The 56,434-nt window shown below is 72.6% G+C and carries 53 protein-coding genes and 1 pseudogene (1 of these 54 cut by a window edge); 20 read left to right on the forward strand and 34 right to left on the reverse strand.

The genetic code is table 11. The features are described 5' to 3' along the window. Nucleotides 1–324: 324 nt before the first annotated feature. From proC to IF655_RS25905, 7 genes are all read right to left on the reverse strand, one after another. On the reverse strand, nt 325–1,137 hold the full coding sequence (gene proC, locus IF655_RS25875) for a pyrroline-5-carboxylate reductase (protein WP_199587534.1): 813 nt from the start codon (nt 1,135–1,137) through the stop codon (nt 325–327). Nucleotides 1,138–1,206: 69 nt separating this feature from the next. After that, nucleotides 1,207–1,977 (reverse strand): ABC transporter permease, encoded by a 771-nt coding sequence (locus IF655_RS25880; protein ID WP_199587535.1) that lies wholly within the window; start codon nt 1,975–1,977, stop codon nt 1,207–1,209. Beyond that, the gene (locus IF655_RS25885; protein ID WP_199587536.1) at nt 1,974–2,759 is read right to left on the reverse strand and encodes an ABC transporter ATP-binding protein; all 786 of its coding nucleotides are present in this window, start codon (nt 2,757–2,759) and stop codon (nt 1,974–1,976) included. Before IF655_RS25885 ends, IF655_RS25880 begins: the two co-directional genes overlap by 4 nt. A gap of 127 nt (nt 2,760–2,886) precedes the next feature. Continuing rightward, nucleotides 2,887–3,675 carry a class I SAM-dependent methyltransferase gene (locus IF655_RS25890; RefSeq protein ID WP_374100364.1) on the reverse strand — a complete coding sequence of 263 codons (789 nt, stop codon included), beginning with the start codon at nt 3,673–3,675 and terminating at the stop codon, nt 2,887–2,889. A gap of 155 nt (nt 3,676–3,830) precedes the next feature. Further along, nucleotides 3,831–4,343: an EamA/RhaT family transporter gene (locus tag IF655_RS25895; RefSeq protein WP_199587538.1), complete on the reverse strand. Its 513-nt coding sequence runs from the start codon at nt 4,341–4,343 to the stop codon at nt 3,831–3,833. A gap of 43 nt (nt 4,344–4,386) precedes the next feature. Then, nucleotides 4,387–4,740, reverse strand: coding sequence for an SH3 domain-containing protein (locus IF655_RS25900; protein WP_199587539.1), 354 nt, complete (start codon nt 4,738–4,740; stop codon nt 4,387–4,389). 21 nt (nt 4,741–4,761) lie between these two features. Then, a complete protein-coding gene (locus IF655_RS25905; RefSeq protein ID WP_374100368.1) occupies nt 4,762–5,055 on the reverse strand; it encodes a peptidase in 294 nt (97 codons plus the stop codon). Between the two features lie 135 nt (nt 5,056–5,190). Here IF655_RS25905 and IF655_RS25910 point away from each other — a divergent pair, with 135 nt between their 5' ends. Beyond that, complete coding sequence (locus IF655_RS25910) at nt 5,191–7,314, forward strand: serine/threonine-protein kinase (RefSeq protein WP_199587541.1); 2,124 nt, start codon at nt 5,191–5,193, stop codon at nt 7,312–7,314. Nucleotides 7,315–7,366: 52 nt separating this feature from the next. Here IF655_RS25910 and ilvD read toward each other — a convergent pair whose 3' ends face one another. From ilvD to IF655_RS25930, 4 genes are all read right to left on the reverse strand, one after another. Continuing rightward, a complete protein-coding gene (gene ilvD / locus IF655_RS25915) occupies nt 7,367–9,220 on the reverse strand; it encodes a dihydroxy-acid dehydratase (protein WP_199587542.1) in 1,854 nt (617 codons plus the stop codon). Nucleotides 9,221–9,411: 191 nt separating this feature from the next. Then, nucleotides 9,412–10,017: a TetR family transcriptional regulator gene (locus IF655_RS25920; RefSeq protein ID WP_199587543.1), complete on the reverse strand. Its 606-nt coding sequence runs from the start codon at nt 10,015–10,017 to the stop codon at nt 9,412–9,414. After that, complete coding sequence (locus tag IF655_RS25925; protein WP_374100370.1) at nt 10,014–10,808, reverse strand: sugar phosphate isomerase/epimerase family protein; 795 nt, start codon at nt 10,806–10,808, stop codon at nt 10,014–10,016. The genes IF655_RS25920 and IF655_RS25925 overlap by 4 nt, the downstream gene beginning before the upstream one ends. Before the next feature lie 544 nt (nt 10,809–11,352). Continuing rightward, nucleotides 11,353–12,285: a Ppx/GppA phosphatase family protein gene (locus tag IF655_RS25930; protein WP_199587545.1), complete on the reverse strand. Its 933-nt coding sequence runs from the start codon at nt 12,283–12,285 to the stop codon at nt 11,353–11,355. A gap of 71 nt (nt 12,286–12,356) precedes the next feature. On the opposite strand from IF655_RS25930, the gene IF655_RS25935 reads away from it, so the two are divergent. Next, a complete protein-coding gene (locus IF655_RS25935) occupies nt 12,357–13,211 on the forward strand; it encodes a hypothetical protein (RefSeq protein WP_199587546.1) in 855 nt (284 codons plus the stop codon). 13 nt (nt 13,212–13,224) lie between these two features. On the opposite strand, the gene IF655_RS31570 is transcribed toward IF655_RS25935, so the two are convergent. Next, nucleotides 13,225–14,913, reverse strand: coding sequence for a sigma-70 family RNA polymerase sigma factor (locus IF655_RS31570; protein WP_199587547.1), 1,689 nt, complete (start codon nt 14,911–14,913; stop codon nt 13,225–13,227). A 276-nt stretch (nt 14,914–15,189) separates the two neighbouring features. Between IF655_RS31570 and radA the strand changes: the two genes are divergently transcribed. After that, nucleotides 15,190–16,599 carry a DNA repair protein RadA gene (radA, locus tag IF655_RS25945; protein WP_199587548.1) on the forward strand — a complete coding sequence of 470 codons (1,410 nt, stop codon included), beginning with the start codon at nt 15,190–15,192 and terminating at the stop codon, nt 16,597–16,599. Nucleotides 16,600–16,678: 79 nt separating this feature from the next. Continuing rightward, nucleotides 16,679–17,803 carry a DNA integrity scanning diadenylate cyclase DisA gene (disA, locus tag IF655_RS25950; protein WP_199587549.1) on the forward strand — a complete coding sequence of 375 codons (1,125 nt, stop codon included), beginning with the start codon at nt 16,679–16,681 and terminating at the stop codon, nt 17,801–17,803. 152 nt (nt 17,804–17,955) lie between these two features. Here disA and IF655_RS25955 read toward each other — a convergent pair whose 3' ends face one another. Then, a complete protein-coding gene (locus IF655_RS25955; protein ID WP_199587550.1) occupies nt 17,956–18,807 on the reverse strand; it encodes a hypothetical protein in 852 nt (283 codons plus the stop codon). A gap of 181 nt (nt 18,808–18,988) precedes the next feature. Here IF655_RS25955 and IF655_RS25960 point away from each other — a divergent pair, with 181 nt between their 5' ends. From IF655_RS25960 to cseC, 5 genes are all read left to right on the forward strand, one after another. Then, the gene (locus IF655_RS25960) at nt 18,989–19,864 is read left to right on the forward strand and encodes an A/G-specific adenine glycosylase (RefSeq protein WP_199587551.1); all 876 of its coding nucleotides are present in this window, start codon (nt 18,989–18,991) and stop codon (nt 19,862–19,864) included. Between the two features lie 267 nt (nt 19,865–20,131). Next, on the forward strand, nt 20,132–20,671 hold the full coding sequence (locus IF655_RS25965) for a SigE family RNA polymerase sigma factor (RefSeq protein WP_199587552.1): 540 nt from the start codon (nt 20,132–20,134) through the stop codon (nt 20,669–20,671). 41 nt (nt 20,672–20,712) lie between these two features. After that, nucleotides 20,713–21,309: a hypothetical protein gene (locus IF655_RS25970; RefSeq protein WP_199587553.1), complete on the forward strand. Its 597-nt coding sequence runs from the start codon at nt 20,713–20,715 to the stop codon at nt 21,307–21,309. A 70-nt stretch (nt 21,310–21,379) separates the two neighbouring features. Beyond that, nucleotides 21,380–22,081, forward strand: coding sequence for a two-component system response regulator CseB (cseB, locus tag IF655_RS25975; protein WP_199587554.1), 702 nt, complete (start codon nt 21,380–21,382; stop codon nt 22,079–22,081). Nucleotides 22,082–22,092: 11 nt separating this feature from the next. Beyond that, the gene (gene cseC, locus IF655_RS25980) at nt 22,093–23,451 is read left to right on the forward strand and encodes a two-component system sensor histidine kinase CseC (protein ID WP_199587618.1); all 1,359 of its coding nucleotides are present in this window, start codon (nt 22,093–22,095) and stop codon (nt 23,449–23,451) included. A gap of 46 nt (nt 23,452–23,497) precedes the next feature. Here the strand turns inward: cseC and IF655_RS25985 are convergent, their stop codons facing one another. From IF655_RS25985 to IF655_RS25995, 3 genes are all read right to left on the reverse strand, one after another. Continuing rightward, nucleotides 23,498–23,944 (reverse strand): VOC family protein, encoded by a 447-nt coding sequence (locus IF655_RS25985; RefSeq protein ID WP_199587555.1) that lies wholly within the window; start codon nt 23,942–23,944, stop codon nt 23,498–23,500. Nucleotides 23,945–23,980: 36 nt separating this feature from the next. Further along, nucleotides 23,981–24,475: a helix-turn-helix transcriptional regulator gene (locus IF655_RS25990; RefSeq protein ID WP_242488940.1), complete on the reverse strand. Its 495-nt coding sequence runs from the start codon at nt 24,473–24,475 to the stop codon at nt 23,981–23,983. Nucleotides 24,476–24,590: 115 nt separating this feature from the next. Next, nucleotides 24,591–26,183 carry an MDR family MFS transporter gene (locus IF655_RS25995; protein WP_199587556.1) on the reverse strand — a complete coding sequence of 531 codons (1,593 nt, stop codon included), beginning with the start codon at nt 26,181–26,183 and terminating at the stop codon, nt 24,591–24,593. 119 nt (nt 26,184–26,302) lie between these two features. On the opposite strand from IF655_RS25995, the gene IF655_RS26000 reads away from it, so the two are divergent. Beyond that, nucleotides 26,303–26,902 carry a TetR/AcrR family transcriptional regulator gene (locus tag IF655_RS26000; protein WP_199587557.1) on the forward strand — a complete coding sequence of 200 codons (600 nt, stop codon included), beginning with the start codon at nt 26,303–26,305 and terminating at the stop codon, nt 26,900–26,902. 64 nt (nt 26,903–26,966) lie between these two features. On the opposite strand, the gene IF655_RS26005 is transcribed toward IF655_RS26000, so the two are convergent. Further along, the gene (locus IF655_RS26005) at nt 26,967–27,515 is read right to left on the reverse strand and encodes a M23 family metallopeptidase (protein ID WP_199587558.1); all 549 of its coding nucleotides are present in this window, start codon (nt 27,513–27,515) and stop codon (nt 26,967–26,969) included. A gap of 475 nt (nt 27,516–27,990) precedes the next feature. Here IF655_RS26005 and IF655_RS26010 point away from each other — a divergent pair, with 475 nt between their 5' ends. Next, nucleotides 27,991–28,602 carry an HAD family acid phosphatase gene (locus IF655_RS26010; protein WP_199587559.1) on the forward strand — a complete coding sequence of 204 codons (612 nt, stop codon included), beginning with the start codon at nt 27,991–27,993 and terminating at the stop codon, nt 28,600–28,602. A 100-nt stretch (nt 28,603–28,702) separates the two neighbouring features. Here IF655_RS26010 and IF655_RS26015 read toward each other — a convergent pair whose 3' ends face one another. After that, entirely contained in the window at nt 28,703–31,231 is a 2,529-nt protein-coding gene (locus IF655_RS26015; protein ID WP_199587560.1) for an ATP-dependent Clp protease ATP-binding subunit, read from the reverse strand. Nucleotides 31,232–31,661: 430 nt separating this feature from the next. On the opposite strand from IF655_RS26015, the gene IF655_RS26020 reads away from it, so the two are divergent. Then, a complete protein-coding gene (locus tag IF655_RS26020) occupies nt 31,662–32,360 on the forward strand; it encodes an SCO3374 family protein (RefSeq protein ID WP_199587561.1) in 699 nt (232 codons plus the stop codon). Between the two features lie 5 nt (nt 32,361–32,365). On the opposite strand, the gene IF655_RS26025 is transcribed toward IF655_RS26020, so the two are convergent. From IF655_RS26025 to IF655_RS26070, 10 genes and pseudogenes are all read right to left on the reverse strand, one after another. Then, nucleotides 32,366–32,701, reverse strand: coding sequence for an Lsr2 family protein (locus tag IF655_RS26025; RefSeq protein ID WP_018548018.1), 336 nt, complete (start codon nt 32,699–32,701; stop codon nt 32,366–32,368). A gap of 203 nt (nt 32,702–32,904) precedes the next feature. After that, nucleotides 32,905–33,456, reverse strand: coding sequence for an amino-acid N-acetyltransferase (locus IF655_RS26030; RefSeq protein ID WP_199587562.1), 552 nt, complete (start codon nt 33,454–33,456; stop codon nt 32,905–32,907). A gap of 9 nt (nt 33,457–33,465) precedes the next feature. After that, nucleotides 33,466–33,885 carry a BlaI/MecI/CopY family transcriptional regulator gene (locus IF655_RS26035; RefSeq protein ID WP_277952718.1) on the reverse strand — a complete coding sequence of 140 codons (420 nt, stop codon included), beginning with the start codon at nt 33,883–33,885 and terminating at the stop codon, nt 33,466–33,468. Nucleotides 33,886–34,748: 863 nt separating this feature from the next. Next, nucleotides 34,749–34,922, reverse strand: coding sequence for a hypothetical protein (locus IF655_RS26040; protein ID WP_199587564.1), 174 nt, complete (start codon nt 34,920–34,922; stop codon nt 34,749–34,751). Between the two features lie 935 nt (nt 34,923–35,857). Next, a pseudogene (locus IF655_RS26045) lies at nt 35,858–36,185 on the reverse strand (hypothetical protein); the annotation flags it as partial. A 128-nt stretch (nt 36,186–36,313) separates the two neighbouring features. Next, nucleotides 36,314–37,111 (reverse strand): type III pantothenate kinase, encoded by a 798-nt coding sequence (locus tag IF655_RS26050; RefSeq protein WP_199587565.1) that lies wholly within the window; start codon nt 37,109–37,111, stop codon nt 36,314–36,316. Between the two features lie 4 nt (nt 37,112–37,115). Then, nucleotides 37,116–38,099, reverse strand: a complete 984-nt coding sequence (gene nadC / locus IF655_RS26055) for a carboxylating nicotinate-nucleotide diphosphorylase (RefSeq protein WP_199587566.1) — start codon at nt 38,097–38,099, stop codon at nt 37,116–37,118. A 44-nt stretch (nt 38,100–38,143) separates the two neighbouring features. Next, on the reverse strand, nt 38,144–39,841 hold the full coding sequence (locus IF655_RS26060) for an L-aspartate oxidase (RefSeq protein WP_199587567.1): 1,698 nt from the start codon (nt 39,839–39,841) through the stop codon (nt 38,144–38,146). Beyond that, a complete protein-coding gene (gene panC / locus IF655_RS26065; protein ID WP_199587568.1) occupies nt 39,838–40,839 on the reverse strand; it encodes a pantoate--beta-alanine ligase in 1,002 nt (333 codons plus the stop codon). The genes IF655_RS26060 and panC overlap by 4 nt, the downstream gene beginning before the upstream one ends. After that, nucleotides 40,836–41,792: a Rossmann-like and DUF2520 domain-containing protein gene (locus tag IF655_RS26070; protein WP_199587569.1), complete on the reverse strand. Its 957-nt coding sequence runs from the start codon at nt 41,790–41,792 to the stop codon at nt 40,836–40,838. The genes panC and IF655_RS26070 overlap by 4 nt, the downstream gene beginning before the upstream one ends. 161 nt (nt 41,793–41,953) lie before the next feature. On the opposite strand from IF655_RS26070, the gene IF655_RS26075 reads away from it, so the two are divergent. Continuing rightward, the gene (locus IF655_RS26075; protein ID WP_199587570.1) at nt 41,954–43,192 is read left to right on the forward strand and encodes a low specificity L-threonine aldolase; all 1,239 of its coding nucleotides are present in this window, start codon (nt 41,954–41,956) and stop codon (nt 43,190–43,192) included. Nucleotides 43,193–43,283: 91 nt separating this feature from the next. Here the strand turns inward: IF655_RS26075 and IF655_RS26080 are convergent, their stop codons facing one another. Then, nucleotides 43,284–43,496 carry a hypothetical protein gene (locus IF655_RS26080; protein ID WP_199587571.1) on the reverse strand — a complete coding sequence of 71 codons (213 nt, stop codon included), beginning with the start codon at nt 43,494–43,496 and terminating at the stop codon, nt 43,284–43,286. A gap of 99 nt (nt 43,497–43,595) precedes the next feature. Here IF655_RS26080 and IF655_RS26085 point away from each other — a divergent pair, with 99 nt between their 5' ends. Next, complete coding sequence (locus tag IF655_RS26085; protein WP_199587572.1) at nt 43,596–44,702, forward strand: DUF5937 family protein; 1,107 nt, start codon at nt 43,596–43,598, stop codon at nt 44,700–44,702. 63 nt (nt 44,703–44,765) lie between these two features. On the opposite strand, the gene IF655_RS26090 is transcribed toward IF655_RS26085, so the two are convergent. Together IF655_RS26090 and IF655_RS26095 are read right to left on the reverse strand one after the other, a co-directional pair. Then, the gene (locus tag IF655_RS26090; RefSeq protein WP_199587573.1) at nt 44,766–45,437 is read right to left on the reverse strand and encodes a response regulator transcription factor; all 672 of its coding nucleotides are present in this window, start codon (nt 45,435–45,437) and stop codon (nt 44,766–44,768) included. Nucleotides 45,438–45,505: 68 nt separating this feature from the next. Beyond that, a complete protein-coding gene (locus IF655_RS26095) occupies nt 45,506–46,711 on the reverse strand; it encodes a sensor histidine kinase (RefSeq protein WP_199587574.1) in 1,206 nt (401 codons plus the stop codon). A gap of 211 nt (nt 46,712–46,922) precedes the next feature. Between IF655_RS26095 and IF655_RS26100 the strand changes: the two genes are divergently transcribed. Beyond that, nucleotides 46,923–47,756 (forward strand): NAD(P)H-binding protein, encoded by an 834-nt coding sequence (locus tag IF655_RS26100; protein WP_199587575.1) that lies wholly within the window; start codon nt 46,923–46,925, stop codon nt 47,754–47,756. Nucleotides 47,757–47,781: 25 nt separating this feature from the next. Continuing rightward, nucleotides 47,782–48,807 (forward strand): SAM-dependent methyltransferase, encoded by a 1,026-nt coding sequence (locus IF655_RS26105; protein ID WP_199587576.1) that lies wholly within the window; start codon nt 47,782–47,784, stop codon nt 48,805–48,807. A gap of 20 nt (nt 48,808–48,827) precedes the next feature. Here IF655_RS26105 and IF655_RS26110 read toward each other — a convergent pair whose 3' ends face one another. The 3 genes from IF655_RS26110 to IF655_RS26120 form a co-directional block, all read right to left on the reverse strand. After that, the gene (locus IF655_RS26110) at nt 48,828–49,976 is read right to left on the reverse strand and encodes an NADH-quinone oxidoreductase subunit D (protein WP_199587577.1); all 1,149 of its coding nucleotides are present in this window, start codon (nt 49,974–49,976) and stop codon (nt 48,828–48,830) included. Between the two features lie 97 nt (nt 49,977–50,073). Continuing rightward, nucleotides 50,074–51,366 carry a hypothetical protein gene (locus tag IF655_RS26115; protein WP_199587578.1) on the reverse strand — a complete coding sequence of 431 codons (1,293 nt, stop codon included), beginning with the start codon at nt 51,364–51,366 and terminating at the stop codon, nt 50,074–50,076. A 96-nt stretch (nt 51,367–51,462) separates the two neighbouring features. Further along, nucleotides 51,463–52,596: an esterase family protein gene (locus IF655_RS26120; RefSeq protein ID WP_199587579.1), complete on the reverse strand. Its 1,134-nt coding sequence runs from the start codon at nt 52,594–52,596 to the stop codon at nt 51,463–51,465. A gap of 204 nt (nt 52,597–52,800) precedes the next feature. On the opposite strand from IF655_RS26120, the gene IF655_RS26125 reads away from it, so the two are divergent. The 4 genes from IF655_RS26125 to folB form a co-directional block, all read left to right on the forward strand. Then, nucleotides 52,801–54,639, forward strand: coding sequence for a phosphatidylglycerol lysyltransferase domain-containing protein (locus IF655_RS26125; RefSeq protein WP_199587580.1), 1,839 nt, complete (start codon nt 52,801–52,803; stop codon nt 54,637–54,639). Nucleotides 54,640–54,765: 126 nt separating this feature from the next. Next, the gene (folP, locus tag IF655_RS26130; RefSeq protein ID WP_199587581.1) at nt 54,766–55,668 is read left to right on the forward strand and encodes a dihydropteroate synthase; all 903 of its coding nucleotides are present in this window, start codon (nt 54,766–54,768) and stop codon (nt 55,666–55,668) included. Next, nucleotides 55,665–56,195, forward strand: coding sequence for a nuclear transport factor 2 family protein (locus tag IF655_RS26135; RefSeq protein WP_199587582.1), 531 nt, complete (start codon nt 55,665–55,667; stop codon nt 56,193–56,195). Before folP ends, IF655_RS26135 begins: the two co-directional genes overlap by 4 nt. A gap of 233 nt (nt 56,196–56,428) precedes the next feature. Continuing rightward, a protein-coding gene (folB, locus tag IF655_RS26140) for a dihydroneopterin aldolase (protein ID WP_199587583.1) crosses the window boundary here: on the forward strand, nt 56,429–56,434 show its start. 354 nt of this gene lie beyond the right edge of the window; the window shows 6 of its 360 coding nt (coding positions 1–6); its start codon is at nt 56,429–56,431; its stop codon lies off the right edge, out of view.

The following is a 56,434-nucleotide window of genomic DNA, read 5'->3' on the forward strand; positions in this document are numbered from 1 at the left end:
GACTCTATCAGATCCTTTTCGGTGTCTGACCCCCAGTCAGCGGGGTTTGTCTTCCCGGCCTCGCGGCCGTTCCGACGAGTGAGACTTTAGCGGATTCCCGGCCCCCGAAGCCAATCGGGGTCCTGCGCTCTTTCGAACACGGATTCCTCATTTCGCACATGCGCACAGCAAAACAAGCGACGCGGAAGCGCCGATGTCCAGTGGGCCTTGCGGAATGGCTGTCCGGGGACCGACCGGAGTCGGCTCTCACGTCGGACAACTCGGAGAACATTACGCACCTGGGGAGGGGGTGTCAACCCCCTCCTGCGAAGAATCTTGGTGCGGTCAGTCCTTCGTGCCGGAGGCCAGCTCACGGCTGCGGTCGCGGGCCGCTTCCAGGGCGGCGATGAGGGCGGCGCGCACCCCGTGGTTCTCCAGCTCGCGGATGGCGTTGATGGTCGTACCGGCGGGCGAGGTGACGTTCTCGCGGAGCTTGACCGGGTGCTCGCCGCTGTCGCGGAGCATCGTGGCGGCGCCGATGGCGGACTGGACGATCAGCTCGTGCGCCTTGTCGCGGGGCAGACCGAGCAGGATGCCCGCGTCGGTCATGGCCTCGACCAGGTAGAAGAAGTACGCCGGGCCCGAGCCGGACAGGGCCGTGCAGGCGTCCTGCTGGTTCTCCGGGACGTGCAGGGTCTTGCCGACGGCGCCGAAGATCTCCTCCGCCGTGGCGAGGTGGGCGGCGGTGGCGTGGCTGCCCCCGGAGATGACGGACATCGCCTCGTCCACCAGGGCGGGTGTGTTCGTCATGACGCGCACGACCGGGGTGCCCTCGGCCAGGTGCTCCTCGACGAGCGAGGTGGGGATGCCGGCGGCTCCGCTGATGACCAGGCGGTCGGCGGGGACGTGCGGTGCCAGTTCGGCAAGCAGCGTGCCCATGTCCTGCGGCTTGACCGTGAGGATCAGGGTGTCGGCGGTCTTGGCGGCCTCGGTGTTGGTGACTGGGGTGACGCCGTGGCGGGCGCGGAGTTCTTCGGCGCGCTCGGGGCGGCGGGCGGTCACCAGGAGGTCGGCGGGGGCCCAGCCCGCCCGGATCATTCCGCTGAGCAGGGCTTCGCCGATCTTGCCGGTGCCGAGGACTGCGACTTTCTGGCTCATGCGGTTCATCCTCGCACCGGGGGTGCCGGATGCGGGGCGCTGTCCGGTGGGCGGACCCCCCGTCGGGGTTCAGTCCGTGCGGCGGCGCAGGGTGGCCGCGCCGAGGGCGAGGACCAGGAGGGCGCAGCCCGCGACGATCAGGATGTCGCGGAGGAAGACCGTCGTCATGTCGGTGTGGTGGAGGACCTCGTTCATGCCGTCGACGGCGTACGACATGGGGAGGACGTCGGAGACGGCTTCCAGGGCGGGGTGCATGTCGGGGCGCGGGGTGAACAGACCGCAGAGCAGGAGCTGGGGGAAGATCACCGCGGGCATGAACTGGACCGCCTGGAATTCCGAGGCCGCGAAGGCCGAGACGAAGAGGCCGAGGGCCGTGCCGAGCAGGGCGTCCAGGAGCGCGACCAGGAGGAGCAGCCAGGGCGAGCCGGTGACGTCGAGGCCGAGGAGCCAGACGGCGAGCCCGGTGGCGAGGGCGGACTGGACGACGGCGACGGCGCCGAAGGCGAGGGCGTAACCGGCGATCAGGTCGGCCTTGCCGAGCGGCATCGCGAGGAGGCGCTCCAGGGTGCCGGAGGTGCGTTCGCGCAGGGTGGCGATGGACGTCACCAGGAACATCGTGATCAGCGGGAAGATCCCGAGCAGGGACGCGCCGATGTTGTCGAAGGTGCGGGGGCTTGCGTCGAAGACGTAGCGCAGCAGGACCAGCATCAGGCAGGGGACCAGCAGCATCAGGGCGATGGTCCGGGGGTCGTGGCGGAGCTGGCGCAGGACGCGGGCGGCGGTGGCGGTGGTGCGGCCGGGGTTCAGCGCGGTCGCGGATGCCGGGGTGGTCGTGCTCATCGGGTCGGCTCCTTGGTGCGGTCGGTGGCGGCTGCCTGGTCGACGAGGTGGAGGAAGGCTGCCTCGACGGTGTCGGTGCCGGTGCGGGTGCGCAGGTTCTCCGGCGTGTCGTCGGCCAAGACCCGGCCGTCGCGCATGAGGAGGAGGTGGTCGCAGCGCTCCGCCTCGTCCATGACGTGGGAGGAGACGAGGAGGGTGGTGCCGCGCTCGGCGGCGAGGGTGTGGAAGAGGGTCCACAGGTCGCGGCGGAGTACGGGGTCGAGACCGACGGTCGGTTCGTCCAGGACGAGGAGTTCGGGGGTGCCGAGGAGGGCGACGGCGAGGGAGACGCGGCTGCGCTGGCCGCCGGAGAGGTTTCCGGCGAGGGCGTCGGCGTGGGAGGTGAGGTCCACGTCGGCGAGGGCGCGGGTGACGTGGGTGTGGCGGCGGTCGGCGGCGGCGCGTCCGGGGTCGAGGATCGCGGCGAAGTAGTCGAGGTTCTGGCGGACGGTGAGGTCGTCGTAGACGGAGGGCGCCTGAGTGACGTAGCCGAGGCGGTGGCGCAGGGCGGGGTGTCCCGCCGGGTGGCCGAGGACGTCGAGGGTGCCGGTGACCTTGGCCTGGGTGCCCGCGATGGCGCGCATCAGGGTGGATTTTCCGCAGCCGGAGGGACCGAGGAGTCCGGTGATCCTGCCGCGGGGGACGGTGAAGCCGAGGGCGTGGAGGACGGTGCGGGGACCGCGGACGACGGTGAGGGCGTCGGCGTGGACGGCCGCCGAGGCGGGCGGGGGCTCGTTATTCATCACGTGATGAATAATTCTCCTGTGGCGTGGCGCCGTCAAGGGCGGTGGTACGCGAAACGGCGGTCCGGTACGGGTACCGGACCGCCGTTCGTGGGGTCTTCGTGGGTTCTTCGTGGTTCGGGGGGTGTCAGTCCTTGCGGGCGACGATCAGATACACGTCGTACGTCTCCTCGACCACGCCGTCCGGGAAGACCTTCAGGAGGTGGGCGCGCTCCTCGGTCATGAAGGCGGTGCGGTCCTCCGGCGGGGTGAGGAGGAAGGCGGAGTGGCTGGCGATGTTGGCGAGGTGGACGTCGAGGGGGACGCGGCGGCTCCAGCGGACCACGCGGCGTTCGAAGTCGAGGCGCCCGCTGGGGTCGGCCAGTCCGGTGCGCTCCGCCGCCTTCCGCGGCTCGGCGGGGATGTCGAGTCCGAAGAAGCGGCCGGTGCGGTCGGCGGCATCGGAGATCCACTCGATGTCGACGGCGTCGGTGTTCCACCACAGCGCGAGCGCGCCGTCGGGGCGCAGGACGCGCAGCGCCTCCGGGACCGAGCGGGCGGGGTCGGTCCAGTGCCATGCCTGGGCGTAGGTGATGAGGTCGGCGTGGTCGTCGGCGACCGGGAGGGCGTTGCCGTCGCCCCGGACCAGGGGGACGTCCGGCAGGGTCCGGCGGAACTCGGCGGCCATGCCCGCGCCGGGCTCGACGGCGAGGACCCGGGCGCCGCGCTCGTGCAGCAGGCGGCTCGCGATGCCGGTGCCCGCGCCGACGTCCACGGTCCGGGCGCCGGCCAGGGGGCGACCGGACAGCTCCTCCAGCGCGTCCAGGAGGGCGGGCGGGTAGGAGGGGCGGTTCGCGGCGTACTGGGCAGCCGCGGCGTTGAAGGAGTGGGCGCGGGCGGAGGCGGGCGGTTCCTGGGCGGCTTCGCGTGTGGTCATGCCGACCATGGTGCGCGGGGTGGGGCGGGTGTCGACAGGGTGCCGGGGGTGTCTGGGGGTGCCCGACGGCGCCGGGGGTGTCCGGGAGTGCCTGGAGGTGTCCGCCGGTGCCCAGGGCTGCCAGGGGGTCTCCGGCGGGGCGTACCCCCGGCTCCTTACTTGCCGCGCTTCTTCTTCGCCGGGTTGCCGGTGCGGCGGGTGCGGGTGCGGTCGTGTTCGGCGCGGGCTTTGTCGTACTCGGCGCGGGCGAGCTTCTCGCCGGGTGCCTCCAGGAAGGAGCGGCAGGCGTAGGCGAGGAGGGAGCCGACGAAGCCGATGGTGAGGAGACCGCGCAGGGATGCCTGGCGCTCGGGGTCGGGGCGGCGTTCGTAGCTCTGCCAGGTGTTGCCGAAGGCGAGCGCGCTGCACACGGCGAACATGCCGACGACCAGGACGGTCACGAAGGAGCCGGTGCCCGCGATCCGGAGCCCCTGGTAGGCGAAGCGCAGGACCAGGCAGGCGACGGCTGCCGCGGCGACGGCGCCGAGGGCGGTGGCGGCGCGGCGGGCGGCGTAGGCGTCGGTGTGGTCGACCCAGGAGGTGCCGTAGAAGCGCAGGGGTTCGGGGCGGGGGCCCGTGCCGCCGCCCCCGGCGCGGGTCTCGGGGCTGGTGCCGGTTTCGTCGCTCACGGGACGATTATCGCGGGCGGGGGCGGCGGGGTGGGGGTGGGGGTCAGGCGCAGCGGGGGGCGACGTAGCCGTCGCTGCCGGTGTGCACGTAGGCGTCGGAGACGTACTGGCCGCTGCTTATGTTGTCCCAGATGTTCGAGGTGCCGTAGTAGCCGTTCACCGTCGTGCCCGTGGTCTGGCAGTAGATCTGCACGGACGAGCCCGCGGGCAGCACGCGGATGATGCCGTAGCCGGTGCCAGGGCCGCTGCGGACGTCGAGGCTGACGCCCGGGGCGATGGGATACGCGGTGGTGGCGGCGGACGGGGCGGCGTTCGCCGGGGCGGCGAGGCCCGTCACCAGGAACAGGGCGCCTGCGGCGGCGGCCAGCAGGGCGGAGCGGCGGTGCGGGGAGGTCATGTCGTTGCCTTTCTGGTGGGGTCAGCCACAGCGGCCGGCGACGTAGCCGTCGCTGCCGGTGTGGACGTAGGCGTCGGAGACGTACTCGCCGGGGGCGATGTTGTCCCAGATGTTCGAGGTGCCGTAGTAGCCGGAGACGGTGGTGCCCGGGCTCTGGCAGTTGATCGAGACCTGGGCGCCCTCGGGCAGGACGCGGACGAGTGCGTAGCCGGTGCCGGGGCCGCTGCGGACGTTCAGACGGACGCCCGGGGCGACGGAGTAGGACATGGTCAACCTCCCCCATGGCGCCCTCGGCAGGTGCGGGGCGCCGGTGATTCCTTCGTGGAACTGCACGCCTCCGCACAGGTGTTCGGAACGCGTACGCGGAGAGTAGCAAGCCTCCGCCGTCTCGTACGGGCGATCGACTAGGCTCCGAGCGACGCGCGCGGACGAACGGCACGGGGGTGGTCCATGGCGCCACAGCGCAGCTCCGGGCCGGACGCGGAACCGGAACTTCCGGAGTACGCCGGTCACTACCGCCTGGAGTCGCGACTCGGGTCGGGCGGCATGGGTGTGGTGCACCTGGCCCGCAGCGGTTCAGGAATGCGGCTCGCGGTGAAGGTCGTGCACGCCGAGTTCGCGCGGGACGAGGAGTTCAGGGGGCGTTTCCGGCAGGAGGTGGCGGCTGCCCGGCGGGTGAGCGGCGCCTTCACCGCGCCGGTGGTGGACGCCGATCCGGAGGCCGAACGGCCCTGGATGGCGACCATGTTCATCCCCGGTCCGACGCTCGCCGAAGAGGTGAAGCGGAACGGACCGATGGCGCCCGGCGAGGTACGGCGGCTGATGGCCGGGCTCGCGGAGGCGCTGCGGGACATCCACCGGGTCGGGGTGGTGCACCGGGATCTCAAGCCGGGCAACGTGCTGCTCGCGGAGGACGGTCCGAAGGTCATCGACTTCGGCATCTCGCGCCCCAAGGACAGCGAACTGCGCACCGAGACCGGCAAGTTGATAGGGACGCCGCCGTTCATGGCGCCCGAGCAGTTCCGCCGCCCCCGTGAAGTGGGTCCGGCGGCGGACGTGTTCGCGCTCGGCTCGGTGATCGTGCACGCGGCGGCGGGGCGCGGTCCGTTCGACTCCGACAGCCCCTACGTCGTCGCGTACCAGGTGGTGCACGACGAGCCGGACCTGACCGGCGTGCCCGGCAACCTCGTTCCGCTGGTGCTGCGTTGCCTGGCGAAGGAGCCCGAGGACCGGCCCACGCCCGACGAACTCATGCGCGCGCTGCGGTCGGTGGCGGCGTCGTACGACACGCAGGCGTTCATACCGGCTCAGCGCGAGGTGCCCCCGGTCGAGGATGCCGGGGACCGCGCGGAGCGCGCCGGGTCCGGAGAGCCGGGCGAGGAGGCGGCGGGGCGCCTGCGGTGGTGGACGCGTGGCCGGGTCGCGCTCGCGGCGGGCGCGCTCGTGCTGGCCGGGGGCGCGGGGATCACGGCGGTGCACTGGTCCGGCGCCGAGCGGGCGCCCCGGGTGCGTCCGATGGCCACCGAGGACCGGATCACCGACTGGCGGTCCACGCCGCTCACCAAGGGCACCGGCACGCCTCGATGCACGTACGGGTCAGGCGAGTTGCTGTGCATCGCCCCGGGTACGGCGGTCGGGCTCGATCCGCGGGACGGCACGGTGCGGTGGCGGCGCTCCTTCGCGGGCGCCCGGTGGAGCGATCCGCCGGTGGTGTCGGGCGGGCTGCTCCAACTGCGCGACCAGGACGGCCGGGTGACGGCACTCGACCCGTCCTCGGGCGAGACCCGGCTGCGCCGGCAACTGCCCCGGGACACCGGGACGCTGTACGCGGACGGCATCCGACTGGTGAGCGACACCGACGGGCGGATCACCGGCACGGACAGCGCCTCGGGGCGGACGGTGTGGCAACACGCGCTGCCGGACCGGGCGTTCCCCCGCCTCTACGCCTTCGGCGCGGACACCGGGGCTGTCACCGCGTACGCGACGACCGCCTCCGCCGACGGGAGCGGTACGCGGGTCACCGCGCTCGACCCCGCCTCGGGCGGGCGGCGGTGGAGCGCGGAGCTGTCCGGTGTGCTTCAACCCGTGGGCGCGGAGGGCGGGTTCGTCTATTTCCTCGCCGCCGATCCGGTCAGCGGCGACACCGACGCGGTGGTGCGCTACGCGGTGCGGTCCGGCGCGGTGCGCCGCGTACCGCTCCCGGCCGTGGCACGCGGCGCCCGGGCCGTCGTCCGGGACGGGGTGGTGTACCTGCTCTCGACGGACGGCGGGGTCGACGCCGTGGACGCGGGTGCGGGCAAGCGGCTGTGGCATCTGGAGACGTCGGTGAGCTGGGGCTCGAGTCCGGTCGCCGACGGCAGGTATCTGTACTTCTCCGCCGCCGACGGCCGGCTGCTCGCCGTGGACACCCGGCGCGGGAGCCTCGCGGGGCAGACGCGCCCGCGTTTCGGAGCGCGTACGGACCTGGTGTCGTCGGGGGTGCCGGTGCCGGTGGTCGCGCGGGGCGCGGTGTACGCGGCGGCCCCCGACGGCACGGTGTTCGCCCGGGACACGCGCGATCCGTCCGGCTGGTGACAACACGAAGGGGACCGGTGTCGCGCACCGGTCCCCTTTCGCTGTCGCCCGGTCAGCCCAGGAGACTGACGTCGCGCACCGCGCCCCGGTCGGCGCTGGTGGCCATCGCGGCGTAGGCGCGCAGGGCGGCGGAGACCTTGCGCTCGCGGTTCGCCGGGGCGTAGACACCGCCCAACTCCTGCTCGCGGCGGGCGAGTTCGGGCTCGTCCACGAGGAGTTCGATGGTGCGGTTCGGGATGTCGATGCGGATGCGGTCGCCGTCGCGGACCAGGGCGATGGTGCCGCCGGAGGCGGCTTCCGGGGAAGCGTGTCCGATGGAGAGGCCCGAGGTGCCGCCGGAGAAGCGGCCGTCGGTGATCAGGGCGCAGGTCTTCCCGAGACCGCGGCCCTTGAGGTACGAGGTCGGGTAGAGCATCTCCTGCATGCCGGGTCCGCCCTTGGGACCCTCGTAGCGGATGACGACCACGTCGCCGTCCTTGACCTCCTGGGTGAGGATGCGGCGGACGGCTTCCTCCTGGGACTCGCAGACCACGGCGGGTCCCTCGAAGGTCCACACCGACTCGTCCACGCCCGCGGTCTTCACCACGCAGCCGTCGACGGCGAGGTTGCCCCTGAGGACCGCGAGTCCGCCGTCCTTGGAGTAGGCGTGCTCGGCGGAGCGGATGCAGCCGCCCTCGGCGTCGTCGTCCAGCGACTCCCAGCGCTCGGACTGGGAGAACGCCTCGGCGGAGCGGACGCAGCCGGGCGCCGCGTGCCACAGCTCGACCGCCTCCGGGGAGGGCGAACCGCCGCGCACGTCCCAGGTCTTGAGCCAGTCGGCGAGCGACGGGCTGTGGACCGCGTGCACGTCCTCGTTGAGCAGTCCGGCGCGGTGCAGTTCGCCGAGGAGGGCGGGGATGCCGCCCGCGCGGTGCACGTCCTCCATGTAGTACGTGCGGTTCTTGCCGACGTTGGGCGCGACCTTGGCCAGGCACGGGACGCGGCGGGAGACGGCGTCGATCTGCTCCAGACCGAAGGGGACGCCCGCCTCCTGGGCGGCGGCGAGCAGGTGCAGGATCGTGTTGGTGGAGCCGCCCATGGCGATGTCCAGCGCCATGGCGTTCTCGAACGCCTGGAAGGAGGCGACGGAGCGGGGCAGGACCGTCTCGTCGTCCTGCTCGTAGTAGCGGCGGGTGATGTCCATGACCGTGCGGGCGGCGTCCTCGTACAGCGCCTTGCGGGCGGTGTGCGTGGCGAGGACCGAGCCGTTGCCCGGCAGGGAGAGACCGATGGCCTCGGTCAGGCAGTTCATCGAGTTGGCGGTGAACATGCCGGAACAGCTTCCGCAGGTCGGGCAGGCGTTCTCCTCGATGCGGAGGATGTCCTCGTCGGAGATCTTGTCGTTGACCGCGTCGGAGATCGCGTCGACCAGGTCCAGGGTGCGGACGGTGCCGTCGACCAGGGTCGCGCGGCCGGACTCCATCGGACCGCCGGAGACGAAGACCGTCGGGATGTTCAGCCGCAGGGCGGCCATCAGCATGCCCGGGGTGATCTTGTCGCAGTTGGAGATGCAGATCAGGGCGTCGGCGCAGTGGGCTTCCACCATGTACTCCACCGAGTCCGCGATCAGGTCGCGGGAGGGCAGGGAGTAGAGCATGCCGCCGTGTCCCATGGCGATGCCGTCGTCCACGGCGATGGTGTTGAACTCGCGCGGGATGCCGCCCGCCTCCCGGATCGCCTCGCTGACGATCCGCCCGACCGGCTGGAGGTGGGTGTGCCCGGGGACGAACTCGGTGAAGGAGTTGGCCACGGCGATGATCGGCTTCCGGCCGATGTCCGCACCGGGTACACCCGAGGCGCGCATAAGGGCGCGGGCGCCCGCCATGTTGCGTCCGTGGGTGACTGTGCGGGACCTCAGCTCGGGCATCGTCGCTCGCTCCTTCGGAGAATGACGGTCAGAGAGGCTTCTGACTGCTGCCGAGCGTACGCCGGTCATCCAGCGGGCGGGACGATGTGTCCGGAATGCGGGACGGGTGTCTTGTCGCGGGGCACGTTCGGGGGGCGCGCGGAGCCCGGAATCGGCGCGCGGGAGCCGGAATCGGCGCGCGGGACCCGGCGTCACTCCCCCGTGAGATGCCCCTGCACCACCGGCGCGAGGCGCTCCACGATCCGCTCCACGTCCGCCGACGCCAGCGGCTCCACCTTGATCACGTACCGCAGCATCGCCGTGCCGACCAACTGCGCCGCCGCCAGCTCCGCGCGCAGCTCGGCGTCCGGACCGCCCAGGCGCCCGGCGATGCGGTGCAGGAGCTGCGCGGCTACCAGGCGGCGGAAGACGGCGGCGGCGACCTCGTTGTTCACCGCCGAGCGGACGACGGCGAGCAGCGGGGCGCGGGTCGCGGGGTTCTCCCAGATGCCGAAGACGAAGCGGGTGAACCGCTCCCCCACCGTGTCCAGCGGTCCCTCGACGATGGCGTCCGGGGCGGCGAGGGCGGGCGCGAAGGAGACGGTGACGGCCGCCTCGAAGACCTGCTCCTTGGTGCCGAAGTAGTGGTGGACCAGGGCGGAGTCGACGCCCGCCGCCTTGGCGATGCCGCGTACGGAGGTCTTCTCGTAGCCGCGCTCGGAGAACTCCTCGCGGGCGGCGGCGAGGATGCGGTCACGGGTGTCGCCCGACTCGGTGCGCGGCGGACGGCCCCTGCGGCGCCCGGTGCCGTCGCTCACGGCCGGGGCACCCGGACGTCGGCGGCGAGGTGGCGGCGGGTGAACTCCAGGGCTTCGGCGAGGTCCGCCTCGCGCTCGGCGCTGGACATCGCGCGCCGGGTGTTGACCTCCAGGACGACATGGCCGTCGAATCCGGTGCGGGTCAGCCGGTCCAGGAGCTCGGCGCAGGGCTGGTTGCCCCGGCCGGGGACCAGGTGCTCGTCCTTGGCGGAGCCGCGCCCGTCGGCGAGGTGGACGTGACCGAGCCGGTCGCCCATGCGGTCGAGCATGTCGAGCGCGCTGGTGCGGGCGGTGGCGGTGTGGCTGAGGTCGATCGTGAAGTGCCGGTAGTCGTCCTTGGTGACGTCCCACTCGGGGGCGTAGGCGAGCATCTCGCGGTCGCGGTAGCGCCAGGGGTACATGTTCTCGACGGCGAACCGTACGTCCGTCTCGTCGGCCATGCGCCAGATTCCCTCGACGAACTCGCGGGCGTACTGCCGCTGCCAGCGGAAGGGCGGGTGGACGACGACGGTGGAGGCACCGAGCTTCTCGGCGGCGGACTGCGCCCGGCGCAGCTTGGTCCAGGGGTCGGTGGACCAGACCCGCTGGGTGATCAGCAGACAGGGGGCGTGCACGGCGAGGATCGGCACACCGTGGTGGTCGGAGAGCCTGCGCAGCGCCTCGATGTCCTGGCTGACGGGATCGGTCCAGACCATCACCTCGACACCGTCGTACCCCAGGCGCCCGGCCATCTCGAAGGCCGTCGCCGTCGACTCCGGGTAGACGGAGGCCGTCGACAGGGCGACCTTCACGTCCCTTGGTTCAGCCACGGGGACACCTTACGGGGTGGGGTGAGGGGGGTGCGGGGTGTCCCCCGGACGGGGGCGGAGGTACGGGGGCTGGTGGGCTGCCCGGGGCGGGGGCAGGCGCCGCTGTGCCGGGACAAAGGCGCCGTATGTGCGGGCGCCGTATGTGCGAGCGCCGCTCAGCCGGGACGGAGAGGCTGGCGCACGGGATCGCCGGGCACCCCGGGGCTGGGGCGGCGGGCACGGTCGCCGGTGTGAGGCGGGCGGCAGGCGGTACGGGTCCGGGGGCGCCGGGCGCGACGGCGGAGGTCGGCTCTGCGCCATCGCGTCCACCGCGTCACGGGGCGCCGAGCACCCCAGAGCCGGACCGACGCCCCTAGACGGAGCGGACACCGCCGCGGGCACAAGGCCACCGAGCCCCCGCCGGACGGCGGCGGGCGCCTCGTCAGGCAGGCACCGAAGAGCGCACGCCCTTCCGGGCGCCACCGAACCGGCGCCGGAGCCCGCCCGGCAGCCGAGCCTCACCCGGCAGGCGCGGCGCGACCGGTGCTCAGCCCACGCCCATGTGGTCCAGGCGGCGCAGGATGACGCCCTCGCGCAGGGCCCAGGGGCAGATCTCCAGGCTTTCCACGCCGAAGAGGTCCATCGCGCCCTCGGCGACCAGGGCACCGGCGAGGAGCTGGCCGGAGCGGGACTCGGAGACGCCGGGGAGTTCGGCGCGCTGGTCGGCGGTCATGGCGGCGAGGCGCGGCACCCAGGCTTCCAGGGACTCGCGTTTGAGTTCCCGCTGGACGTAAAGGCCGTCGGCGTCGCGGGCGGCGCCCGCCAGGCGGGCGAGCTGCTTGAAGGTCTTGGAGGTGGCGACCACGTGGTCGGGGGCGCCGAAGCGGCTGAACTCCCCGACCGTGCGGGCGATCTCGGTACGGGCGTGGCGGCGCAGGGCGCGTACGTCCTCGGCGTCGGGCGGGTCGCCGGGCAGCCAGCCCGCGGTGAGGCGCCCCGCGCCGAGCGGCAGGGAGACGGCGGCGTCGGGCTCCTCGTCCAGTCCGTAGGCGACCTCCAGGGAGCCGCCGCCGATGTCGAGGACGAGCAGCTTCCCGGCGGACCAGCCGAACCAGCGGCGCACCGCGAGGAAGGTCAGCCGCGCCTCTTCCGCCCCGCTGAGCACCTGGAGCCGTACGCCGGTCTCGTCCTCGACCCGGGCGAGCACGTCGTCGGCGTTGCGGGCGTCGCGCACGGCGGAGGTCGCGAAGGGCAGCAGGTCCTCCACGCCCTTGTCCTCGGCAGCCTCCAGCGCCTCCCGTACGACCGCCACGAGCCGCTCGACGCCCTCGGCTCCGATCGCCCCGTCCCCGTCGAGCAACTGGGCCAGCCGGAGGTCGGCCTTGTGCGAATGCGCGGGCAGCGGGCGCGCGCCGGGATGCGCGTCCACGACCAGCAGATGCACCGTGTTCGAACCCACGTCCAGGACACCGAGTCTCATGTACGGAACGCTACTGCCAATACGCCCGCGGACGGCCCCGATCAGGGGTTCCGTCCACTTACCCTGGACCTGTGCCAAAGACGAAAAAGGCGAAGGACGAGAAGACCGCCAAGCGCGACAAGGCGGACAAAGTGTCCAAGGCGCGCAAGGACGCCCCCGTGGACGACGAGCAGGGGCTCGACTTCGCGCGGTCGTGGGTGGAGTTCCCCGACCCGGCGGACGACGAGCAGGTCTTCCGCTGCGACCTGACCTGGCTGACCTCGCGCTGGAACTGCATCTTCGGCAGCGGCTGCCAGGGCATCCAGGCGGGCCGCGCGGCCGACGGCTGCTGCTCGCTGGGCGCGCACTTCTCCGACGAGGACGACGAGAAGCGGGTCGCGGAGCACGTGGCCCGGCTGACCCCGGACATCTGGCAGCACCACGACGAGGGGCTGCGCGGCGGCTGGGTCGCCGAGGACGACGAGGGCTCCCGGCAGACCCGCCCCTTCCAGGGCTCCTGCATCTTCCAGAACCGCCCCGGTTTCGAGGGCGGCGCGGGCTGCTCGCTGCACATCCTGGCCCTGAAGGAGGGGCGCGAGCCGCTGGAGACCAAGCCGGACGTGTGCTGGCAGTTGCCGATCCGGCGGACGTACGAGTGGATCGACCGCCCGGACGACACCCGGGTCCTCCAGGTGTCCATCGGGGAGTACGACCGCCGCGGCTGGGGTCCGGGCGGCCACGACCTGCACTGGTGGTGCACGTCGGCCACCTCGGCGCACGGCGCGGGTGACCCGGTATACGTCTCCTACCGCGCCGAGCTGACCGAGCTGATGGGCAAGGCGGGCTACGACCGGCTGGTCGAGCTGTGCGAGCAGCGGCTGGCGTCCCGGCTGCCGCTGGTGGCACCGCACCCGGCGGACCCGGCGCGACCGGGCGAGCGGGGCTGACCAGCGCCCCGGGTCACTCGGCCGCCGGGATCGACGGGTCCTCGTCGTCCGGCGGCGGTGTCTGCGTCGGCGGCGGCGAGGTCGGCGTGTCCGACGGGTCCGGGCTCGGGCTGTCGCTCGTCGGGGGCGTGCTGCTGGGCGGGTCCGTCGGCGGCGGGGTCGGGGAGGCGGGGGGCGTGCTGCTCGGCGGCGCCGAGGTCGGGGGCGGGGTCGTACGGGCCCTGCCGTACCCGGTGATGGTGACGACCGCGCCCGCCGGGGCGACGGCGACCCGGGCGCGCCAGTGCCCGGCGGGTTCGCGCAGGTGGTCGACGTACACCCGGACCGTGAGCGTGTCGCCGGGGGCGAGGGTGCCCGAGGAGCGGCTGAGGTAGAGCCAGGGCTGGCGGGTGGCGGCGGACCAGTGGACGGGTCCCGAGCCGGAGGCGCGCAGGGTGATCAGCGTGGTGTCGCCCTCTGTGGTCGCGCCGATGGTGAGCTGCCCGGCGCCCTTCTCGCCCGCGCCGGAGACGCTGACCACCTCGACCGAGACGTCCGGGTCGGCGGTGCCGCTCGGACCCGGCTCGGGCTTCACGCTGGCGTTGCCCGCGTTCTCGTACGCACCCGGACTATCGCCGTCGAGGGTGTCCGGACCGCTCGCGCCGGGCGCGGCGGAGGGGCGGCCGTCGTCGGCGGTGGGGGCGCTGCGGTAGGCGGCCCACAGGGCGAGGACGGGCGCGGCGACGACGGTGGCGACCACGGTGGTGGTGACGGCTCGCGCGCGCAGCTTGTCGCGGCGGGCGGCGCGGTCCTTGGGGTCCATGGGGAAACCGCGCCGGTCGAAGCGCGGTACGGCGGCGCCCCGCGCGCGGGGATGGCCCGCGAGCGCCGCGTGCAGGGCGGCACGGGGTGCCTGGAGTACGGGCAGCTCGGCGGGGGTGACCGTGGCGCCGGGCCAGCGGCCGGGCACCGCGCGCTCGGCGGTGCGGCGGCAGCGCGGGCAGTCGTCGACGTGCCGGACCAGTTCGCGGCGCAGGGCGGCGCTGAGGACGAGGCGGCTGTCGCCGGTGAGATGGGCCACGCTCGGGCAGCCGCCGGTCTCGACGACGGCGAGCGCGGCGCGGGTGCGCTCGACCTCGCAGGCGGCGGAGGAGAGCAGGTCGCGGGCGGCGGCGGGCTCCAGACCGAGCACGGCGGCGACCTCGGGGGCGGCGAGCCGGTGCCGCACGGCCAGCTCCAGCGCCTCGCGCTGCTCGGGTGTCGTACCGGCAGCCTCCGGCCAGGCGAGCAGGGCGAGTTCGCGGCGGCGGCGCTCCTGGACCTCCGGGGAGGGCTGCGGGTCGGCGGACGCGGCGGGTTCGGCGCCGTGGGCGGGGCGCCCCGCCGCGTGGGTCGCCTGGCGGGTGCGGCGCGCCTCGGCGAGACCGCGCAGACACGCCCAGCGGGCCAGCGCGTACAGCCATGCCCTGCGGTCGGCGGTGGTGCGGGGGACGCGCGGACCGCGCCGCTCGGCGAGGGCGAGGACCTCGCCGAGGGCGGCGGTGGCGGCGTCGTGGTCGCAGAGCACCGAGAGGCAGTAGGTGAACAGACCATCCAGATACGGCTCGTGGCACGCCGAAGGGCGCCGGGCGATGTTCCGCGCGGCGGCTCGGTCACGCGCCTCCCGGTGCGCCCGGTGTGCGCCGGTGGTGCGGGTCGTGGTCTCCGGACTGCTGCTCCTCACCTGTGCGACCGTAGGCGCCCGCGGAGTGCCCCTTCTTGCACCTTGAGCACTTTTAATCCGTACGGGTGAAACGATCCCTCATAAGGGGACACGGATGCTCCGCCCGGCGGCTCCCGACCGGAGCATCCGGACCGCCTCCGGACCACCCGCGTGCACCCGGACGCCCCATGTGCGCCCCTGGGCGACGGGGACGGTCTTCCGGAGGGCGACGGAGAGGAGCCTTCCGGGGAAGGCGCGCCCGGGTCCGTTGTCAGTGGCGCCGACTACGGTGTCCGCATGGCTGCCCGTACCAAGACCACCAAGGACCGTCCGTCCTACCGCTGCACCGAGTGCGGCTGGCAGACGGCCAAGTGGCTCGGCCGCTGCCCCGAGTGCCAGGCGTGGGGGACGGTCGAGGAGTACGGCGCGCCCGCGGTGCGGACGACGGCACCCGGCCGGGTCACCAGCTCCGCGCTGCCCATCGGCCAGGTCGACGGGCGCCAGGCGACCGCCCGCCCCACCGGTGTGCCCGAGCTGGACCGGGTGCTCGGCGGCGGACTCGTGCCCGGCGCGGTCGTGCTGCTCGCGGGCGAACCCGGCGTCGGCAAGTCGACGCTGCTGCTCGACGTGGCCGCCAAGTCCGCGAGCGAGGAGCACAAGACGCTCTACGTCACCGGTGAGGAGTCCGCGAGCCAGGTCCGGCTGCGCGCGGACCGCATCGGCGCCCTGGACGACCATCTGTATCTCGCCGCCGAGACCGATCTGGCCGCCGTTCTCGGCCACTTGGACGCGGTGAAGCCCTCGCTGCTGATCCTGGACTCGGTGCAGACGGTCGCCTCCCCGGAGATCGACGGCGCCCCCGGCGGCATGGCCCAGGTCCGCGAGGTGGCCGGCGCCCTGATCCGCGCCTCCAAGGAACGCGGCATGTCCACGCTGCTCGTCGGCCATGTCACCAAGGACGGCGCCATCGCGGGACCGCGCCTGCTTGAGCACCTGGTGGACGTCGTCCTGAGCTTCGAGGGCGACCGGCACGCCCGGCTCCGCCTGGTCCGGGGCGTCAAGAACCGGTACGGCGCGACGGACGAGGTCGGCTGCTTCGAGCTGCACGACGAGGGCATCACCGGGCTCGCCGACCCCAGCGGTCTGTTCCTGACCCGGCGCGCCGAGCCGGTGCCGGGCACCTGTCTGACCGTGACCCTTGAGGGGCGCCGCCCGCTGGTGGCCGAGGTGCAGGCGCTGACCGTGGACTCGCAGATCCCCTCCCCGCGCCGGACCACCTCGGGTCTTGAGACCTCCCGGGTGTCGATGATGCTGGCGGTCCTGGAGCAGCGCGGGCGGATCAGCGCGCTCGGCAAGCGGGACATCTACTCCGCGACCGTGGGCGGGGTGAAGCTCTCCGAGCCCGCCGCCGACCTCGCGATCGCGCTCGCGCTGGCGTCGGCCGCCAGTGACACCCCGCTGCCGAAGAACCTCGTGGCGATCGGCGAGGTCGGTCTCGCCGGTGAGGTCAGACGGGTCACGGGCGTCCAGCGCAGGCTCGCGGAGGCGCACCGGCTGGGCTTCACCCACGCGCTGGTCCCCGGCGATCCGGGGAAGGTACCGCCCGGGATGAAGGTGCTTGAGGTGGCGGACATGGGCGACGCGCTGCGGGTGCTGCCCCGCTCGCGTCGCCGGGAGGCCCCTCGGGAGGCGGAGGAGCGCCGGTAGACTTTGTGCAGGTCTCGCCCGTCCGTACGAAACGCGCGTCGGACGGGAGCGCGTCAGAACCTGCGACCGGAGGAGTGCAGTGGCAGCCAACGACCGGGCAGCGGCTCCCGGAAAGTCCGGTGGGAGTGCCGGTCCCGATGGCCTGATGCGCGCCTCGCTGAGCGCCGTGGCACCTGGTACGGCGCTGCGCGACGGTCTGGAACGGGTCCTGCGCGGCAACACCGGCGGTCTGATCCTGCTCGGCTGGGACAAGACGGTCGAGGCGATGTGCACCGGCGGCTTCGTCCTAGACGTGGAGTTCACCGCGACCCGGCTGCGCGAGCTGTGCAAGCTCGACGGCGGCATCGTGCTCTCCTCGGACCTCTCCAAGATCCTGCGCGCCGGGGTCCAGCTCGTCCCGGACCCCACCATCCCCACCGAGGAGACCGGCACCCGGCACCGCACCGCCGACCGCGTCTCCAAGCAGGTCGGCTTCCCGGTCGTCTCCGTCTCCCAGTCGATGCGGCTGATCGCGCTCTACGTCGACGGTCAGCGCCGGGTCCTGGAGGACTCCGCCGCGATCCTCTCCCGCGCGAACCAGGCGCTGGCCACCCTGGAGCGGTACAAGCTCCGGCTGGACGAGGTCGCGGGCACGCTGTCCGCGCTGGAGATCGAGGACCTGGTCACCGTCCGGGACGTGTCGGCGGTCGCGCAGCGGCTGGAGATGGTCCGGCGGATCGCCACGGAAATCGCCGAGTACGTGGTCGAGTTGGGCACCGACGGGCGGCTTCTCGCGCTGCAGTTGGAGGAGTTGATCGCGGGGGTCGAGCCGGACCGCGAACTGGTCGTACGGGACTATGTGCCCGAGCCGACGGCGAAGCGGTCGCGGACGGTGGAGGAGGCGCTGTCCGAGCTGAACGCGCTGACCCATGCGGAGTTGCTCGAACTGGGGACTGTGGCGCGGGGGTTGGGATACACCGCGTCTCCCGAGTCGCTGGACTCCTCTGTTTCGCCCCGGGGATTCCGGTTGCTGGCGAAGGTTCCCCGGTTGCCCGGTGCGATCATCGATCGGCTGGTGGAGCACTTTGGTGGCTTGCAGAAGTTGCTCGCTGCCAGCGTGGATGATCTGCAGGCTGTGGACGGGGTGGGGGAAGCGCGGGCTCGTAGTGTGCGGGAGGGGCTCTCGCGGCTGGCCGAGTCTTCGATTCTCGAGCGGTACGTCTAGGGTTTCGGCGGTTCGTTTTCGGGTGCGGGTTCGTTGTGGCTGGTCGCGCAGTTCCCCGCGCCCCTCAAAAGCACCAGTTGCCCGCGCCGCCCAAGAACACCGGTTGCCCGCGCCCCTGAGGAGTTCCCGTCGCCCCTTGCTGACAAGACCCCCTAGTCCGCCGACAGTACGAACGACGTCTGGGTCTTCTTGAAGCCCGGGGTCTTCGCCTCCAGGAGGTACGTGCCCGGCTTCGCCTTGTTGGGCTGGGGGGTTTCGCACTTGTCGGTGGACTGGGCGCGGTCCCACTTCAGGGTGTAGGTGATGCTCTGGCCCGCCGGGACCTTGTAGAAGCGGGCAGCCGCGTTCTTCGGGCAGTCGTCCGAGGACCAGAAGGGGTCGTCGCCGTCGGCCGGGGTGATCGTCAGGATCGTGTGCTGGGGACCGAGGTCGGTCTTGCAGGCGGCGGAGCCGGTGTTCTTGACGACCAGTTCGAAGGTCGGGGTCTGGTCGGGCGAGTAGGAGTTGTGGACGCTGCGCAGGCTCAGGGTGACCGCGCCGGGGGCGCAGTCGGGCAGCGAGGAGGACGCCGGGATCGTCTCGGCCGTTCCGGCGCCGCCGCCGGACCCGGAGCCCGTACCGACCGAGCCCGAGCCGGAGCCGGAACCCGAACCGCCGGTGCCCGAACCGTCGCCGGAGCCGTCACCGTCGTCCGCGCCGGAGCCGCCGCCGGAACCCGAGCCGGAGCCCTCGTCGTCGCCGGAGCCGTCCCCGCCGCTCGACTCGTCGCGCCCGCCGGGGTGTTGGCTGATCGCGGGACCGGAGGAGGAGGGTCCGGGGGTGATGGTGTGCGCGGGATTCTTGCCGTTCGAGCCGTCGGCGTTCTTCTTGCCGCCACCGCCGCCGGACGTGACGATCCAGGTGACCAGGAGCGCCAACACGGCGACCACGGACACCAGTACGACCCTCCGTCGCCAGTAGATGGACGAGGGAAGCGGCCCGATCGGATTGCGCAGAGATCCCACGGGCGAACTCTACGAGAGATCACCCCGCCGGGCGGCGTCCCCCGCCGCCCCGACGCCAACTTTTCCGGATCATCATCCCGGTAACTGCCGCCCGGCGTCGGGCTCTTGCGAACGGTCCGACGCTCCGTGCGCGCACGGTCACCGACGATGACCGCGCGAGCCGTGGCAGGATCGGAGGGTCATGACTGAGAAGCTGCACGCCCCCGTGATCGAGTGGTTCGACCTCCACGCCCGCGACCTCCCCTGGCGCCGCCCGGAGGCGGGTCCGTGGGGGGTGATGGTCAGCGAGTTCATGCTGCAGCAGACCCCGGTGAACCGGGTGCTGCCCGTCTACGAGCAGTGGCTGGCCCGCTGGCCGCGCCCCGCCGACCTCGCCAAGGAGGCGCCCGGCGAGGCGGTGCGCGCCTGGGGGCGGCTCGGCTATCCGCGCCGCGCGCTCCGGCTGCACGGCGCGGCCGTCGCCATAACGGAGCGGCACGGCGGCGACGTACCCACCGACCACGCCCAGCTCCTCGCGCTGCCCGGCATCGGCGAGTACACGGCCGCCGCCGTGGCGTCCTTCGCCTACGGCCAGCGGCACGCCGTCCTCGACACCAATGTGCGCCGGGTCTTCGCGCGCGCGGTGACGGGTGTGCGGTATCCGCCGAACGCGACCACCGCCGCCGAGCGGCGTCTGGCGCGCGAGCTGCTGCCCGAGGACGAGAAGACGGCCGCGCGCTGGGCCGCCGCCTCCATGGAGCTGGGCGCGCTGGTGTGCACGGCGAAGAACGAGGGCTGCGGAAGCTGTCCGATCTCGGACCAGTGCGCCTGGCGCCTCGCGGGCAAGCCGGAGCACGACGGACCGCCGCGGCGCGGGCAGACGTACGCGGGCACGGACCGGCAGGTGCGCGGGAAGCTGCTCGCGGTGCTGCGGGAGGCGCATGTGCCGGTGCCGCAGGCGGCGCTTGACCGGGTGTGGCACGAGCCGGTGCAGCGGGCCCGTGCGCTGGACGGGCTCGTGACGGACGGGCTCGTGGAGCCGCTCGCGGGCGGTCTCTACCGGCTGCCGCTGAGCTGACGCACCGGCACGTCACAGACTGCGGGTCCGTGTCACGGAACGACCGGACCGGCAAAACCCCGCGAACCGGGGCAAGGTGACCGTCCTTCTTACCCCGCGCCTACTTCCGTTACACAACCGACGGACAGCCGAGTGCCAGCCGCAGGCTGCTCCGCACAGCCCCGTGACAACAGCTCCGTAGGTTTCTCCCGTGCCCGGCGGACCACCGGGCCGCACATATCAGGCGTGAGCCTGGGCGGGACAACGGGGAGACGGAGGCGGTCGATCATGGCGCAGGGCGAGGTGCTCGAGTTCGAGGAGTACGTGCGTACCCGGCAGGACGCGCTGCTGCGCAGCGCACGGCGGCTGGTGCCGGACCCCGTGGACGCCCAGGACCTGCTCCAGACGGCGCTGGTGCGGACGTACGGCCGCTGGGAGGGCATCGCGGACAAGCGGCTCGCGGACGCCTATCTGCGCCGGGTCATGATCAACACGCGGACCGAGTGGTGGCGGGCGCGCAAGCTGGAGGAGATCCCCACCGAGCAGCTCCCCGACGCCTGCGTCGAGGACGCCACCGAGCAGTACGCGGACCGCTCGCTGCTGATGGACATCATGAAGGTGCTGGCTCCCAAGCAGCGCAGTGTCGTGGTGCTGCGACACTGGGAGCAGATGTCCACGGAGGAGACGGCCGCGGCCCTCGGCATGTCGGCGGGCACGGTCAAGAGCACGCTGCACCGGGCGCTCGCCCGGCTCCGCGAGGAGCTGGAGGCCCGCGATCTGGACGCACGCGCGCTGGAGCGTGAGGAGCGGGAGCGTTGCGCGGCCTGAGCGGCGGCGGGTCCGGTGGGGCCCGGCGGAGTTCACAGGCGGTGATCACGGCTGCGGCCGCGCTCACCGCCGTCGCCCTTTTCGCCGCCGCCTGCGGCACGGGGGGCACCGGCGCCCGGGACGAGGGTCCGGCGCACGCCTCGGCGGTGGCCGGTGCCGCCTCCCCGACGCCGAGTCCGGCCGGTACGTACAAGCGGGTGGACGCGGTGCGGCTGCTGAAAGCCGATCCGGGGGTCTCCGCGGCGGTGAAGAAAGAGCTGAAGCCGTGCGGCGGGGACGACTACCCGGTGGACGTCTCCTACGGCGATCTGACCGGCGGCGCCCGGGACGACGTCGTGATCAACGTGCTGACCTGCACGGACGCCGTCGGGATCGGGTCGTATGTGTACCGGGACGACAGCGGTGCGTACAAGAACGTCTTCCGGACCGAGGAGTCGCCGGTCTACGCGGAGATCGACCAGGGCGTGCTGAGCGTGACCAAGCAGGTGTACCGGAAGGGCGACCCCATCTCCAGCCCGTCCGGGGAGGACGTGATCCCGTACCGGTGGAAGACCGGCAGGTTCGTGCAGGGCAAGCCGGTCCACACCGACTACAGCGGTGCCGTCGGCGGGCAGCCCAGCCCCGTCCCGGGCAACTGACGCCCCCGCCGAGCCGGCCACCAGCCCGAGCCGTCCACCAGACGCCGACCACGAGACGGAGAGCATCCGGATGCCAGAGCAGACCCACGTCCTGTTCGTCGAGGACGACGACGTCATCCGTGAGGCCACCCAGCTCGCCCTGGAGCGGGACGGCTTCGCGGTGACCGCCATGCCGGACGGGCTGTCCGGTCTGGAGGCGTTCCGGTCCGACCGGCCGGACATCGCGCTCCTCGACGTCATGGTGCCGGGGCTGGACGGGGTGAGCCTGTGCCGCCGCATCCGGGACGAGTCGACGGTGCCGGTGATCATGCTGTCGGCGCGGGCGGACTCCATCGACGTGGTGCTCGGTCTGGAGGCGGGCGCGGACGACTATGTGACCAAGCCGTTCGACGGGGCGGTCCTTGTGGCCCGAATCCGGGCGGTGCTGCGCCGCTTCGGGCACGCCGGGCACACGGCGGACGGCGCGGGAGCCGAGGCGGATTCCGACGGGATACTCGCCTTCGGGGACCTGGAGATCGACACCGAGGGCATGGAGGTGCGCCGGGCGGGGCGCCCGGTGGCGCTCACGCCGACCGAGATGCGGCTGCTCCTTGAGTTCTCCGGCGCGCCGGGCACCGTGCTCTCCCGTGACAAGCTCCTGGAGCGGGTGTGGGAGTACGGCTGGGGCGGCGACACCCGGGTCGTGGACGTGCACGTACAGCGGCTGCGGCAGAAGATCGGCCAGGACCGGATCGAGACGGTCCGCGGCTTCGGCTACAAGCTGCGGGCGTGAGCGGAGCCGACATGCCGGGATTCATGCGGCGCCCGGTGCGGCGCGTGGCGGGGGTGGGCCTCAGAACGGGGCTGCGGTGGAAGCTGAGCGCGGCGATCGCGCTGGTCGCGGGTCTGGTGGCGATCGGGCTGAGCCTGGTCGTGCACAACGCGGCCCGGGTCTCGATGCTCGACAACGCCCGTGACCTCGCCAACCAGCGGGTGCAGATCGCCCAGCGCAACTACGAGCTGTCCGGGCGCCCCAACTTCCCCAACATCAAGATCGACGACCCGCTGCTGCCGGGTCCGCTGCGGGACAAGGTGGAGGAGGGGCGCCGGGCCAGTTACGTCAGCGACCAGGGCAGCGGGGAGCCGGACATCTGGGCGGCGGTGCCGGTCAAGGGCGGGCATGTGCTGTCCCTGCACAGCTCCTTCCCGGACCGCTCGACCGACATCCTCACCGACCTCGACCAGGCGCTGGTCATCGGCTCCATCGCGGTGGTGCTCGGCGGCAGCGCGCTCGGCGTGCTGATCGGCGGGCAGCTCTCCCGGCGGCTGCGCAAGGCGGCTGCCGCCGCGAACCAGGTCGCCAAGGGCGAGACCGACGTCCGCGTGCGCGAGGCCATCGGCGGGGTAGTCCGGGACGAGACCGACGACCTGGCGCGCGCGGTCGACGCCATGGCGGACGCGCTCAAGCAGCGCCTGGAGGCGGAGCGCCGGGTCACCGCCGACATCGCGCACGAGCTGCGCACCCCGGTGACGGGTCTGCTGACCGCCGCCGAGCTGCTGCCGCCCGGGCGCCCCACGGAGCTGGTCCTGGACCGCGCCAAGGCGATGCGCACCCTGGTGGAGGACGTCCTTGAGGTGGCCCGGCTGGACGGCGCCTCCGAGCGTGCCGAGCTGCAGGACCTCCTGCTGGGCGAGTTCGTCGCGCGGCGGGTGACCGCCAAGGACCCGGACGTCGTCGTACGCGTGGTGCACGAGTCGGAGGTCACCACCGACCCCCGGCGCCTGGAACGGGTGCTGTTCAACCTGCTCGCCAACGCCGCCCGGCACGGACGACCGCCCATCGAGGTGACCGTCGAGGGCCGGGTGATCCGCATCCGCGACCACGGCCCCGGGTTCCCCGAGGAGCTGCTCGCCGAGGGACCGCGCCGCTTCCGCACCGGCAGCGCGGACCGCTCCGGGCAGGGGCACGGGCTGGGTCTGACCATCGCGGCGGGACAGGCGCGGGTGCTGGGCGCCCGGCTCACCTTCCGCAACGTACGCCCCCCGGGCGCGCCGCCGGGCGTCCCGGCCGAGGGCGCGGTCGCGGTGCTGTGGCTCCCGGAGCACGCGCCGACGAACACGGGGAGCTATCCGGTGCTGCCGCCGTCCGGGGGCGCGGGCTGAGTCCACGGGCGCGGCGCGCGCGGACCTCAGCCTCTGCGGTGGCCGGTCAGCAGGCCCAGTCCTTGTCGAGGTCCAGACCGTCCGCGCGGGGCTGCGTGAACGAGAACCAGTTCCCGGAGTCGTCGCGCAGCAGCGCCTCCGTGCCGTAGGGGCGCTCCTGCGGCTCCTGCAGGAACTCCACGCCGCGGTCCTTGAGCTTCTTGTAGTCGCCGTGGATGTCGTCGGTGGTCAGCACACCGGCTCCGAGCACGCCCTTGGCCACGAGCTTCTTCACCATCTCGGCGGACTCGGGGTCCATCGCGGGCGCCTGGGGCACCATCAACGTCAGTTCGACATCGGGCTGCTCGGGGGAGCCGACGGTGAGCCAGCGCATACCGCCCTCGCCCATCGTCAGGTCCGTACGGACCTCCAGGCCGAGCTTCTCGGTGTAGAACTCCTTCGCCCGCTCCTGGTCGAGTACCCAGACGGTCGCGATCTTGAGTCCCTTGATCATGACGTGCTCCTGCTGTTCGTGGTGATCGGCTCCTGCTCAGTCACCGTAGGCAGTGGGGTCCTCGCCGTGCTTCTCCGTAATTGCGCAGTCCGCGATCGCGCTGTCCGTCAGCGCGCTGTCCGACGGGACCGCGCCGGGGGCGTTCGCGAACCCGCCCGCCCAGAGCATGGCGTAGCACCCGGGTATGAGGGCGGCGCCGCGTCCCACGTGCCGGGTCCGGTACTCGGTGGGGGTCAGCCCGGTCCGCGCCTTGAACCGGGTGGAGAAGGTGCCCAGGCTGCTGAACCCGACCAGATGGCAGATCTCGGTCACCGAAAGACCGGCGGTGCGCAGCAGGTCCTGCGCCCGCTCGATCCGCCGGTGGGTCAGATACTGCCCGGGGGTCTCGCCGTAGACGTCCTTGAAGGCGCGCAGGAAGTGGAACCGCGAGTACCCGGCGTGTGCCGCGACCGCGCTCAGGTCGAGACCGGGGTCGGCCCAGCCCCGGTCCATGGCGTCCTTGGCCAGGCGCATACGGCGCACTTTGTCCATGCGGCCGATGGTGGCACGGGGCACTGACAGTGCCCGGGCACGGCGAAGGCCCCCGGGGCGGACACGCGCCGGGGGCCTTCGGTCTCAGATGCGATCGGTCAGACCACGCGGTCGGTCAGACCGGCTCGGCGAGGGCCAGAGCCGCCTCCGGGCTGTCCTCGGCCGCCTTCGGGCCACCGCCGCCGCGCAGCGGGACCTCCTTGACGAACAGGGACGCGACCAGGACCACGACCGCGACCACGGCGCCGAGCAGGAAGGCGGAGTGGATACCGGCGGAGACCGCGTGCTTGTACGCGTCCTGCAGCGGGACCGGAAGCAGGCGCAGGTGCGCCGCGTCGAGCTGCGCGGACTTCTCGGTGACCTTGCGGGCCATGGCGCCGCCGCGCTCGGCCATGGTGTCGTTCACCCGGTTGTTGAACAGCGCGCCCATGACCGCCACGCCGAACGAGGAACCGAGGGTGCGGAACAGGGTGGCGGAGGACGAGGCGACGCCCATGTCCTTCATCTCCACGCTGTTCTGCGCGACCAGCATGGTGATCTGCATCAGGCAGCCCATGCCCGCGCCGACCACGGCCATGTAGATGCCGGAGGTGACCCGGGTGGTGTCGACGCCCATGGTCGACATCAGGTAGAGACCGACGATCATCAGCGCGCCGCCCACGATCGGGAACGCCTTGTAGCGACCGCTGCCCGTGGTGACCCGGCCCGCGACCATGGAGGTCACGAGCATCGCGCCCAGCATCGGCAGGAGCAGCAGACCGGAGTTGGTGGCGGACGCGCCCTGCACGGACTGCTGGTACAGCGGCAGGAAGAGCGTGGCGCCGAACATCACGAAACCGGTGATGAAGCCGATGAGGGCCATCAGGGTGAAGTTGCGGCTCTTGAAGATGTGCAGCGGCAGCACCGGCTCGGCGGCCCTGGTCTGCCAGAACACGAATCCGACCAGCGAGACCACGCCGAGCGCGATCAGCTCCATGATGCGCGCGGAGGACCACGCGTACTGCGTGCCGCCCCAGGTGGTGACGAGCACGATGGAGGTGATGCCGACGGTCAGGAGCACGACACCGAGGTAGTCGATGCCCGCCTTGGCCCGCTTCTTCGGCAGGTGCAGCACGGCGGTGACCAGCGCGAGCGCGACCGCGCCGAGCGGCAGGTTGATGTAGAAGGTCCAGCGCCATCCCCAGTTGTCGGTGATGGTGCCGCCGACCAGCGGACCGCCGATCATGGCGAGCGCCATGACACCGGCCATCATGCCCTGGTACTTGCCGCGCTCACGCGGCGGAATCAGGTCACCGATGATCGCCATGACGCCGACCATCAGACCACCGGCGCCGAGACCCTGGATGGCACGGAAGCCGATGAGCTGTCCCATGTCCTGGGCCATGCCGCTCAGCGCCGAACCGATCAGGAAGATCACGATCGAGGTGAGGAAGGCGCCCTTGCGCCCGAACATGTCGCCGACCTTGCCCCAGACGGGGGTGGAGGCCGCGGTCGCGAGCGTGTAGCCCGTGACCACCCAGGACAGGTGCTCCAGACCACCGAGGTCGCCGACGATGGTCGGCATCGCGGTGCCCACGATCATGTTGTCCAGCATCGCGAGCATCATCGCGATCATGAGCGCCATCAGAACGACGCGTACGCTCCGTGGCTGCTTCCCCGACTCCGCGGGTTTCCCCTGGTCCGCGGGGACCGTCTGTGTGTCCGCCATCTCTCCCACTCCCTTGCGACAGGTACTTACTTGCCGCCCGGCTAGTTCACTACACTGAAGGTAGCCAGTTTACTAGCCGGGCGTCAAGTAAGTTTCCCGGGAGCGCGAGGAGTACGAGGATGGGTGGCACGATGGACGGCACCAAGCAGCAGCGCCGCGGCAACACCCGCCAGCGCATCCAGGACGTGGCGCTCGAGCTCTTCGCGGAGCAGGGCTACGAGAAGACGTCTCTGCGCGAGATCGCGGAACGCCTCGACGTGACCAAAGCGGCCCTGTACTACCACTTCAAGACCAAGGAAGAGATCATCGTCAGCCTCTTCCGGGATCTGACGCAGCCGATCGAGGACCTGATCGAGTGGGGACAGGGGCAGCCGCACACCCTGGAGACCAAGCAGGAGATCGTCCGGCGCTACAGCGAGGCGCTGGCCGGAGCGGAGCCGCTCTTCCGGTTCATGCAGGAGAACCAGGCGACGGTACGGGAGCTGCGCATCGGCGAGACCTTCAAGGACCGGATGCGCGGCCTCAGGGACATCATCATCGACCCCGAGGCCCAGCTCACCGACCAGGTCCGCTGCATCAGCGCGCTGTTCACGCTGCACGCGGGGATGTTCGTGATGCAGGACCTGGAGGGCGACGCCGAGAAGAAGCGCCAGGCCGTTCTCGAGGTCGCCATCGACATGGTGACGCAGGCGCACGAGAGCACCCGCGACGGGAAGTGAGACCGGCGCCCTGGCATCAGGGCGCCGTCACCGGCACGTCCCGGTCCGGGACGCGGGTGGTGGCTCAGACGTGGACGCCGTGAGCGCGCAGGAAGACGACCGGGTTGACGGCGGAGCCGTAGTTCGGCGTCGTACGGATCTCGAAGTGCAGGTGCGGGCCGGTGGAGTTGCCGGTGCTGCCCGAGAGGGCTATGTGCTGGCCGGTCTTGACGACCTGGCCGACGCGCACGTCGATGCGGGACAGGTGGGCGTACTGCGAGTACAGGCCGTTGCCGTGCTTGATGACGACGGCGTTGCCGTAGGCGGGACCGTCACCGGCACCGTTCGGGCCGGCCTTGACGACCGTGCCGCCGTGCGCCGCGAGGACGTTGGTGCCGGTGGGCACCGCGAAGTCCTGACCGCTGTGCTTGTGGGCCCAGTGGCTGCCGGCCTGGGCGAACCCGGCCGAGAGCGTGTAGTGCTGCACCGGGTCGACCCAGGAGGTCGCGGGGGCGGTCGCGGCGCTCGCGACCCCGCCACCCAGCACGGCCGCGGCGCCGACTCCGGCGGCCGTGACGGCCACGCGGCTGCGGAGGGACATGCGGGCGGAACGAGACGTGGAACGCTTGAACATCTATACCTCGTGAACTCGGGGGACAGAGAGCCACCCGGCACACGGATGTTTCACCGGTTCGCCGGGCGGGACCCCCCATTGGTAACCCGGCATTCCATTCGCACTCAAACCCCCCTCACTACGGCAGGGGATAGTAGAACCTGTCAAAAACGCCCATCTCTTGACAGAACCCTCCACCACGGACGCCGACCGCGCCGACGTCGGGATATCACCCTGAGTTCCGGGACGAATGTCCTATTTTGATGGGATTAACTTTCCCACTATCCGGTGTAGTAACGGACATTTCGCCTGTGCCCCATGTCACCGGCGGCGGTATTCGCCAAAGCCTTCAATGTGACCCGCGCCTCTGGTCACCTACCCCCCGGTAACCCTACGGTTCCCCTCGCGCCACCCACTTCGCAGAGCATGTCCCTGACATTTCCGGTCTCCGGGACCCGCCCCTGCCCCGTACGGACGCGAGAGGAACCCCCCACCGATGACCAGACGCCCCTTAGCCCGCCGGACCGCCACCGCCGCCGTCTGCCTGGCCGCGCTCACCGCCCTGGCCGCCCCCGCCCAGGCCGCCGAGGCGGCTCCCGAGACGACTGCCGCCGCCGTCGACTACGCCACCTGGCAGCGCGACTGTGCAGCCGTCATGGACCAGGCGCTGCCCTACGTCCAGAGCCGCGTCTCCGCCGCCTCCGCGGGCGAGCGCCCGGCGATCGTCTTCGACATCGACAACACCACGCTGGAGACCGACTTCGGCTTCAGCTACCCGCAGCCCGCCAACAAGCCCGTCCTGAACGTCGCCCGCTACGCCCAGGACCACGACGTCGCCCTCTTCTTCGTCACCGCCCGCCCCGGCCTGCTGTACCTGCCCACCCAGTACAACCTCGCCCACGACGGCTACGACGTCACCGGGCTGCGCGTGCGCGGTCTCACCGACCTCTTCAAGGACGTCGCCGCCTACAAGACCGCCCAGCGCGCCGACATCGAGGCCCACGGCTACACGATCATCGCCAACATCGGCAACAGCCCCTCCGACCTCACGGGCGGCCACGCCGAAAAGACGTTCAAGCTGCCGGACTACGACGGCCAGCTCTCGTAGAAAGCCGCCTGTCGGCCGTCGGAAGCCCCCGCGCACGCGAAAGGGCCGGTGCTCGAAAGCACCGGCCCTTTCGGGGTTTCTCAGGCGAGCCCCCGGAGGGTTACGCGTCCTTGCTCAGGTTCGGGCCCGCGCCGCCCGCTGCCTGCTCGATCGGCGGGGCGTCGGGGAGGGCGGACTTCTCTTCGCCTCGGAAGGTGAAGGTCTGGCTGTCACCCTCGCCCTCCGTGTCCACGACCACGATGTGGCCGGGGCGGAGTTCGCCGAAGAGGATCTTCTCCGAGAGGGTGTCCTCGATCTCGCGCTGGATCGTGCGACGCAGCGGACGCGCGCCCAGCACCGGGTCGTAGCCCTTCTTGGAGAGCAGCTCCTTGGCGGACTGGGAGAGCTCGATGCCCATGTCCCGGTCCTTGAGGCGCTCGTCCACCTTGCCGACCATCAGGTCGACGATCCGCAGGATGTCGGCCTGGGTGAGCTGCGGGAAGACGACCACGTCGTCGACACGGTTGAGGAACTCGGGGCGGAAGTGCTGCTTCAGCTCGTCCGACACCTTGTTCTTCATGCGCTCGTAGTTGGTCTTCGAGTCGCCCGAGGCGGCGAAGCCCAGGTTGAAGCCCTTGGAGATGTCCCGGGTGCCGAGGTTGGTCGTCATGATGATGACCGTGTTCTTGAAGTCCACGACCCGGCCCTGGGAGTCGGTCAGGCGACCGTCCTCCAGGATCTGCAGCAGCGAGTTGAAGATGTCCGGGTGGGCCTTCTCGACCTCGTCGAAGAGGACGACCGAGAACGGCTTGCGGCGCACCTTCTCGGTGAGCTGGCCGCCCTCCTCGTAGCCCACGTAGCCGGGGGGCGAGCCGAAGAGCCGCGAGACCGTGTGCTTCTCGCTGAACTCCGACATGTCGAGGGAGATCAGCGCGTCCTCGTCGCCGAAGAGGAACTCCGCGAGCGCCTTGGACAGCTCGGTCTTACCGACACCGGACGGACCGGCGAAGATGAACGAGCCACCGGGACGCTTCGGGTCCTTCAGACCGGCGCGCGTACGACGGATCGCCTTCGACAGCGCCTTGACGGCGTCGACCTGGCCGATGACCCGCTTGTGGAGCTCGTCCTCCATGCGGAGCAGGCGGCTGGACTCCTCCTCGGTCAGCTTGAAGACCGGGATGCCGGTGGCGGTCGCGAGGACCTCGGCGATCAGCTCGCCGTCGACCTCCGCGACGACGTCCATGTCGCCGGCCTTCCACTCCTTCTCGCGCTTGGCCTTGGCGGCGAGGAGCTGCTTCTCCTTGTCGCGCAGGGAGGCGGCCTTCTCGAAGTCCTGCGAGTCGATCGCGGACTCCTTGTCCCGGCGGACACCGGCGATCTTCTCGTCGAACTCGCGCAGGTCCGGCGGCGCGGTCATCCGGCGGATGCGCATCCGGGAACCGGCCTCGTCGATCAGGTCGATCGCCTTGTCCGGCAGGAAGCGGTCCGAGATGTACCGGTCGGCCAGGGTGGCGGCCTGGACCAGCGCCTCGTCGGTGATCGAGACGCGGTGGTGCGCCTCGTACCGGTCGCGCAGGCCCTTGAGGATCTCGATCGTGTGCGGCAGCGACGGCTCCGCGACCTGGATGGGCTGGAAGCGGCGCTCAAGAGCCGCGTCCTTCTCCAGGTGCTTGCGGTACTCGTCCAGCGTGGTCGCACCGATGGTCTGCAGCTCACCGCGCGCCAGCATCGGCTTGAGGATCGAGGCGGCGTCGATCGCGCCCTCGGCGGCACCCGCACCGACCAGCGTGTGCAGCTCGTCGATGAACAGGATGATGTCGCCGCGGGTGCGGATCTCCTTGAGCACCTTCTTCAGGCGCTCCTCGAAGTCACCGCGGTAGCGGGAGCCCGCGACCAGGGCACCGAGGTCCAGGGTGTAGAGGTGCTTGTCCTTGAGGGTCTCGGGCACCTCGCCCTTGACGATGGCCTGGGCGAGGCCCTCGACGACGGCGGTCTTGCCGACGCCGGGCTCACCGATCAGCACCGGGTTGTTCTTGGTGCGGCGGGACAGCACCTGCATGACCCGCTCGATCTCCTTCTCGCGCCCGATGACCGGGTCGAGCTTGGTCTCCCGAGCGGCCTGGGTGAGGTTCCGGCCGAACTGGTCCAGGACGAGGGAGGTCGAGGGCGTGCCCTCGGCCGGACCGCCCGCGGTGGCCGCCTCCTTGCCGCCCTGGTAACCGGAGAGCAACTGGATGACCTGCTGCCGCACCCGGTTGAGGTCTGCGCCCAGCTTGACCAGGACCTGGGCGGCGACGCCCTCGCCCTCGCGGATCAGGCCGAGCAGGATGTGCTCCGTGCCGATGTAGTTGTGGCCCAGTTGAAGGGCCTCGCGGAGCGACAGCTCCAGGACCTTCTTGGCACGGGGGGTGAAGGGGATGTGGCCGGACGGAGCCTGCTGGCCCTGACCGATGATCTCCTCCACCTGCTGGCGGACCGCCTCAAGCGAAATGCCGAGGCTCTCCAGGGCCTTAGCGGCGACACCTTCACCCTCGTGGATGAGACCCAGGAGGATGTGCTCGGTGCCGATGTAGTTGTGGTTGAGCATCCGGGCTTCTTCCTGAGCCAGGACGACAACCCGCCGCGCGCGGTCGGTGAACCTCTCGAACATCGTTAATCGCTCCTCAGAGCGGTCAGGCAGTGGGGGGAACTTCCCCTCCCTGTCCTTCCGCAGCTTAGTCCCGCAAGCGGGGACCGCTCATTCCAACTGCCGACACCGTCGATGGCCTCCTGACCCCTGACGCCGACATCTGCTCCAACCCGATGGTGCGAGACGATGTTCCCGCAGGCCAGGCAGTTACCCCAGTCGCCAGTACGCCGATGGCGAACGTGAGACGCCCCGTTCTGCGTGTCGCCCCCTCCCACTAGGCATGTCTTACCCGCGGGGACCGACAGTCCATGCCGAGCGCCCCCCATCCCTCCGCTATGGGCGAACAACCTTGTGCCACCGTGCGCTCCCGCGCACTCCCCTTCGGTGGGCGCTCCGGGATCACCCGACTGCCCAGCGTAACCACCGGGCGGGGGGTGAGGTTGCTCCGGACATGTCCTCGCCGCTTCCGACATCCGCGATTCCCGGACCCCGGCGTCCGCCCTCCGGACCCGCCCGCGATCCCGCCTCCGCTCCTGCCTCCGGTCCCGTCTCCGGGACGGGTGCGGCGGCTGCCGTGGCCCGGCGGTGGTACGAGGGGGTGCTGGGGTGGCCGACGGCTCCCGGGGAGCCGCTGCGGCTGGTGACGGGGGTGCGGTTCGACGCGCTGGACGTGCCGGTCGAGGCGGGCGCGGCGGCGCTGCGGCATCTGGGTCCCGGTTCACCGGTGGCCCGGTGCGGCGGACGGATGCTGCTCCTGGTGGCCGCGGGCTCGGCGGAGGAGCTGCCGGGGCTGCTGGAGTGGCTGGAGTGGGCGCCGCTGCCGCTGGATCTGCGGGCGCTGGGCGCGGGCGCCCTCATGGCGGCGCCCGTACCGCCCGCGCCTCACGTGCCGCCCGGACGCGCCCGTGACGGGGCGCGGCAGCCGCCTGGCGCGGCGCGGGGGACCGCCGTATGGCTGCGGCCCCCCGGGCCGGACCACGGGGTCGAGGCCGCGCTGCCGGCGCTGCCGGCCGTGGGGGGCGCCGGGGGTGCCCCCGATCTCGTACGGCTCGTGGGCACGGTCGCGGCGGAGTGCCACCGCGTCCGGCTGCGGCGCGCGGGCGCCGGGTCGGACGGCCGCGCGCGGGCCCGGTCGGCGGGCCCTCGGTAGGCGGATCAGCCGTTGGCCTTCTCGTACGCCTCGCGGATGGAGGCGGGGACGCGGCCGCGGTCGTTCACGTCGTAGCCGTTCTCCTTGGCCCAGGCGCGGATCGCCGCGGTGTCCTGGTTGCCACCGGAAGAGGCGCGGGACTTTCCGCGACCGGCGGAGGAACGGCCACCGGTACGACGGCCACCCTGGACATACGGACCGAGAAGGTCGCGCAGCTTGTCCGCATTGGCGGTCGTCAGATCGATCTCGTAAGTCTTGCCGTCCAGCGCGAACGTCACCGTCTCGTCCGCCTCGCCGCCGTCGAGGTCGTCGACAAGAAGGACCTGAACCTTCTGTGCCACGGGATTTCCTTTCATCGATAACGTGAGTGCGGGGGGGTGCGCGGCGCCGCCGTTTAGCCGCCCCTGTTATATGCAGTGCTGCAGTACGCCGGAAAGCAAACCGCTTTTGCCGGAAAAACACAAACCCTCGGGGAGAGGGACAGGGAGGCGGGCCCGACCGGAAACGTGCGCGTTTCGGACATAGGGAACCGGGGCAATGGCGATCACAGATGCAGAAGCATCCGGCTGTTGCCCAAGGTGTTCGGTTTCACTCGTTCGAGACCGAGGAACTCGGCGACACCCTCGTCATAGGAGCGCATCAGCTCCGCGTACACATCGGTGTCGACGGGAGTCTCGCCGATCTCGGTGAAGCCGTGCTTGGTGAAGAAGTCGACTTCGAAGGTCAGACAGAAAACGCGGCGAACACCGAGCCGGCGTGCGGTCTGGAGCAACTTCTCCAGCACCAGGTGGCCCACCCCCGAGCCCTTGAGACCGGGCTGTACGGCGAGAGTGCGGACTTCCGCGAGGTCTTCCCACATGACGTGCAGGGCGCCGCAGCCGACCACCTCGGCGTTGTCGTCGCGTTCCGCGACCCAGAACTCCTGGATGTCCTCGTAAAGCGTGACCGTGGCTTTGTCGAGCAGGATGTGCTCGTGCGTGTAGAGGTCGAGGAGTCGGCGTACGGCGGGAACATCGCTGGTCCGGGCGCGGCGGACGGTGACCGCTTTCCCGCGGCCGGTGGCTTTCCCGGGTACTTCGGGGCGCTCTGCTGACATGAGCGGACGCTATCGCCCGTCGGTGTCCTCCGCCGAACCGGGGTTCTCCTCTCGGGAGGGTTCCCTGGGTTCGCGTGTTTCCGGTCCCTGGACGATACGGATGGCGTCACTGAGTGCCTGGCGTTGTTCCTCGCTCATCATGCCGAAGAAGGCGACGAGAGCGGCGGCGGGGTTGTCGCTCTGGGTCCAGGCGTCGTTCATGAGCGCGGCGGCGTAGGCGGCTCGGGTGGAGACGGCCTCGTATCGATAGGCGCGGCCTTCCGCCTCGCGGCGTACCCAGCCCTTCTGATGGAGATTGTCCAAAACGGTCATGACCGTGGTGTACGCGATGGTGCGTTCCCGCTGGAGGTCTTCCAGGACTTCTCGAACGGTCACCGGGCGGTTCCACTTCCACACCCGCGTCATGACTGCGTCTTCGAGTTCTCCCAATGGGCGAGGCACGCTTAGAACAATAGTGGGAGATCCCGCCAATGGCGTGCGGGACGTGCGCTTAGGTGCGAAACGGGACCAAAAGGGGCGGGAATGCCTCCGGCGGGGGGGGGCGGGGGTGTACGGCGGGGGGTGCTTGGGGGGGTGCCTGCGGTGCGGGGCGGGGTGCCTGCGGCGCGGGGTGCCTGCGGCGCCGAGGCAGGGGCTGGGGGCGGGCGTGGGGGCTCAGGCGTCCGTGGTGGCCTGGCGGGCGCTCTCCGCGCGGGCGGCGTCGCGTCCATAGCGGCATCTTCCTGCCTCTGACGATGCGGATGCCTGCGGCGTTGAGGCGCGGCGGTAGCCGCCGGGGCTCAGCATCCGCGGCGGCACGGCGGGTGCCCTCGGCGCGGGCGGCGCCGCCGTCCATGGCGGCGTCCTCCTGCCCCTGGCGGCGCGGATGCCCACGGCGACGAAGCAGGGGCGGGCGGACGCAACGGGGCAAGCGTTCGTGGTGGCCCGGACGGGTGCCCTCCGCGCGGGCGGCGTCGCGTCCATGGCGGCGTCCTCCTGCCCCTGGCGGCGCGGACGCCTGCGGCGACGAAGCAGGGGCGGGCGGACGCAGCGGCTCAGCCCTCCGTGGTGGCCCGGGCGGGTGCTCTCCGCGCGGGCGGCGTCGCGTCCATGGCGGCATCTTCCTGTCTCTGGCGGCGCGGGTAGCCACAGCGACGAAGCAGGGGCGCGGGTGGACGGCGACGGGTCAAGCGTCTGCGGTGGCCCGGGCGGGCGCCCTCCGCGCGGGCGGTGTCGCGTCCATGGCCGCGTCTTTGTTGCCCTTGGCGGCGAGGCCGCTGCGGCTTCTAGGCGCGGCGGGTGGAAATGGGGGCTCAGGCGTCCGGGGTGGGCTGGTGGGTGCTTTCCGCTCGGGCCAGTGCCGCGTCCACGGCGGCGTCTTCCTTGCTCTTGGCGGCGCCGCCCTGGGTCTTCACGATCACCCGGACCACACCGATGAACAACGCGGCCATGACGACCGGGGGAACGAGCGCGGAGACGTATTCCATGCGACCAGAGTAGCCAGCGAAGGTGGGGCGTATGGGGCGGGGTGCCCGGATGGCGCCGCTGCCCCCGGAGGGTTTTCTCCGGGGACAGCGGCGGCGCGAGGGTCAGCCGCTGCCCCCGGAGGGTTTTCTCCGGGGACAGCGGCGGCGCGAGGGTCAGCCCGCCGCGAGCTGCTCGGACGTCGGGTCCGGGGGCGTCGTGGGCTTGCGGGGCGGGAAGACCTCGCCGGGAGTCGGGACCGGGCGCTTCGGCTGCTCGGGTTCCGTCGCGGGTCGCTCGGGCGCTGGCGTTCCCGGTTTCCGGCCCGGCTTGGCGGGGTCCGCCGCGCCGCCGGGGAGCGCCAGGAGGCGGGTCCGGGAGACGGGCAGCTCGATCACGGCGGGCACGAGCGCGGCGGCCGGAAGCTCCGAGGCGAGGATGGCGGCGGCCGGAACCCCGGGGACCGGGGCGACCGGTGCCGAGAGCACGGACGAGGAGACCAGGACGGCCGGAACCGCGAGGGGCGGGATGGAGAGGGCCGGAGAGGGGTCCCTGCGCGCCGAGGTGGCCGGGGCGGGGACCGTAGGGGCTGAGGCGGTCGGGGCCGGGAGGGCGTGCGGCGGGCCCGCGAGCACTGGTGAGTCCGAAGCCGGAGTCGTGGCACACAGTGCCGTCCTGGTCTCCCCTGCGGAAGCGGGAGCGGCGGAGGGCGAAACGGAAGACGGGGCCGCCGGGGACGGGAGCGCCGCATTCCAGTCCGTGGAGGTCGGCGCCGCCGAACCCGCATCCGTGCGAGCCGGGGCCGCGACGGGCGCGTCGAAGCTCGCCGGGGACGGAATCCCGGAAGCCGTCCCCGCGAAGCTCGGCGTCGTGCCCGCGCCCGCAGGGGTCGTCGGGGAAGGAACCCCGGCGGGCACCCGGGGAGCGTGCGGGCCCTGGTGCTGGACCGGGACGCCTCGGCAGTGGGCCAGGAGGGTGGCGGCCTGGGGGTTGCCGCTCAGTGCCTTGAGGGCGGCCACGTCGTCGGGGGTGGGGCGGTGGCCGGTGTCGAGGGCCTCCGCGAGGAGGGAGAGGTAGCCGGTCGCCGTGGCCGGGAGGGCCGCTCGGTAGCGGCCGAGGTCGGCCAGCAGGAAGGCGCGAAGGCGCGCCGCTTCGGCCAGCGCGTCGTCGAGCGACTCGGCGAGGCGGAAGCAGTCCTGGACGTCCTCGGCCGAGGCGGGTCCGGGGTGGAGGGCGAGGGCGAGGGCACGGCGGAGCACGCGCAGCTCCTCCGCGCCGAACGCCATGCCGCCGCGAGATCCGTATGGCGTGGGCATGGGGCGACGGTACCGGTAATCGGACAAAAGTGACGAAACACATCGTTGTGTCGACGCGTGTCGCCCCCCGGTTACTCCGGCCGGCGCCGCCCCCCCGCTCACCGCCGCGGCACGTTCCGCTCGTAGACCAGCCGCAGCCCGATCAGCGTCAGCCACGGCTCGTGCTCGTCGATCACCGAGGACTCGCCGAGCACCATGGGCGCGAGCCCGCCCGTGGCGATCACCGTGACGTCGTCCGGATCGTCCGCCAGCTCGCGGGCCATCCGGGTGACCACGCCGTCGACCTGGCCCGCGAAGCCGTAGACGATGCCGGACTGCATCGCCTCCACGGTGCTCTTGCCGATCACGTTGCGCGGCCGGGCCACCTCGATCTTGCGCAACTGGGCCGCCTTGACGCCCAGCGCCTCCACCGAGATCTCGATGCCGGGCGCGATCACCCCGCCGACGTACTCCCCGCGCGCGGAGACCGCGTCGAAGGTGGTCGCCGTGCCGAAGTCGACGACGATCGCCGGACCGCCGTACAGCTCGTTCGCGGCGACCGTGTTGATGATCCGGTCGGCGCCGACCTCCTTGGGGTTGTCGAACTGGACCGGGACGCCCGTCTTGACGCCGGGCTCGACCAGGACGGAGGGCACGTCGCCGTAGTAGCGCCGGGTGACCTCGCGCAGCTCGTGCAGCACCGACGGCACGGTCGCGCAGATCGCGATGCCGGTGATGCCGTCGCCCAGGCCGCTGCCGAGCAGTGGGTGGGTGCCCATCAGCCCGCGCAGCAGCACCGCCAGCTCGTCGGCCGTGCGGCGCGGGTCGGTGGACACGCGCCAGTGCTCGACGATGTCCTCGCCGTCGAAGAGACCGAGGACGGTGTGGGTGTTGCCGACGTCGATCGTGAGCAGCATCCCGTCACTCCGCCGCGCGCAGGTCCAGGCCGATGTCCAGGACCGGCGCGGAGTGGGTGAGGGCGCCGACGGCGAGGAAGTCCACCCCGGTCTCGGCGTACGCGCGCGCGTTCTCCAGCGTGAGCCGCCCGGACGCCTCCAACTGGGCGCGCCCGGCGACGACGGCGACCGCCTCCTCGCACTCCCCCGGCGTGAAGTTGTCCAGCAGGATCAGGTCGGCGCCCGCGTCCACGACCTCGCGCAACTGGTGCAGGGTGTCGACCTCGACCTCGACGGGCACGTCCGGGAACGCCTCCCGTACGGCCTTGAACGCCTCGGCGACGCCGCCCGCGGCGACCACGTGGTTGTCCTTGACGAGAGCCGCGTCGGAGAGCGACATGCGGTGGTTGACGCCGCCGCCGCAGCGGACCGCGTACTTCTCCAGGGAGCGCAGTCCCGGCGTGGTCTTGCGGGTGTCGCGGACGCGGGTGCGGCTGCCCTCCAGCAGGTCGGCCCACGCGCGCGTGGCGGTCGCGATGCCGGACATGCGGCCGAGGATGTTCAGCGCGCTGCGCTCGGCGGTGAGCAGGTCGCGGGTGCGGGCGGTGACGGTGAGGAGCTTCTGCCCGGCCTCGACCAGGTCGCCGTCCTCGACGTGCCGCTCGACCTCGAACTCGTCCTCGCAGACCACGGAGAGCACGGCCTCCGCGACCCTGAGACCCGCCACGACGCCGGTCTCGCGGGCGGTGAAGTCGCCGGTGGCGCGCGCGTCCTCGGGGATGGTCGCGACGGTCGTCACGTCGACACCGCCCGCCAGGTCCTCCTGGACCGCGACGTTGGCGATGTCCTCGACCTCGACCGGGTCGAGCCCTGCCTCGGCCAGCAGGTCGGCGAGCGCGGGGTCGAGCCCGCACTCCAGGTACTCCTCGCCCTCCTCGCCGCCCGCGCCGCAGGCGCAGCCGTCACCGCAGCCGCCGGTGGAAGCGAGGGGAAGGTCTTCGGTGCTCACGTTCGTCACTGCTCCTGGGGACGCGGGGTGGATGCCGGAGGGTGTTACCGGGTCGGGGGGAAGTCTGCGGTCTCGGTGACGCGCTCGGCCAGGGAACGGTCCGGGCGGAGCGTCACCACGATGTGGCGGCGCCAGTGGTCGTCGTCGCGCTCGGGGCGGTCCTCGCGCCAGTGGCAGCCGCGGGTCTCCTCGCGCAGCCGGGCGGCGGCGACCAGGACGCGGGCGACGTCCAGGAGGTTGGTCGCCTCCCAGGTGTCCACGCCGGGCTCGGGGGTCTTGCCGTCGGTCTCCAGTGCCTCGCGCGCCTCGGTGTGCAACTGCCGCAGCCGCTCGGCGGCGCGCGCGAGGGAGTCCGCCGAGCGCAGCACGCCCGCGCCCTCGGTCATGATCCGCTGGACGGTGAGCCGGTCCTCCGGCGCGAGCAGCGGGTGCGCGGGGCGGTCGGCGTACGGCACGGGGGCGGGCACGCGCGCGGCAAGGGTGCCGTCGGCGTGGGCGGCCGTGAGGTCGGCGGCGATGCGCTCGGCGTAGACGAGCCCTTCGAGCAGGGAGTTGGAGGCGAGCCGGTTGGCGCCGTGGACGCCGGTGCAGGCGGTCTCGCCGCACGCGTACAGACCGGGCACCGTCGTACGGCCGCGGTCGTCGGTGCGGACGCCGCCGGAGGCGTAGTGGGCGGCCGGGGCGACCGGGATGGGCTCGGTGACCGGGTCGATGCCGTGGGCGCGGCAGGCGGCCAGGATGGTCGGGAAGCGCTGCTCCCACATCTCGGCGCCGAAGTGCCGGGCGTCGAGGTACATGTGCTCGGCGCCCTTCTCCTGCATGCGCCGGGTGATGCCCTTGGCGACGATGTCGCGCGGTGCCAGCTCGGCCAGTTCGTGCTGGCCCGTCATGAAGCGCACGCCGTCGGCGTCGACCAGGTGGGCGCCCTCGCCGCGCACCGCCTCGGAGACCAGCGGCTGCTGGCCTTCGGCGTCGGGACCGAGGAACAGCACGGTCGGGTGGAACTGCACGAACTCCAGGTCGCTGACCTCGGCGCCCGCGCGCAGTGCGAGGGCGACGCCGTCGCCGGTGGAGACGGAGGGGTTGGTGGTCGCGGAGAACACCTGGCCCATGCCGCCGGTCGCGAGGATCACGGCGGGCGCGTGCACGGCGCCCACCCCGTCGTGCTGCCCCTCGCCCATGACGTGCAGGGTGACCCCGGCGGTGCGGCCCTCGGCGTCGGTGAGCAGGTCGAGCACGAGCGCGTTCTCGATGGTGCGCAGCCCGCGCTCGCGGACCGCCTCGACCAGCGCGCGGGAGATCTCGGCGCCGGTGGCGTCGCCGCCCGCGTGCGCGATACGGCGGCGGTGGTGGCCGCCCTCGCGGGTGAGCGCGATGGTGCCCGCGTCGTCGGTGTCGAACCGGGCGCCGGTAGAGATCAGCCGCCGTACGGCGCCGGGACCCTCGGTGACCAGGAGGCGTACGGCCTCCGCGTCGCACAGTCCCGCGCCCGCGACCAGGGTGTCGTCCAGGTGCTGTTCGGGTGTGTCGCCCTCGCCGAGCGCGGCGGCGACGCCGCCCTGGGCCCAGCGGGTCGAGCCGTCGTCCAGGCGGGCCTTGGTGACGACGACCGTGGTCAGTCCCGCCGCCTCGCAGCGCAGGGCGGCGGTCAGCCCGGCCACGCCGGATCCGACGACCACCACGGCGGCCGGGATGGCCCAGCCGGGGGCGGGCGCGTGCAGTCGTATGCCTGTGCTGGTCACGAGGCGGCTCCGGGGGTTCCGAAGGTGAGTGGGATGTTGTCGATCAGCCGGGTCGAGCCGACCCGGGCGGCGACGGCCAGGACTGCCTCGCCGGTGAAGCCGTCGCCGATCTCGGTGAAGTCGGCGGGGTCGACCAGGGCGAGGTAGTCCAGGACGAGGGGCGGCTCGAAGTGGACGCCCTCGTCCAGGATCTGGCGGGCGGCCGCGCGGACGGCGGCCGGACCGCCGGGTACGGCGGTGGCGACGGCGTGCGCGTCGGCGGCGGCGCGCGACTCGCCTATGGCGCTCAGCGCCTCGGCGCGCGCCTGCGTGGACGGCACCTCGCGGGCGCGGGCGCGCAGCGCCTCCTGGGCGGCGTGCCGGTCGCGTCCCGCGAACAGCGCGCGGGACAGCGTGAGGGCGGTGAGGCGCTCCTCGGGCGAGAGGTAGCGGTTGCGGCTGGAGAGGGCGAGACCGTCCTCCTCGCGGACGGTCGGCACGCCGACGATCTCCACGCCGAAGTTGAGGTCGCGCACCATGCGCCGGATGAGGGCGAGCTGCTGGGCGTCCTTCTGGCCGTAGAGCGCCACGTCGGGGCGGGTGAGGTGGAGCAGCTTGGCGACGACGGTGAGCATGCCGTCGAAGTGCCCGGGGCGCACGGCGCCCTCCAGGCGCTCGCCCATGGGGCCCGCCGAGACGCGGACCTGGGGGGCGCCGCCGGGGTAGACCTCGTCCACCGAGGGCGCGAAGACGGCGTCGGCGCCCGCGCGCCCGGCGAGCGCGAGGTCGGCGTCCAGGGTGCGCGGGTAGCGGTCGAGGTCCTCGCCCGCGCCGAACTGGAGCGGGTTGACGAAGACGGTGACGACGACCTCGCCCTCGGGCCCGGCGATCGCGCGGGCGGCGCGGATCAGCGTGGCGTGGCCCTCGTGCAGGGCACCCATGGTCATCACGACGGCACGGCGACCCCGGCGCACGCGCGCGTGCAGATCGTCGGCGGTGCTCAGCAGGGTGGTGGTCATCGGGCGTTCCCCTCGGGGCCGTTCGTTCCGTTCGTTCCGCCGGGGCCGTCGGCGGTGGGGGCGAGCGCCCCCAGCAGGTCCTCGGCCAGCTCGGGCTTGAGCAGCCCGGAGGCGAGGGCGCGGTCGGCGGTGGCGCGGGCCATCGCGAGGTAGCCCTCCACCGTGTCCGGCGCGTGCTTCCTGAGCTGGTCGAGGTGGGCGGTGACCGTGCCGGCGTCGCCGCGCGCGACCGGTCCGGTCAGGGCCGCGTCGCCGGAGCGCAGCGCGTTGTCCAGGGCGGCGCCGAGCAGCGGGCCGAGCATCCGGTCGGGGGCGTCGACACCGGCGGTGCGCAGCAGCTCCATGGACTGCGCGACCAGGGTGATCAGGTGGTTCGAGCCGAGGGCGAGGGCGGCGTGGTAGAGCGGGCGGTTCTCCTCGGCGATCCACTCGGGCTCGCCGCCCATCTCGATGACCAGCGCCTGCGCGGCAAGCCGCAGCTCCTCGGGCGCGGTGACGCCGAAGGAGCAGCCCGCCAGGCGCTGTACGTCCACGGGGGTACCGGTGAAGGTCATCGCCGGGTGCAGCGCGAGGGGCAGCGCGCCCGCGCGCAGGGCGGGCTCCAGGACGGAGACGCCGTACCGCCCCGAGGTGTGCACGAGGAGCTGGCCGGGGCGGACGGCGCCGGTCTCGGCGAGTCCCGTGACCAGGCTGGGCAGGGCGTCGTCGGGGACGGTCAGCAGGACCAGGTCGGCGCGCTGGAGGACCTCGGCGGGCGGCACCAGCGGCACGCCCGGAAGCATCGCCTCGGCGCGCCTGCGGGAGGCGTCGGAGACCCCCGAGACGGCGACCGGGACGTGCCCGGCGAGCTGGAGGGACGCGGCCAGCGCGGGGCCCACGCGTCCGGCGCCGACGACGCCCACGGTGAGCCGCGCGGGGCGGTCCTTGTTGTCTGGCTGGTGGACTGTACTCACGCGACCGTGGCCTTCCCGTTCCAGTCCGCTCTGGGTACCGGACGATTTCTCGTCATGTTAACGCTATCCGGGGACGCGGCTCCGGTTGTCCACAGGCTGTGGGCGGCGGGGGCGGAAAACTCCGGTGCCCGGGGGCGGGGGCGCGGGGCATCATCGGCCGTATGACGGATACGGCGGGGCAGGACGGCGCGGGCGGGTTCGGGGACGCGGGCGGGTTCGGGGACGCGGGCGGGTTCGGGGACGCGGGGCAGGGCGCCTGCGAGGAGCCCTCGCTGCGGGAGCGGCGTGCGGCGGCGCAGCGCGGGGCGCGGCGGGTGCTGTCGCGCGCGGGCTGGCGGGGCACGCTCCGCGAGCGCCTGGCGCACCTCCAGGAGGCGGCGCCTGGGGTGTACGACCTGGACGAGCCCGCGGACGTGTACGGCGACCGGGTCGTGGCCGCCCTGGAGGAGCGGGTGGCGGCGCTGCTCGGCATGGAGTCCGCCGCGTTCTTCCCGACCGGGACGATGGCCCAGCAGGTGGCCCTGCGCTGCTGGGCGGCCCGTACCGGCAACCCCGTCGTCGCGCTGCACTCCCTTGCCCATCCCGAGCGGCACGAACGCCATGCGCTCAGCCAGGTCGCGGGGCTGCGGCCGGTGATCCTGACGACCGAGCACCGCCCGCCCACGGCAGCCGAGGTCGCGGAGTTCCCCGAGCCCTTCGGCACGCTGATGCTCGAACTCCCGCTGCGGGACGCCGGGTTCCTGCTGCCGACCTGGGAGGAGCTGACGGCGACCGTCGAGGCGGCGCGCGAACGGGACGCGGTGGTGCACTTCGACGGGGCGCGTCTGTGGGAGTCGACCGTCCGCCTCGGGCGCCCGCTGGAGGAGATCGCGGGGCTCGCCGACAGCGTCTACGTGTCGTTCTACAAGTCCCTCGGCGGCTTCGGCGGCGCCGTGCTCGCCGGTCCCACCAGCCTGATCGAGGAAGCCCGCACCTGGCGGCACCGCTACGGCGGCAACGTCTTCCAGCAGTTCCCGACCGCCCTGTCCGCCCTCGCCGGTCTGGACCGCGAACTCCCCCGCCTCCCGGAATACGTCCAGCACGCGCGCGTGGTCGCCACCGCCCTGCGCGAGGGTCTCGCCTCCGCCGGTCTCCCCTGGTCCCGCGTCCACCCCGAGGAACCGCACACCCACGAGTTCCAGGTCTGGCTCCCCTGCGCCCCCGACACCGCCGCGGAGGCGGCGGTCCGCCAAGCCGAGGAAACGGGCACGATGCTCTTCGCCAACGGCTGGGACACGGCGGGTCCAGACCTCGCGGTCACCGAGGTGACGGTGGCGGAGGCGGGTCTCGACTGGACGGCGGAGGACGTGAAGCGAGCGGCGGTGGACTTCGCGGAACGGGTACGGCTGCCGCGGGGGTGACGCTGGACGCACCCCCGGCCGGTCGGCCACGCACGGCACCGTCCACTTGCCCACGGACGTCCGCCGCGCGCCCCGCGCCCGCGCGGGAGACTCACGGCGTCCGGGGACGGCGCCCCGACCGCCCGACCAGCACCGCGCGCCACCGCCCCCTCGCCGGACGCCCCGCCAGGACCGCCCGGAAGCGGCGGCGGTCGCGGACCGTGCGCAACAGGGCGAGCACTCCGGTGCCGAAGGCAGGCGGTTCGGGGGCGGCGCGCGTCCGGGCTCGGTACGTGTCGAAGAGGTGCTGTTGCGTGATGCTCATGGGGTCACGTTGCTCCGCGGGCGGAGACGGCGTCCCGTCGATTGACGGTCCGGGTCAATCCATCGCCGAACCGCCGGAGGCACCCGGCACGATGGGGTCATGAGCGTGACGATCGACATCGACGGGCTGCCCGCGGAGCGGATCACCGCTGTGCCGTCGCCGTTGGCGGAGCTGGGGATGGCGTTGCACGCCCTCAGCGAGACGGGCCATCACCCGCAGTTGCACGGGTGGGCGACCGGGGTGAGCGGACGCCTTGAGGCGAATCTCGCGGACCGGCTGTGCGAGGCGGAGTTCCTGTGGCGGACGTCGATCGCGGACGTCTTCTGGCCGTTCGCCGGGATTCCGGGGCGGCGGACGCTCCCGGGCGCCACGCTGCCCGACGAGCTGGAACTGCTGGACAAGCTGACGGACGACCAGTTCGTGCTGGCGGCGACGGAGTTCGGTTGCATGTCCTACCGGCACAGCCGGTCGGAGACGAGCCCCCTCACCGATCCGGAGGCGCGCTGCCGGGCGCTGGAGCTGGCAGCGGCGCGCGGGGCGCGTCAGGAGCGGTTCACGCGGCGGCTCCTGGACGATCCGCCCGCCGTACGCGCCTGGTTCCGCAGGCTGGTGCTCGACTGCGAGGAGGCGTTCTTCGCGGACCTGTGGGCGCGCACCCAGACCCAGCTCGCGGCGGACGCCCGCCACCGCACCGAGCTGCTGCACCGCAAGGGCGCCGCCGAGGCGCTCGCCTCGCTGTCCAACGCGATCACCGTGGACGAGGAGACGCGCACGGTCACCGTCGACAAGCTCCTGGTGGGCCGCACCGCCACCGGTGACGGCGGTCTGGTCCTGGTCCCGACCGGCATCGGCTGGCCGCACGTCCTGGTGCTGCACCGGTACGACTGGCAGCCCGTGATCATCTACCCCGCCCAGGCGTCCCGCCCGCAGGCGCCCACCGTCGAGCAGCTCACCCGCCGCCTGGAGGCGCTCGCCCACCCGACCCGGCTGCGGCTGTGCCGCCATCTGGCACGCGGTCCGCACAGCACCAGCGAACTGGCCGACGCGCACGGCATGTCGGCGCCGGAGATCTCCCGCCACCTGGCCGTGCTGAAGAAGGCGGAGCTGATCACGAGCTGCCGCCGCGGCCGGTACGTACGCCACCAGCTCGACCTGTCGGCGGTGGCCCGGCTCGGCAGCGACTTCCTGGAGGGCGTCCTGCGCTGACACGAGATGAAACGATCCGCCAGGACGCCAGCCCAGCCCCAGCCCCCGCCCCCGCGCCCCGTCTCAGCCGTTCCCGCCCGCCCGCACCAGCCCCGTCTCGTACGCCAGCACGACCACCTGCACCCGGTCCCGCAGTCCGAGCTTCGTCAGGATGCGCCCCACATGGGTCTTCACGGTCGCCTCGGACAGCACCAGGCGCGCGGCGATCTCGCCGTTCGACAGCCCCTGCGCGACCAGGACCATGACCTCGCGCTCGCGGTCGGTCAGCCGTCCCAGCTCCTTGTGCCGGGGCTGCGGTCCGGCGGCGGGCAGCATGGGCGCGAAGCGGTCGAGCAGACGGCGGGTCGTCGAGGGGGCGACCACCGCGTCGCCGCTGTGCACCGCGCGGATCGCGCTCAGCAGCTCGCCCGGCGGCACGTCCTTGAGCATGAAGCCGGACGCGCCCGCCTTGAGCCCGGAGAAGGCGTACTCGTCCAGGTCGAAGGTGGTCAGGATGAGCACCTTCGGCGGGTCGGGCTCCAGACAGATCCGGCGCGTAGTCTCCACGCCGTCCAGCTTGGGCATCCGCACGTCCATGAGGACCACGTCGACCTCGGTGGCGGCCAGCACCTGAAGCGCCTCCACGCCGTCGCCCGCCTCCGCGACGACCTCCATGTCCGGCTGGGCGGCGAGCACCATCCGGAACCCGGTGCGCAGCAGCACCTGGTCGTCGACGAGCATCACGCGGATCGTCATGAGTCCTCTTCCGGTATCGGTCGGGTCGGTGGGCAAGGGGGGCGTACGACGGGATCAGTGCGCCGGGATCAGTGCGCCGGTTTGAGCGGCAGCAGCGCGCTGATGCGGAAGCCGCCGCCCGGCCGGGGACCGGCGTCCAGGGTGCCGCCGACCATGCCGACCCGCTCCCGCATGCCGATGAGCCCGTGCCCCTGCCCGTCGGCGCCGCCCTCCTCGTACAGCTCGTGCGGCGCGCCCTTGCCGTCGTCCTCGACCAGGAGCCCGAGCCCGTCGTCGAAGTAGACCAGCCGCACGCTGGCGCCCGCCTCGGGACCGCCGTGCTTGCGCGTGTTGGTCAGCGCCTCCTGCACGATGCGGTACGCGGTCAGCTCGACCCCGCTGGGCAGCGGGCGCGGGGTGCCCTCGACCTTGAAGTCGACCGGCAGCCCCGAGGTGCGGCACTGCTCGACCAGGTCGTCGATCTGACCGACGTCGGGCTGCGGGACGTACTCCCCGCTCTCCTGGTGCTCCCCGGTGCGCAGCACGCCCAGCAGGCGGCGCATCTCGGCGAGCGCCTGGCGCCCGGTGGAGGAGATCGTCTCCAGTGCCTTCTTCGCCTGGTCGGGGGCGGCGTCGAGGACATAGGCGGCGCCGTCCGCCTGGACCACCATGACGGACACGTTGTGCGCGACCACGTCGTGCAGCTCGCGGGCGATCCGGGCGCGCTCGGCGGCCACCGCGACCTTGGACTGCGCCTCGCGCTCCCGCTCCAGGCGCGCCGCGCGCTCCTCCAGTTGGGCGAAGTAGGCGCGCCGGGTGCGCATGGAGTCGCCGAGCACCCAGGCGAGCGCGAACGGCACGGTCTGGAACACGGCGAGCGCGATCTGCCCGAGCCCGCTGGTGTGCTCGTTCGGCCAGCGCACCTGCGCCAGCGAGGCGGCGACCAGGCTGCCCGCGAGGGCGAGGCGCGAGGCCCAGCGGGTGCCGGTCGCGGCGACCGTGTAGGTGATCACCAGCATCGCGAAGTCGGCGGCGACGGGCTGGACGTCCAGGACGAGCTGGGCCACTCCGGTGGCGAGCACCACGAGCAGCATCGCCTCGGGCACGCGCCGGCGCAGCGCCAGGACCGCGCACAGGATCACGGAGACGGTCCAGGCGGCGGCGTAGGAGCCGTGGTGGTTGGGGGTGCCGTCCATGTTCACGACGCTCACGCCGGAGACCCCGAGGAGGACGACGGCCCAGAAGCAGTCGACCCACGTCGGGTGGCGACGGAGGAAGTCATAGAGACGCTGCACGTAACCCAGAGTAGGTAGCGCGGGCGCGCCCGGGGGTCAGCCGGAGGGGCGATCCGTACGCGATACGTGTACGCCGCAAGGTGGATGCCGTGGCCCTGGGGCCAGGGCTGGAGACGCGCCGGTCCGCAGGGCCGATGTCCGCCTCCGGTCCGTCCTTCTAGGCTCGGTCGCGCCAGACAAGGACGATCCACCCGAGCCCCAGGAGGCCATCGTGATCGCAGTGACCGGCGCCACCGGCAATGTCGGACGTGCCCTTGTCGAACGGCTCGTCGCCGCGGGCGAACCGGTGCGGGCGCTGACCCGCGACCCGGAACGCGCCGACCTCCCCGAGGGCGCCGAGGTGGTCCGCTTCCGGCCGGACGATCCGGGCACAGTGTTCGACGGGGTGACCGGGCTGTTCCTGTACGTCCAGGCCGGGGGCGGTGACATCCCGGGGCTGCTCGCCGCCGCGCGCGAGGCGGGCGTACGGCATGTCGTGCTGCTCTCCTCCGGCATCGTCGGCGGCGGCGACGAGAGCCACCCCATCCACGTCATGCACGCCACGGCCGAGCGGCAGGTCCGTGACAGCGGGCTCACCTGGACGTTCCTGCGCCCGCACGCGTTCGCCACCAACGCCCTGCAGTGGGCGCCGCAGCTCCGCGCGGGCGACACCGTGCGCGGGGTCTTCGCGGACGCGCTCACGGCGCCCATCCACGAGGACGACATCGCCGCCGTCGCCGAACGCGCGCTGCTCGACGACGGCCACGAGGGCGCCGTCCACCGCCTGACCGGTCCGGAGGCGACGACCAACACCGATCAGATCGCCGCGATCGGGCGGGCGACCGGACGCGAGCCGGCCTTCGTGGAGGTGTCGCCGGAGCAGGCGGGACCCGAGCTGTTCCCGCACGTCCCGCCGGAGTTCGTCCAGGCGCTGCTGAAGGGCTTCGCGGCGTCCGTGGGCGTCGCGCCGGAGATCACCGGCACGGTGGAGAAGATCACCGGCACCCCGGCGCGTACCTTCGGGCAGTGGGCCGAGGACCACGCGGCGGACTTCCGCAAGGGCTGATCCCGGTGGGACCTAGGCTGTCCCGGTGACGAAGGGACCCGGCGCGGAGAGCGCGTGGCGCGGCTGGCGGGCGGCGACCGAGGACGCCCTGTACGGCCCCGGCGGCTTCTACCGGCGCCCCGAGGGTCCCGCCGGGCACTTCCGCACCTCCGTGCACGCCTCGCCGCTGTTCGCGGGCGCGGTGGCCCGGCTGCTGTGCCGGGTGGACGAGGCGCTGGGGCGGCCGGAGCGGCTGGACTTCGCGGACCTCGGCGCGGGGCGCGGCGAACTGGTCACCGGGGTGCTCGCCGCGCTGCCCGCCGAGGTGGTGGCCCGCACGCGCGCGTACGCCGTGGAACTCGCGGACCGCCCGGCGGACCTGGACGAGCGGATCGACTGGCGGGACGAACTGCCGGACACGATCACCGGGCTGCTCTTCGCCAACGAGTGGCTGGACAACGTCCCCGTGGACGTGGCGGAGACGGACCCGGCGGGTGTGCCCCGTGCCGTCCTGGTCGCCCCGGACGGCACCGAGCGGCTCGGGGAACCGCTCGAAGGACCGGCTGCCGACTGGCTGGCCCGCTGGTGGCCGCTGCCCGCCGAGCCGGGCGCGCGGGCGGAGATCGGGCTGCCCCGGGATCTCGCCTGGGCGGCGGCCGTGCGCCGGGTCGCGCGCGGGCTCGCGGTCGCCGTGGACTACACCCACGCGCTCGGCGCACGCCCCCTGTTCGGCACCCTCACCGGTTTCCGGGAGGGACGGGAGACGACCCCGGTGCCGGACGGCACGTGCGACATCACGGCGCATGTGGCGCTGGACGCGTGCGCGGTGGCCGGATCGGCGCAGGAGAACACCGCCGGAGCCGCCCCCCGCCTGCTCACCCAGCGCGACGCCCTCCGCGCCCTGGACGTGACCGGCGCACGCCCCCCGCTCACGCTCGCCACCACGGACCCCGCCGGATACGTCCGCGCCCTCGCCCGCGCCGGAGAGGCGGCCGAACTCACCGCGACGGGCGGTCTCGGCGACTTCGGCTGGCTCCTCCAGCCGGTCGGCACCGACCAGGCACCCCTGTAGCAACTCGCTTATGGCGGCGCCTACTTGTCGATGTCCCCCACCACGAAGAACATCGACCCCAGGATCGCCACCATGTCCGCCACCAGCGTCCCCGGCAGCAGCTCGGCGAGCACCTGGATGTTGTTGTACGACGCCGAGCGCAGCTTGAGCCGGTACGGCGTCTTCTCGCCCTTGCTGACCAGGTAGTAGCCGTTGATGCCGAGCGGGTTCTCGGTCCAGGCGTAGGTGTGGCCCTCCGGCGCCTTGAGCACCTTGGGCAGCCGCTGGTTGACCGGTCCTGGCGGCAGCTCCGCGAGCCGGTCCAGACAGGCGTCCGCGAGGTCCAGGGCGTTGTGGGTCTGCGCGAGCAGGACCTCGAAGCGGGCGAGGCAGTCGCCCTCGGCGCGGGTGACGACCTTGAGGGTGTCCTGGAGTTCGCCGTACGCCAGATACGGCTCGTCGCGGCGCAGGTCGAAGTCGACGCCGGAGGCGCGCGCGATGGGTCCGCTCACGCCGTAGGCGTGCACTGCCTCGGGCGCGAGCGCGCCCACGCCCCGGGTGCGCCCCCGGAAGATCTCGTTGCCGAGCACCAGGTCGTCGAAGACGTCCATGCGGGAGCGGACGGCGGCGACGGCGTCCCGCGCGCGTCCGGTCCAGCCGTCGGTCAGGTCCTCCTTGAGACCGCCGACCCGGTTGAACATGTAGTGCATCCGCCCGCCGGAGACCTCCTCCATGACGTTCTGGAGCACCTCGCGCTCCCGGAACGCGTAGAAGACCGGCGTGATCCCGCCCAGCTCCAGCGGGTAGGAGCCGAGGAACATCAGATGGTTGAGCACCCGGTTCAGCTCGGCGAGCAGCGTGCGGATCCACACCGCGCGCTCGGGGACCTCCATGCCGAGCATCCGCTCCACCCCGAGGACGACGCCCAGCTCGTTGGAGAACGCCGACAGCCAGTCGTGGCGGTTGGCGAGCATGATGATCTGGCGGTAGTCGCGCGCCTCGAAGAGCTTCTCGGCGCCCCGGTGCATGTAGCCGATCACCGGCTCCGCGCGCTGGATGCGCTCGCCGTCCAGCACGAGCCGCAGCCGGAGCACCCCGTGCGTGGACGGGTGCTGGGGACCGATGTTGAGCACCATGTCGGTGCTCTCGGCGGCGCCGCCGATCCCGACCGTGGTCTGGGTCGCTGTCATGGTCCCAGTCTCCCCTACACGCGCGCGGGCGGCGGAAACGGGCGAGCCCGGCGCTCCCTGGTCGGGAGGGCCGGGCTCGCGGGCGCCGCGGCGGGGGTCAGGAGACCGCGCTGCGCAGCCCCTGGACGTCGATGTGCTCCGTCTCGTCGTGCGCGGTCAGGTCGATGACCTGACCTGCCGCTCCGGCGGCGGGCTTGTAGCCGGACTCGCCGTCCGCCTTGTGCAGCGCGAGCGCCTCCTGGCCGACGACGTCCGCCAGGTCCTCGTTCTGCACGGCGCCCAGGGCGGGCGTCGCGGTCTCCTTCTGGGTGCCGAAGAAGTCGAACCCGCCCTCGACGCCCGGGCGCCGGGTCGGCTGGGGCGATACGACGGCGACGGCGGTCGGCACGGTGAAGTGGCCGTCGCGGCGCGCGTGCCGGGCGGAGACGGGCGCCTCGGCGGCGGGCTCGGGCGCGGCTTCGGCGCGGGTGTGGGTGTCGGGCTCGGAGTCGGGGTCGGCGTCGGCTTCCGCGTCGGCTTCAACGGCCGTCTCGGTCTCGTGCGCGGCGGTGTCCGTCACGGGCTCCGTGTCGGCGGGGTCGGGCTCCACGGACTCGGGCTCGACCGGCTCGGAGGCGGGCGTCTCGGCGCGCACGGACTCCGCCTTCGCGGCTTCGCCCTTCGCAGCCCTGGCCTGCGCCGCCTCGGCCTTCGCCGCCTCGCGCTCCCGCTCCCGATCGCGGTCGAGCCGCGCGAGCGCCGTACCGGCCCGGCGGTACAGCTCCGCGCCCTCGGCGGAGAACGCCCCGGCGGCCACGGCTATGGACTCCGGACGAGGTGCCACCACGTCCTCGGCCTCCGCGGCGACCTGAGGCTCCGTCGGCTCGACGGCAGCGGCTGCCTCTTCGGTCCCCGTGCCCGTCCCCGGCGGCAGCGCGAGCGCGTCGTCGGAGTCGCCCGACTCCAGTTCGAGCAACCGGCGTCCCTCCAGGGCGCTGGCACGCTCGGTCTCCGCCGTGGCGTACCGGCGCAGCAGGGAGGCGTGTTCGTTGCGCAGCCCGGCCAGTTCGGCACGCTTGGCGCGCAGCCGCCGCTCCAGCTTGGCGCGCACCTCGCGCGCCTCCTCGAGGTCGGTCTCCAGTTCGGCGACGCGTTCCTCGAAGCGCCACTCGTCGCTGGCCCGCGCGCGCGTGAGGTCGGCGACCTGCTTGCCGGCCTGCGCGTCCCAGCGGCGCATCACGACGGCACCGGCGACGGCCGTCAGCGCGACGAGGGCGGACAGCGCCCGCAGCACCCCCATACCGGCGAACACCCAGGGGGCCAGCGCGCAGACGACGGAGACCCCGGCGATCGCCGTCGAGGGCAGCAGCCGGTGCAGAGGCGGGGAATGACGATGGCGTCCACGTGGCATGGCCAGAAACTTACCGCGCGTAGGCGCCTGGTGGACCCGGGTGGCCTAAAAATCCGGCCACACCGCTTGCGTCACTGAGTGTCAGGTTGTCCGGTTTCAGCGGTCGGTGAGCTGTCCGCTGAGCCACTGGAGGGCCGGGGGGATCTCCCGTCGCCAGGTGTTGAAGTTGTGGCCGCCGCTGTCCAGGATGATGGAGGAGATCCTGGTCCGGTCGGTGGCCCGTACTTCCCTGATGAAGTTCAGGGTGTCCTTGTAGTTGTGCTCGCCGACCCGGCTGCTGGTGACGAGCAGCGAGGTGTCGGGCGCCGGCTCGTGCTTCAGCAGCCAGCGCAGGTCGGCGTGATCGCGCAGGTTCCGGTCGCCCTGGAAGAGGTCGCCGGTGGTCGGGTCGATGGGCGCCGAGTAGTACGCGGAGAGACCGACGGCGGCCGCATAGGTGCCCGGGTGACGCATCGCCAGCTTCAGCGCGCAGTAGCCGCCCGTCGAGTCCCCGATGACGCCCCAGCTCCCGGGGCGCTTGCCCACGCGGTAGTGGGCGAGGAGGGCGTCGGGCAGGTCCTTGGCGAAGAAGGTCTCGGTCTGCGGTCCGCGCGGCACGTCCACGCACTCGGTGTCGCGCGGCGGCGCGAGGGTCGGGCGCAGCATCACCAGGATCATCGGCTGCATCCGGCCGTTCTTCGCCAGATCCCGCGCGGTGCGCGGGTAGTGCAGCTTGGAGACCAGCGCCTCGGCCGTACCCGGGTAACCGGTCAGTACGACGGCGGCAGGGAAGGTGCGGGTGCGGTACTGCGGCTGGAAGTACTCCGGCGGCAGATAGACGTACGCCGGGGTGGCCAGGTGCGAGGTCCGGCCGACGATGTCCACCTTCTGGATCTGACCCGCCGTCTGCGGATCGGCGTCCGCACCCGAACCGCCCTTCACCTTCGAGGTGGAGACGACCTGGAGCGGACCGCCCGTACCGCTGTTGGCGGACTGGTCGACGACGATGCCCTGGTTGGTCTCCGTGCCGAACAGGTCGGCCCACCCGGCGTAGAAGCCGAACGCCTGGTTGGCGGCGAGCCCCAGGCAGCAGATGAGCGCGAACTGGGTGGCGAGGAGGAGCCCGGCGCGACCGAGCAGGACCCGCCAGTGCGACCGGGCCAGCCGGGGCCACAGCCACAGCGTCGCGCCGAAGAGCGCGACGGCGAACACGACCGCCAGCAGCAGCAGTTTGTTGCTCGTGAGACCCATGGGGTGAATTCCTGTCCGCGTTTGCCGCCCCCGGCCGCCACGCTTCGTCGCGCGGTCTTGCCCGGGGCTTTCCCTGACCTTTGACCCGGCTTTCCGAAGAGGAGTGAACCTCTGAGTCCGGCACACCGTCCTAGAAGGCGCAATGTGACCGGATGCCCCGATCGGCACCGGGTTTCAAGGTCTCTCGCAGAACTACGGGATGCGATGTCTGTCAGGATAGATGGCGAAAAGTCAGGCCAGGTTCCGGGCCGACCGAGCCGGGCGCGGCGCTTTCCGCGCGGCCCGCGTCCGGAGGCGGTTCCCGTCCTGACGGGCCGGGCGTGCGCCCTCGTGGGCGTCGTGGACATCGCCGCGGGGGTGTTCCCGCGCTTCCGTCACAGCCGTATGCACGCCCTCGCCGAGGTGCTGCCCGGCTCCTTCGGACCGTTCGCGGCGGCGCTCTCGCTCAGCGCGGGCGTGCTCCTGCTGCTGCTCGGACACGGGCTCAAACGGCGCAAGCGGCGCGCCTGGCGGGCCGCCGTCGCGCTGCTTCCGGCGGGCGCGGTCGCCCAGTTCCTGTACCGGCACTCACTCATCGGCATGTTCATCTCGCTGGTGCTCTTCACGGTCCTGCTCTGCTACCGCCGTGAGTTCGCCGCGCTGCCCGACCCGCGCAGCCGCTGGTGGGCGCTGGCCAACTTCGTGCTCATGAGCGCGGGGTCCCTCGCCCTCGGACTGGTCATCGTCAGCGTCCACCCCGGCCGCACGATCGGCGACCCGAGCCTGGCCGACCGGCTGACACACGTGGTCTACGGGCTGTTCGGCTTCGAGGGACCGGTGGACTACCGGGGCAGCACCTCCTGGACGGTCGCCTTCTCGCTCGGCGCGCTCGGCTGGCTGACCGCCGTCACCACCAGCTATCTCGCCTTCCGCCCCGAGCACCCGGCCGCCCGCCTCACCGAGGAGGACGAGTCCCGGCTGCGCGCCCTCCTGGAGCGGCACGGGCGCCGCGACTCCCTCGGCCACTTCGCGCTGCGCCGCGACAAGGCGGTCGTCTTCTCCCCGAGCGGCAAGGCGGCCGTCACCTATCGCGTCGTCTCCGGCGTGATGCTGGCCAGCGGCGACCCGATCGGCGACGTGGAGGCGTGGCCCGGCGCCATCGAGCGCTTCATGGACGTCGCCAAGGCCCACTCCTGGGCACCCGCCGTCATGGGCTGCTCGGAGACGGGCGGCGAGGTGTGGACCCGCGAGACCGGTCTGGACGCCCTGGAGCTGGGCGACGAGGCGGTGGTCGACGTGGCGGATTTCTCGCTCGCCGGACGCGCGATGCGCAACGTGCGCCAGATGGTCAAGCGCATCGAGCGGGCCGGCTACGAGACCCGGGTACGGCGGGTGCGTGACCTGGGCGAGGCGGAGCTGGAGCGTATCCGCCGCGCGGCGGAGGACTGGCGCGGCACCGACACCGAGCGCGGCTTCTCCATGGCGCTCGGCCGCATCGGCGATCCCTCCGACGGCGACTGCCTGATCGCCACCGCCCACAAGCAGGACGAGGTCCCCGGTCCCTACGGCGACCTCAAGGCGATCCTGCACTTCGTGCCCTGGGGACCGGACGGCGCCTCGCTCGACCTGATGCGCCGCGACCGCTCCGCCGACCCCGGCATGAACGAACTCCTCATCGTCGCCGCCCTCCAGGCGGCGCCCCGCCTCGGCATCACCCGGGTCTCGCTCAACTTCGCGATGTTCCGCTCCGCCCTCGCGCGCGGCGAGAAGATCGGCGCGGGCCCGGTGCTGCGCGCCTGGCGCGGGCTCCTCGTGTTCCTCTCGCGCTGGTTCCAGATCGAGTCGCTGTACAAGTTCAACGCCAAGTTCCAGCCGCGCTGGGAGCCGCGCTTCCTGATCTACCGCGCCTCCGGCGACCTGCCCCGCATCGGCTTCGCCGCCATGCAGGCGGAGGGTTTCGTCAACCTCGCGCTGCCCCTGCCGCGCTTCCTGCGCGGGCGCCGGGCGACGACCCCGCGCCCCTGCGGGCACGCCGCCGTCGAACACGACGTACGCGCCGCCTGACCGGCGCCACGCACCCCCGCCGAGTCGACACCACGGCCCGGACCGGGACACGGCCCCTTTTCACCGGGCCGTCCCGGTCCGGGCCGTCGCGCGAGCCGGGCGCCCTTCGGGGCCTACGCTGAACGTATGAACAACCACAGCGGACGCGGCCGGGTGGCGGGCCTGCCGGAATGGGACCGGTGCGCGGTCATGGGGGTCGTCAACGTGACCCCCGACTCCTTCTCCGACGGCGGCCGCTGGTTCGACACGACCCATGCCGTCAAGCACGGTCTCGACCTGGTGGCCGAGGGCGCCGATCTGGTCGACGTGGGCGGCGAGTCCACCCGCCCCGGCGCCACCCGGGTGGACGAGGCGGAGGAGCTGCGCCGGGTCCTCCCCGTGGTGCGGGGTCTGGCCGCCGAGGGTGTGGTGGTGTCCGTGGACACCATGCGCGCCTCGGTCGCCGAGCAGTCCCTCGCGGCGGGCGCCGCGCTCGTCAACGACGTCAGCGGCGGTCTCGCCGACCCCGCGATGCTCCCGGTGGTCGCCGCCGCCGGTGCCCCCTTCGTGGTGATGCACTGGCGCGGTCTGCTGGCGGGCGGCAACGTCCGGGGGCACTACGCCGACGTCGTCACCGAGGTCGTGGACGAGCTGCGCGCGCGGGTGGACGCCGTCCTCGACGCCGGTGTCGCCCCGGACCGGATCGTGATCGACCCGGGTCTCGGCTTCTCCAAGGACGCCGCCGACGACCTCGCCCTCCTCGCGCACCTGGACGCGCTGCGCGCGCTCGGGCACCCGCTGCTGGTCGCCGCCTCCCGCAAGCGCTTCCTCGGCCATGTGCTGGCCGGACCCGACGGCGTCACCCCGCCCGCCCGCGAGCGCGACGCGGCCACCGCCGCCGTCTCCGCGCTGGCCGCGCAGGCGGGCGCCTGGGCGGTACGGGTGCACGAGGTGCGCGCCACCGCCGACGCGGTGCGCGTGGCGCGGGCGGTCGAGGCGGCCCGGGAACAGGGTCCCGCCGCCGGTACGCCGTCGGAAGGAGACCGGTGAGCGCGCCGCATCTGGACGTCGAACAGGTGTCGGCCGCCAACACCGCCTTCTACGAGGCACTGGAGCGCGGCGACTTCGAGGAGCTGGCCGGTCTCTGGCTCACCCCCGCCGACCTGGGCGTGGACGAGGAGTACCACGACCCCGCCGACGCGGGCGTGATCTCCTGCGTGCATCCCGGCTGGCCGGTGCTGACCGGGCGCGGCGAGGTCCTCAGGTCGTACGCGCTGATCATGGCGAACACCGACTACATCCAGTTCTTCCTGACCGACGTGCACGTCTCCGTCACCGGCGACACGGCGCTGGTCACCTGCACGGAGAACATCCTCAGCGGGGGTCCGGCGCCGGAGGAGGGCGAGGAGCTGGGTCCGCTGGTCGGCCAGCTCGTCGTCGCCACCAACGCCTTCCGGCGCACCCCGGCGGGCTGGAAGCTCTGGTCGCACCACGCCTCCCCGGTGCTCGCCACCACCGACGAGGACGAGGAAGAGGGCAACGGCTCCAACCCGGACGACGACGGCACGCTCGCCTGAACACCCCGGGCGGGAGTGGTTGGAATCACCCTCGCCCGGGTAGGTGCGCACACCAGTCGGCGGCGCGGCCGGAATTCACCGGGTTCCCACCCTGTGAACGATCTTGGCCCGGCACCGCCCGACACCCCGTGGCCCGGCCCTGTCGGTGCCCGCAGGTAGATTCGTCCAAGGCCGGTGCGCCGCCCGCTCGCGGCACCGACCGGCCGTTCCCGACGATTGCAGGAGTGATTCGCGTGGAT

The sequence above is a fragment of the Streptomyces sp. DSM 110735 genome (assembly GCF_016482685.1).
Lineage (GTDB): Bacteria > Actinomycetota > Actinomycetes > Streptomycetales > Streptomycetaceae > Streptomyces.

Coding starts and splice junctions, on each gene's coding strand:
- proC (WP_199587534.1), bottom strand. CDS start 1,137: ATGAGCCAGAAAGTCGCAGTCCTCGGCACCGGCAAGATCGGCGAAGCC.
- IF655_RS25880 (WP_199587535.1), bottom strand. CDS start 1,977: ATGAGCACGACCACCCCGGCATCCGCGACCGCGCTGAACCCCGGCCGC.
- IF655_RS25885 (WP_199587536.1), bottom strand. CDS start 2,759: ATGAATAACGAGCCCCCGCCCGCCTCGGCGGCCGTCCACGCCGACGCC.
- IF655_RS25890 (WP_374100364.1), bottom strand. CDS start 3,675: ATGACCACACGCGAAGCCGCCCAGGAACCGCCCGCCTCCGCCCGCGCC.
- IF655_RS25900 (WP_199587539.1), bottom strand. CDS start 4,740: ATGACCTCCCCGCACCGCCGCTCCGCCCTGCTGGCCGCCGCCGCAGGC.
- IF655_RS25910 (WP_199587541.1), top strand. CDS start 5,191: ATGGCGCCACAGCGCAGCTCCGGGCCGGACGCGGAACCGGAACTTCCG.
- ilvD (WP_199587542.1), bottom strand. CDS start 9,220: ATGCCCGAGCTGAGGTCCCGCACAGTCACCCACGGACGCAACATGGCG.
- IF655_RS25930 (WP_199587545.1), bottom strand. CDS start 12,285: ATGAGACTCGGTGTCCTGGACGTGGGTTCGAACACGGTGCATCTGCTG.
- radA (WP_199587548.1), top strand. CDS start 15,190: ATGGCTGCCCGTACCAAGACCACCAAGGACCGTCCGTCCTACCGCTGC.
- IF655_RS25960 (WP_199587551.1), top strand. CDS start 18,989: ATGACTGAGAAGCTGCACGCCCCCGTGATCGAGTGGTTCGACCTCCAC.
- IF655_RS25965 (WP_199587552.1), top strand. CDS start 20,132: ATGGCGCAGGGCGAGGTGCTCGAGTTCGAGGAGTACGTGCGTACCCGG.
- cseB (WP_199587554.1), top strand. CDS start 21,380: ATGCCAGAGCAGACCCACGTCCTGTTCGTCGAGGACGACGACGTCATC.
- cseC (WP_199587618.1), top strand. CDS start 22,093: ATGCCGGGATTCATGCGGCGCCCGGTGCGGCGCGTGGCGGGGGTGGGC.
- IF655_RS25985 (WP_199587555.1), bottom strand. CDS start 23,944: ATGATCAAGGGACTCAAGATCGCGACCGTCTGGGTACTCGACCAGGAG.
- IF655_RS25990 (WP_242488940.1), bottom strand. CDS start 24,475: ATGGACAAAGTGCGCCGTATGCGCCTGGCCAAGGACGCCATGGACCGG.
- IF655_RS25995 (WP_199587556.1), bottom strand. CDS start 26,183: ATGGCGGACACACAGACGGTCCCCGCGGACCAGGGGAAACCCGCGGAG.
- IF655_RS26000 (WP_199587557.1), top strand. CDS start 26,303: ATGGGTGGCACGATGGACGGCACCAAGCAGCAGCGCCGCGGCAACACC.
- IF655_RS26005 (WP_199587558.1), bottom strand. CDS start 27,515: ATGTTCAAGCGTTCCACGTCTCGTTCCGCCCGCATGTCCCTCCGCAGC.
- IF655_RS26010 (WP_199587559.1), top strand. CDS start 27,991: ATGACCAGACGCCCCTTAGCCCGCCGGACCGCCACCGCCGCCGTCTGC.
- IF655_RS26015 (WP_199587560.1), bottom strand. CDS start 31,231: ATGTTCGAGAGGTTCACCGACCGCGCGCGGCGGGTTGTCGTCCTGGCT.
- IF655_RS26020 (WP_199587561.1), top strand. CDS start 31,662: ATGTCCTCGCCGCTTCCGACATCCGCGATTCCCGGACCCCGGCGTCCG.
- IF655_RS26030 (WP_199587562.1), bottom strand. CDS start 33,456: ATGTCAGCAGAGCGCCCCGAAGTACCCGGGAAAGCCACCGGCCGCGGG.
- IF655_RS26040 (WP_199587564.1), bottom strand. CDS start 34,922: ATGGAATACGTCTCCGCGCTCGTTCCCCCGGTCGTCATGGCCGCGTTG.
- IF655_RS26050 (WP_199587565.1), bottom strand. CDS start 37,111: ATGCTGCTCACGATCGACGTCGGCAACACCCACACCGTCCTCGGTCTC.
- panC (WP_199587568.1), bottom strand. CDS start 40,839: ATGACCACCACCCTGCTGAGCACCGCCGACGATCTGCACGCGCGCGTG.
- IF655_RS26075 (WP_199587570.1), top strand. CDS start 41,954: ATGACGGATACGGCGGGGCAGGACGGCGCGGGCGGGTTCGGGGACGCG.
- IF655_RS26080 (WP_199587571.1), bottom strand. CDS start 43,496: ATGAGCATCACGCAACAGCACCTCTTCGACACGTACCGAGCCCGGACG.
- IF655_RS26085 (WP_199587572.1), top strand. CDS start 43,596: ATGAGCGTGACGATCGACATCGACGGGCTGCCCGCGGAGCGGATCACC.
- IF655_RS26090 (WP_199587573.1), bottom strand. CDS start 45,437: ATGACGATCCGCGTGATGCTCGTCGACGACCAGGTGCTGCTGCGCACC.
- IF655_RS26110 (WP_199587577.1), bottom strand. CDS start 49,976: ATGACAGCGACCCAGACCACGGTCGGGATCGGCGGCGCCGCCGAGAGC.
- IF655_RS26115 (WP_199587578.1), bottom strand. CDS start 51,366: ATGCCACGTGGACGCCATCGTCATTCCCCGCCTCTGCACCGGCTGCTG.
- IF655_RS26120 (WP_199587579.1), bottom strand. CDS start 52,596: ATGGGTCTCACGAGCAACAAACTGCTGCTGCTGGCGGTCGTGTTCGCC.
- IF655_RS26125 (WP_199587580.1), top strand. CDS start 52,801: ATGTCTGTCAGGATAGATGGCGAAAAGTCAGGCCAGGTTCCGGGCCGA.
- folP (WP_199587581.1), top strand. CDS start 54,766: ATGAACAACCACAGCGGACGCGGCCGGGTGGCGGGCCTGCCGGAATGG.